Raw genomic sequence first — 55,712 nt, 5'->3', positions numbered from 1 at the left:
CTGGATCCTTCCCGGTTGCAGAGCCGTACCCGACGCGATTGAGTGGGTACAGCCCTCGGCATCGGGAACTGCGTGCCGGCTTCAGCGAACGAAGCCCAACGCCCACGCGTGAAGGCGCCCGGTCCCGAACGGTCGGTGACACCTCGCCCTGAGATCAGGCGCTGCCCACCACCGATCATCTCCCCTTACGGCATGGGCACCGGCCCGTAAGATCGACAACCGGGAGAAGACATGGCACATCACCACAAGTCACAAGAGGCCGTCGAAGGAAATCCCGATTCCAGCCACGGGCGGGGCATGCCTCTGCGCCCGGACGAGGTCGAACTCGAGGAACGTACCGAAGAGGACCGGAGGGCGGTCGACGCCCCAGCGAATCCTGGGGCATCGACACGCGGGAAGGCTGAAACGCAGAACGACGGCTGAGGTCCGGCAACAGGGCACTCAACCGAGCAGCGGAGCGACCGCGTCCCGCATCTGCCCGATGTGCTCGTAGTGCAGGCCGGTCAGGCCCACAGCCCGAGCTGCGGTGACATTGCCGACAGAGTCATCGACGAACAGGCATCGCTGCGCGTCAACTCCCACGCGCTCGGCGGCTATCGCGAAGACACGTGGGTCCGGCTTCGCCACCCCGATCCGGGCAGTGTTGACCACGGCGTCGAAGGTGTCGGTCAAACCCACCGCAGCGAGATACGCCTCCAGGCGCGTGGTGGCATTGGAGACCAGAACCACCGGAACCCGTCGGCGGACAGCACCGAGGAGCCCCACGACCTCGGTGTCGACTCGGCCGGTGAGCGCACTCCAGGCCTCGACCAACTCATGTGCTCGCTCGGATGATCCGCACACCGGGGTCAGGTCCTCTGCGACCTGACGCCGCCACTGCTCGTCACTGAGTTGGCCGGTGACTGCTGCGTGCAGAAGCTCACGCTCGAACGCCGCCTCGGCCAATGTTCCTTCGATCAGCCCCCAGGCATTGTCCAATGCGATCATCCCGTCGGGCTCCCACAGATGCACGACTCCGTCGAAGTCGCACAGCACCCCGTCAAACGGCAACGCATCCATGATGCTGATCATGCCACCCGCCGTTCACCGCTCAGGAATTGGCCAGCGGTTCAGAAACAAGGCTCTGAGACTTGCTTGTTGACCTCGGACCGACTCCTGACAGGACAGCCGGCGGCCCCGAGCTGCACATTCGAATCGGGATGCGCCGGTCTGTGGCACAGATACGTACGCGCCGCATGACCTTGTCCTCCGGTCGGTTCCGGGATCCGCGCAGTACCGGGTACGACTTCCTCAGCTCGATCATTGCGCGATGCCCCGGCTACGCGAAGGCCGCACAGGTCAGGAAAGTCTTGTCACTGCTGTTCAGTTGACACCCTCGTTCCGGCCTGCACATCGCAGGCCTCATGGAACCGTTCCAGCACGAGCTCCACCAATTCCGGTGCGTCACCCAGCGGTTCGGAGACGCCCACCGCTCCGGCTGCGGTCGACGAGTCGGCCGCCCGGCGGAACAGCAGGCCAGGAGCAAAGCAATAGGACGCGACCACGATCCGGCTCGCACCCGCGAGGCGTAGTTGCGCCACCGCTTCCCCGGGTGTCGGCGAAGCGGTCGACGCGAAACCGGCCAGGCACGGCAGACCGAGGTCCGCACCCAACGCGGATGCCATTGCGGTCACCGAGGCATACGCGCCACGGTCGCTGCTGCCCGCAGCAACGACCACCACTGCGTCGAACGCGACGTTCAACTCGACGAGGCGACGCCGCAGCGCCGCTACCAGCCGCCCGTCGGGCACCCCCTGAGAACTGCCCAACACCGGCGTCACGATCGGCACCAGGGCCGACGTGTCGGACAGCGCCCTGGGCAGGTCGACCCGGGCGTGAAAAGCAGACGTCAACAGCAGCGGCACCACGATCACACGATCGTGTCCCGTCTCGGCGAGCGTGCGCACCACGTGACGGGCCCTGGGGCGGGCGTACCGAAGATACGCGACCTCGACCCGACAGGCCCGTGACAGCCTGACCGCGCGGGCGAGCGTACGAGTGGACTCCTGCGACTGGGGGTCGAGGCTGCCGTGCGCCAACAGGAGCATCGCGGTGCCGGCCGACTCCGCGACCTGTGGGTGCGGCGTCTCGATCAGGTTGGTCACTGTCGTACCACTCTCGTATGCAGGCGTGGATCCAATGAGTGATGAAGAGCCTACTGTCCGTGATGCACGGGTCGGCCGCCCCCGACCCCGTGGTCCGTGTCCGGATTGGTCCCTGCGGAGGGTTTTGCGGAACTGCAAGGTGACAGGGCATCGAGTGGATAGGGTGGTTTACCTTCATGCTCAGCTATTCGCAGGGGAACGTGACATGACGACGGCTCAGCCTCCGACCGGCCGGATGTGGCAGGTACGCCTGGACCCCGACAGTCGTCACCGGGCACCGGCGGTCGTGCTCGTCTGCAGTCGGCCCGCATGCCGCCCGCAGAGTCATGCCACCGCCCGCCAGGGGCGCGAGGCTGCTGTCGCCCACATCAGAGCCCACCTGTCGGCGTCCGGTGGCCCCCGGCCCGGTGCGTACTGTGCCTGCCGTGCCGCCGAGTGCTCCTGGCACAGCGCCGAGGCACCGCGACGGTCCCAGGCTGCCGTGCCGGGATCGCGGTGCGGGGGCGCGGTGGTGCTGGCAGTGACCACCGACCGGCAGGGCCGGCTGTGGCGTCTCGCGGAAATCTGCAGCCGGTGTGCGGCCTCGGTCCCGGACTGCCGGGTCCTGGCCACCGCGCCCACCCCCGCCCCGGTCTCGGGGTCCGCTCCCGAAGCCGCACCGTCCCAGCGGCCGGGGGTCGCACCGGGCGGCTTCATCGCGCCGACGTCGGACCGGGCGCCTCAGCCGCACACCTTGGCCGCCCGTACCAACACACGGACCGTCGTACGGCCCCGGGCGGCCAGGAGAGCGGGGAAGATCGCCCAGCGCACGATCCCCGCCAACCTCACCCCGTCAGCCCTGCGGGACGAACTCCTCGCGCTGGGGGACGAGTTCCGGGCCTATCAGTCCGGCGAGGTGATCGATCTGGAGCACCTGGCCGCCCTGCACGAGAGGAAGGCTGTCGCGTTCGGCCAGTGGGCCGACGTCGCCGGTGATGTCGGGCTTCGGGCCGAGGCCAGCAGGGCGCGGGACGCCGCCCGCACCACACGGGAGATGCACCAGGCCCGTCGTAACCGCGAGGTCCATCTCCCCGGACCGGCGCCCGCCCCGGACGCCGACCCCACGACCGAGGCCGCAGTCGTAGTGAAGGAGCGGCTGTTGACCGCCGGTCAGGGGCGCGCGGCCCGCGGAGTCCTGGCGTACCTCACCGACCGGCGGATCGGCACCACCCCCGAGGCCCGCCTGGTGGCCCTGATGTTCACCCTGCGCTCCGCCCGCGGGGGCATCGGCAACATTGTCGGCCAGGACCTGACCAGCTGGCGCATCAGCGACCCGCTGGCCATCCTGGCCGAACTCCAGGACACCGGCTGGCTCCAGCTCACCGCTGCGCCCGAGACGGTACTCACCGCCAGAGCGGAAGAACCTGTCCAGATCACGCTGCCCGACTTCCTGCCCGGCGCCGCGGCGCCCCTCGCGCTCAGCAAAGCCGCTCGCCCACGGATCTCGGGCTGGGCCCAGCGCATCGTCAGCGACAAGAAGATGCGCAAGAAGAACGCCCCGGCCGCAGCCCGCCTCCTCGCGCTCTACACGGCTGCGCACGCCCGGTCGGACGGACAACTCGCCGCCCCCGGCCTGCCCCTGACCGAAGTCGCCACGTTCTGCGCCCTTGATGCCCCGGGAGAGCTGACGGCGCTCCTCGACCCCCTGGCCGATGCCGACTGGCTCACCGGAGCCGAGAGCACGGACGGACACCTTCGCGGACAGCTCACCGGACGCACCGGGATCTTCGTTCCCACTCCCGAGAGCTGAGGCACAACACCGACACCCTTCTTGTACAGGTCGACCCGGCCCGCGACGTCCCCCCGCCCGGAACCTGACCCGCCAGGGCGACCGCGGCGCGCCCCCACCCGGGGCAGGTTCGCGGGACACGGCGAAGAATTTTGCCGCATCGGAAAACTTGCCCATTCGGCAACGTTTGTTTACGGTGGCTCCATGACACAGGGAGACGACGCCCGCATCGGACTGCGGGAGCGCAAGAAGCGGGAGACCCGCGTCGCGCTGAGCCGGGCCACCATCGGGCTGTGCGTCCAGCGAGGGTGGGACAACGTGACGGTGGAGGACATCGCCGCCACGGCGAACGTGTCCGTACGCACCTTCCGCAACTACTTCTCCGGTAAGGCCGAGGCGATCGCCGCCGGCCACCTGGAGCGCATGCTGTGCATCGCCGACTCACTGCGCGCGCGGCCGGCCACCGAGCCCTTGTGGGACTCGATCGCCCACGCCGTGCGGACCCAGTTCGTCCCGCAGGGCGGAACCGGCGCGGGTTCCGCCCATGACCAACGCTGGACGGACGGGCTCCGGCTCATGCTGGCCGAACCGGCCCTGCAAGGGGAGGTCGTCAAGGCGAACGCGTCCGCACAGGAGGAACTGGCCAAGGCCGTCGCCGAGCGCACCGGTACCGACGTCACCCATGACGTCTACCCGAAGCTCGTTGCCGCGGTGATCGGCGCGGGCAGCGCCGTGGCCGTGGAGCACTGTCTGCGGGCGGATCCGCCCACCCCGCTCGCCCCGGTGCTGCGCGAGGTGTTCGAACGGATCGCGGCGGGCCTTCCCGCCTCCTGAGCCGACAGGAAGTCCGATCCCGCCCGGTCGGTGCCGGGCTGATCCGTCCTGCCCTTCTCCACCCGTCCAGAAGGAGACACGCTGGTGATCACTGATGTCGTCATCGTCGGAGGCGGCCCGAACGGGCTGATGCTCGCCTGCGAACTGGCCTTGGCCGGAATTCGGCCGGTCGTACTGGAAAAACTGTCCGTGCCGAGCGAGGAGCCGAAGGCGAACGGGCTGCTCGGCCAGGTCGTCAGGATGATCGACCACCGAGGGCTGTACGAGCGCATCAGCGGCGAACCCGGGCCGCCGCAGCCGAACTCGGCCTACTTCATGTTCGCAGCGATGGGCCTGAACCTGAGCCTGCTGCAGGACAGTCCCGTCCACGGTCTGGCAGCGCCGCAGCAGCACATCGTCCAGGTCCTTCAGGGGCGGGCCGCCGAACTCGGGGTGGAATTCCGGCGGGGACACGAGGTCGTCGGCCTGTCGCAGGACCACACGGCAGCGACCGTGGACATCGCGGGGACGGACGGGACGTACCGGCTGCGGGCCCGTTACGTCGTCGGGGCGGACGGGGCGCGCAGCGTCACGCGCAAGCTGTCCGGTATCGGCTTCACCGGCGTCAGTTACGACCGCAGGACCACCCGCACGGCGCACGCCACGGTACCGGCGACATGGGTGGATCCCACGACCGGTGCCCTGAACGTGCCCGGCTACGGACCCGTCCTGCCATTCCTGTCCCACCGCACCGAGCACGGCGGGTTCTCCTACGCGCCCTTCCCCGGTCACCCGCCGCTGGTCAGCACCACCGAGTGGGACCAGCCCAGGACCGAGGCGCCGATGAGCCTCGACGAACTCGGGGCGAGCATCCACCGCGTACTCGGCGCAGATCTGCCCCTGAGCCCGCCCACCGGTGAGGGACCGCACGTGCTGCGCCGGTTGACCGGCGGCAACACCCGGGTCGCCGAGCGCTTCCGGGACCGTCGTGTGTTCCTCGTAGGCGACGCAGCCCACGTCTACGCCGAAGGGGGCGGCCCCGGGCTCAACCTGGGTCTGCAGGACGCGGTCAATCTCGGCTGGAAACTCGCCGCCGCCGTCCTCGGCAACGCCGGGCCCGAACTGCTCGACAGCTACGAGACCGAGCGCCGGCAAGCGGCCCACCGCATGGTCGTCAACGCCCAGGCGCAGAGCGCGCTGAGCGCCCCCGGCAGCGACGTCACCGCGCTGCGTGAGCTGTTCACCGAACTTCTCGGCCACCCGAGCACCGTCCAGCACCTCGCCGACCTCACGGCGGGCACCGACATCCGCTACGCCATGGGCGGGCCCGACGCCCACCCCCTGGTCGGCCGGTTCGTACCGGACATGGAACTGAGCACTCCGGCCGGTGCGGTCCGGCTGGCGGAACTCACCACCAGCGCACGGCCACTGCTGCTCGACCTGACCGAGGACGCATCAGTCGCGCAGGCGTTCGCGCACTGCCGCGATCAGGTGGACATCGTCACCGCGCAACCCGGGCCCGCCGCCCCTGCGGTCACCGCCCTGCTGCTGCGCCCCGACTGCTACGTGGCATGGGCAACAGCCCTGCCGCACCCCGACCCGGCCGACCTGGACGCCCTCCGGACAGCCGCCCAGCGCTGGTTCGGCGTCACCGAACCCGCCCGCTGCGAGCCGGAACCCCTCGGAACGACCTGAGGGTCGACGAGGGGCCCCGGGCGGCAGGACGAACGCCGGTACCACCTATGAGGCGTTCCCCGCCCGGAAGTTCCCGTCACCGGGTCCACCGGGTGGGCACGGGCCGGACTCGCCCTCATCGCGTGGCGGCTGCTCGACGACCAGGACCTGTCCGGTCGATCTTCGCCGGGCCCGGAACGTCGGGGTGCCGTCAGGAGCTGCGGCTGCCCTGGCGGGTCGCGGCGAAGCGGGACGGGGGCATCCCGAAGGCGCGCGTGAAGGCAGCGGTGAACGCGGCGGGAGAGGCGTAGCCGAGACGGCCGCCGACCTCGCTGACCGAGGCGGTGCGCAGCAGCGGGACGGCCGCGAGCAGACGGGCGCGGGCCCGCCAGGCGGCGGGGCTGTCACCGGTCTCGGAGCGGAAGCGCCGGGTGAAGGCCCGTTCACTCATGGCCACCCTCGCGGCCCACCCGGTGTTGGTGACGCCGGCATCGGGGGCTGCCAGGTACGCGCGGCAGAGCCCCGCGAGATCCGCGGAGGCGGGAATCCCGACGTGGAACGGGAGCGGGGAGCGCTCGGCGATCTCGTACAGGAGGAGCGCGGCGATGCTTCCCTCGCGCCCGGAAAGGCGGTAGTCGGCCTCGAACTCGACGGCGGCCAGGAGCAGTTCGCGCAGCAGCGGCGAAACGTCCACGACCGTGCAGGAGACGGGCCACCAGGGGACGGCGTCCGGCTCGATGTACAGACTCCGGGTACTCACCCCCATCATGCGGACCCGGTGCCGGGTGGCGGCCGGAATCAGTACGGCGCGCTCGGGCGGGACGGTCCAGCTGCCCTCGGCGGTGTCGACGACCATGACGCCGGTGGCGCCGTAGAGGAACTGCGCGCGCCGGTGCTCGTGCCAGTCCAGTACATGGCCGGGCGGGTAGTCGGTGCCGATCGGCAGGACGGCCCGGTCGACGTGGTCGACGCCGTCCAGCGAGACGTTCTTCACCCGGCCATTCTACTGGCCGAGACGCGAAGGAATGGTGCCGACCATCGCATGCGGGAAGCCTGTGGGGGCTGGTGAAGTGGAACCCATGGACGTTGTGGGATTGATCGGGATCGGGCTCCTCACCGGAGTGACGACCGTGTTGTTCGGTTTCGGCGGCGGGTTCGTCGCGGTGCCGGTCGTGGTGTGGGTGGACGCCACGCTCGGCGCGGACGCGATGCGGGTGGCGACGGCCACCTCCGCCCTGGTGATGGTGGTGAACGCGGGGTTCGCGACGGCCGTCACACCGCGGCGGGTGCTTCTCGCCCTCCGCGGCAGCGGCCCGCTGCTCCTGCTGCTGGCGGTCGGGGCCTCGGCCGGCTCGCTCGCCACCCGCTTCACCCCGGCCGGTCCGGCCCGCTGGGCGTTCGTCGCGTACATCGTTCTCACCATTGCCGACCTGCTTCTGCGGCCCGGCTTCCTGCGCCCGCGCACCCGGGCCGAGGCGGCCTCCGAAGCTCCGCGTCCGCTGTCGGCCGTCCTCGGTGCGCCGGTCGGCGCGGTCGCCGCCTTCCTCGGTGTGGGAGGCAGCGTCATGACCGTTCCCGCGATGCGGCGGGCCGGGCACACGATGCACGTGGCGACGGCGCTGGCCAACCCTCTGACCCTCGCCATCGCGTTGCCTGCCACCGCACTGTCCCTGGGCGGCGCCGCGGTCCCGGCCGCCGCGGACGCGCACGTGCACCTGGTGGGTCTCATCGACCTCCGCGCCGCCTCGGCGCTGCTCCTCGGGGCTCTGCCCGTGATCGCGGTGCTGCGGCGGCGCCCGCCGCGGATCCCCGACCGCACCTACGCCTGGGCGTACACGGGGCTGCTCGCCACGGTGACGGTCGCGATGCTGCTCCCGGTCTAGGCCGTCGGTCTGTCAGTCCGTCGGTCCGTCGGTCCGTCGGTCCGTCGGTCCGTCGGTCCGTCGGTCCAGACCTTGTCCGACCCTGGTCCGCCGGAGAGGACCTACTCGTCCCGCACCCACGGCCGCAGTTTCTCCGGATTGCGGACCGCCCAGATCCGGGTGACGCGCCCGTCGGTGACATCGAACGAGGCAACGGTCATGACGGCGCCCGCACGCTGGGCCACCAGGCCCGGCACACCGTTGACCGACCGCTCCAGGAGTTCGAGGCCCGGAGCCCTGTCGGCGATGGCGACCATGTACTGGGCGATGCGCGCGCCGCCTTCGATCGGGCGCAGGACGGTACCGACCAGGCCGCCGCCGTCGGCGGTCATCACGGCGGCCGGGTCGAGGAGTTCGACGAGGGCCGCGATGTCCTTGGTCTCCCATGCCTCTTTGACCTGCCGCACCACACCGGCCTGCCCTGCCGCCGTCACCGGAGTCCGCTCGACGCGCACCCGCCGCCGGGCGGAGGCCGCGAGCTGCTTGCAGGCCGCTGGGGTCCGGCCGAGGACGCCGGCGATCTCGGCGAAGGGGTACCGGAAGACGTCGTGCAGGACGAATGCCACTCGCTCGGCGGGTGTCATCGACTCCAGGACGACGAGGAAGGCCATGGTCACCGATTCGTCCAGAACCATCTGGTCGGCCGGGTCGGTGTCATGGCCGTGGTCCCGCTCGGCGTGGTCGGGCAGCGGATCGGGCAGCCATGCGCCGACATAGCGTTCGCGCCGGGCCCGCGCCGAGCCGAGCACGTCCAGGCAGATGCGGCCGGTCACCGTCGTCAGCCAGGCGCCGGGGGACACGATCTCGTCCTGCCGACTCCGTGGCAGCGCGTACCAGCGCGCGTAGGCCTCCTGTACGGCGTCCTCGGACTCGGCCAGCGAACCGAGCAACCGGTAGGCGACATTGATCAGTTGGCGCCGCTCACCGGCCGTCCCGTCGGTGCTCGTCCCAGCCGTCCCCATGCTCCCGACCGCCTCCTCGCCTTACCTTTCGCACGCCCGCGTCGTCGGGCTGGTGAGACCTTATCGATCTACCGCCCTCCGGGCGGAAAAGAGGACCGAGGCATGGCAACCCAGGCGGCGGCACAACGGCGCTTCTCGTTTCTGCAGATCGCGATCGCCCTGCAGACGCTCACCATCTTCCTTCAAGCGGTCTCCGCCGGACTGCTGCTGACCTCGTCGTACGGAGAGACGCTGCACAGTGCCGGAGCCCGTGTGATGTACGGGGCGTCGATGCTGTACGTGCTCGCGGCGGTGCTGGCGTGGAAGCCGGGCGGCGGGTCGCCCCGGCCCGTCTGGCACGCGTCCGGTTTCCTCGTCCTCGCCTCGGTCCAGGTCGTGCTGGGCATCGCGCACATACCGTCGGTCCATCTCCCCCTGGGTGTCCTGATGTTCGGACTGAGCGTGCTGGCGCTGACGCGGCGCCACACACACTGAGGATCACCGGTGCTTGAACTCCTCGATGGCCGCCCGGACCGTCTCCCCCAGGGTGTCGCTCCCGGAGTGCCCCGAGTCCTCGATGATGTGGAGCCGCGCGCCCGGCCACACCTTCGCCAGCTCCCACACCGTCTGCACCGGACAGCCCATGTCGTGCCGGCCATGGACCAGCACCGCCGGGATACCGGCCAGCTTGTGTGCGTCCCGGATCAGTTGCTCCTCCTCCAGCCACGCACCGTTGCTGAAGAAGTGGGCACAGATCCGGACGAACGCGATCTGCGCTTCGATGTCGCGATCGCTGTACATGCCGGGTACACCGTTGGGTTCGTTCGAGATGACGGCGTCCTCCCAGGCGAGCCAATCGGCAGCGGCCCTCTCCCGGACCGACCGGTCGGGGTGCTCCATCAGGCGCGCGTAGGCCGCGAGCAGGTCGCCGCCGCGCTCGGCCTCGGGGACGCCGTCCCGGAACCGGTCCCACGCCTCGGGGTAGAACCACCCGGCGCCCCGGTAGAGCCAGTCGATCTCGGTGCGGCGGGCCGTCGTCACCGACTGGACGACCATCTCGCTGACCCGCTCGGGGTGCTGTTGCGCGTATGCCAGGGCGAGGGTCGTCCCCCAGGAGGCGCCGTTCAGCAGCCACCGCTCGATGCCCAGGTGTTCGCGCAGCCGCTCCATGTCGTCGATCAGGTGCTGCGTGGTGTTCAGACTCATGTCCGCCACCGGGTCGCCGGCGTGCGGGGTGCTGCGGCCGCAGTTCCGCTGGTCGAAGCGGATGACGCGGTAGCACTCGGGGTCCCAGGCCCTCGTCGGCCGCCGCGGCGCTCCCCCGCCCGGACCTCCGTGAATGTTCAGGGCAGGCTTGCCCTCAGGGTTCCCGAGCTGCTCGTAGTAGATGCGGTTGCCGTCTCCGGTGTCGAGAAATCCATGGTCGTAGGGGCTGGTGGGAGGGTAGAAATCAACCATGGGCGTCGACCCTACAGAACGATCGTGGTTGAGCGCCTTCCCTTTCAACACGCCTTGTGGAAACAGGCGTTGCGCTGGCGTTCGCGCTCACCCCGCCCATCTCCGAAATGGGCGTCAGGCCGCCTGCCGGGAAACCGGCAGGTCGCGCGCCCGGCCGACATCTCCGTACTGCCACCTGCGTCGCCGACGTACTGTCGAGGGGAACGCTGCTCCCAGGACGAGCCACTCTCGTGCAGCGGTGACCGGTGGACATGCCCTGCGCCATCGTGTCGACCCATGCCAGGGCCTCATCGGATCGGACTTCGTCACCCTCGACGAGTGGTTGCGCCGCATCTTCCAGGCGCCCCCGCCGCTCGGCTCCGTCTGAACCCGTCGCGCTGCGTTCGAAAACCCGCATGCGCCGCCCCACGGAGTTCTGGGAACATGCCCGGATGTCCCATCCTCTCGACCCCCTGGTCATCCGGCACGCTCGGCGTCTGCCCGCCCCCTCCGGACCTGCCGGGCACGGCGATGTCGCGGCGCGGCAGTTCGATGTCGCGCTGATGTCCGTGGGCTTCAAGCTCTCGTCGGCCCTGCTGGAGCATCTGTCGGGGCTGTCCGAGGAAACCGTCGTCGACACCGCCACGCGCACGCTGGAGAACGTCCGCGAGATCACCGGTGCCCACGTCCAGCACAACGTCTACTTCCTCGACTTCCCCGCCAACGTGCCGGACACCTTCGACTTCTGGACGCGGTGCATCGCCGAGGCGCTCGCCGACGACGCCTCGCGTGACGGCACCCTCGCCCAGCTCCGTACCGGTGTGGTCGACCTGCTGACCCTGCCCTCGTACGGCACCTACCAGCACACGTACGCCGAGATGCTGGCCGCTCACGACGAGTTGATCGCCGCCGCGGGCGACCGCACGACGGTCCTGCATCTGGGCGGCGCCCCGGACGACGAGGTCACCGCTCTGTACCTGGCCCTGGCCGGCAGCACCACCCCACTCGGCGAGGAGGGTCTGCGCGACCTCCGTTCGCTGGCCGAGCACTGCGTGGACAGCGCCCAGCCCGAGGCGATCCCCGTACGGGAGAACCGCGCCGTCATCAACGTCGTCCGCCTGCACGCCGGGCGGGACCTCCTGCTGGACACCGTCACCGACGTGCTGCGGCTGGCCTGTGCGCTCTCCGGCGGTGACCTGACCCTCGTGGAACCGACCCGCTTCCGGGTCTCGGCCCGGCGGGTCCGCCGCGCGCTGCTCGCCGGACTCGACTCGGTGATCGAGAAGGCCCCCGCCAAACTCGCCGACGTATCCACGCACCGTGAGGCGTTCAAGCGCCTCGGTGAGCGCCTCCACCCGCACGAGTACCCGCAATGGCCGTACGCCGCCGACGTGTTCGCCGTCGCCCGCGGCGAGAAGGAGGCCCGGTCCTTCGACAGCCACCTCGAAGAACTGCTCGGCGCGAACGACATCCTCGGGGCGGTGCGTCTGCTGACGGCCGCCCCGGGCAAACTGTTCCGCTCCCTGGACCGGCTGCTACGCACGTGCCTCACCCAGGAGGAACGCGACGCTGTCGTAGCCGCCGCCGAACAGGTCGCTCCGCAGGTCTCCGGCCGGGTCCTGCTGTCGGTGCGCGAGCACCTGCACAACCGGGCCCGGGAGACCGGCGAGCGCCGCGTCTTCGTCAACAGCCGTGGCAGGGCCTGGGTCACCGCCGACAACCGCCCCCTCGTGCTGCCGCCCGAGCGCATCCGCCTCATCGACATCCTTGACTCCGAGACGCGCCGCCGCCTGCCCGACCCGGGGCACCTGCTCATCGACCCCGACATCCTCGATGTCGCGCTGCCGCTCAGCGGCAAGGCGACGGCTGCCGGACTCGGCGTGCTGCCACGTGGCTCCCTCTCGCCCGTCGAGGGGGAACTGCTGCGATTCTTCGTCCACTGGAAGCAGAAGAGCCACGACACCGACTTCGACCTGTCGGCGCTGATGCTCGACTCCGAGTACGCGACAGTCTGCTGGCTCTCGTACACCGCCCTCACCGAGGTCGAGGGCGAACACTCCGGCGACATCACGGAAGCGCCCGAAGGCGCATCGGAGTTCATCGACCTGCGGCTGAACGCCGTGCGTGGCACCTTCATCGTCCCGCAGGTCAACATCTTCTCGGGCGAGAGCTTCGAAACCGTCGAGGAGTCGTTCTTCGGCTTCATGCTGCGCGGTGCCGAGCAGCGGGGCCGCCCCTTCGAGCCGCGCACCGTACGCATGAAGTCCGAGGTCCGCGGGCCGGGCAGGGTCGCGCTGCCGATGGCCTTCCTGCGCGGGCACGACGGCCGCTGGCGCGCCAAGTGGCTCCACCTGTACCTCCAGGGCAACCCGAGCGCCAACCGGGTCGAGGAGAACCGGGTGTCGGTCGCCACGCTGCTGCGCGGCATCGTCGAGCGCGAGTACCTGACGGTCCGTCACCTCATCGATCTGATGGCCGACCGTGCCACGGCCACCACACTGTGGGACGGCTCGACGGTCCCGGACGGCCCCGTCACCTACATCGGCATGGAACGCCCGGACGGCCTGCACCCCGATTCCCGGACGATCACTCCGGAAAATCTGCGTGCCCTGATCCCGGGCTGACTGCTACCGTTGGCCCGGGCGAGGCCATGGACGGACTTCCTTCTCACCTCACTGAAATTAGTCCCTCCGCTTTCCTTGCCCCCGACGTCACGCCGGAGTGCCTAACAGCACTCCGGCGTCGTCGTCTCCCGAAGCCGGCATCGGCCCGGACTGCCCCTACGACGCACGAAGACGCCCGGTCCGCGACATGCGGACGACGACGGTCCCCCGCTCCAGATCCACCGTCGTCCGGTTCGGCGGCGCCCCGTCCTCCTCGTCGTCCCGCATCACGAGTGCCGATTGCCGTTCCTTCAGTTCGTTCTGCTTCCCCGCCGACATGGTCGCGTGCAGTTGCTCGAACCCGGTTGCCGATATCTGGCCCTGCCGCGCCCAGTTCCGCCACGGCAGGACGCCGGCCCGCCCGGCGCGCAACAACAACTGGTCGACGAAGGCCAGCACGGTCAGCAGGATGACCAGTCCTGGCAGAGTCATGAAGACGACGAATTCCATACCCCCAGTATCGCGGCGCGTCCCAGGATCACCCCTGGTGGTGCGGAGAACTTCCGGGGCCGGGCCCACGGGGGACAGCTGGGGTAGCGACCGTCTCACGGGACCCGGAGGGCGAATACGGACGGCTCAGTGGCTGTGATGGCGGTCGAGGAGGCGTTCGTGGGCGGGGGTGAACAACGCCCGTCCGGTGCCGATGGCCAGATCCTCGGCGCCGGGAGCAGCTGGTGGTGGTGCCGTCGGGACCGCTGACGGGTCGGGGTGGCTGATGGCGGTCAGGAGTCGGGTGAGTGCCTGTGCGCGGGCGTGGATGGTGCCGCCGCGACCGGGGCCTGCGAGTTCCTCGTGGGTGATGACGCAGACCGCCGGATGGTGCAGCAGCCATCGGCTGCGACGCGCTTCTTCCGTACCGGGGAAGCCGGGGTCGGTCAGCGCGAGAGTGATGCGGGCGTCCAGAGTGGGCAGGGCGGTGAGGATGTCGCGGTAGACGAGGTGCTCGGGCAGCGAGCCCACGGGGTCTGCGGGCTGGGTGAGGGCGCGGATCTGGCCGACGATCCGGTCGCGGATGTCCCGGTGGTGGAAGACGAGGGGAGGCCGGCCGTCGGCGTGCCGGTTCAGATGCCGGGACTGCGCCGCCTGCGGGTCGCTGGTGAGCCAGCTGTCCAGCAAGACGACGGCGTCGTGGCCGGTGCCCCGTTCGTGCTCCGTGTGCGCGAGGGCGTGGACGGCCACCCCTGAGCGGGGGTTCAGGGCCAGGGCCTGTCCGGCCAGCTCGTACGCCTCCTGGATGCGGCCCTGTTCGGCCCGGATCGCGGCCAGCCAGCTCACCCACGCCCAGTTGTCCGGGCCGGCCGAGGCCGTCTGCTCCTCGACCAGGGCGTCGCCGTACGCACGGTAGACGGGGTCTCCGCAGGCGTGGAAGGCCCCCAGCATCAGCCCGGCCACCTCGTCGGCGGGCCACCGGACGAAGTGCGCCGCCAGGTGGTCGGCCGTCAGTCGGTACTGCCGGTGCGAGAAGAGGAACACGCCGTACACCAGGCTCGCTTCCCGCTCACCTGCGGTCTGCGCGTCCCGGTGTGCGACCACCAACTGCTCCTTGAGTGCCGCGTCGCCCAGACTGTCGCAGGTCGCCAGGGTCAGCCTCGCGACACCGCACGCCGGATCCGAGGCCGTCCACCGGCGGAGCAGAGGCAGCGCCCGACCGCCCAGCGCCAGCAGCTCCGCGAGCGCACGTTCCCCCACCAGCGCGCCCTCCGCGACGCTCGGCGCCGTCCGGTCGGTCGTTCGCCACTCGCCCATCCCGGCAGGTCAGACGCTGGAGCCGAAAACGGCGGTACAGACGATGCCGCTGGAGCCGCAGTGGTTGCGTGGCAGGCTCAACGGCAGAGCGGCGTGGTTGCCGCCGCCCACTCCGCTCCCGGTCACCGTGGCACCGGCAGCGCGCACCCCGTGGTCCTGGTTGACGCAGGCGTTGCCGAACACCGCGTCACCGACCCCGATGACGCTCGCGTGCGCGGCACCGGCCGGAAGCAGCGTGGCCCCTGCCACCGCACCCAGCACCGCGGCTCGCACACCGGCCTTCGCCGCCTTGCTGCCCGTACCCAGCATGTCCACCTTCATCGAGTTCCTCCCCGCCCGGGACAGGCCCCGGTGCTCGTACAGACCGTGCCCGCCGTGTCTCACGGGATGCGGCCCGATCCACGTCGACCGGGCCGCATCCCGATCAACGACCGGCCTCGAACCCCGACACGGCGGACACCCGAACGGGTCGGTGCCGCCGTGTCCTCGTGCCCTGATGTATGGGGTGGACGACAGGTGGGGCGTGACTGGTGGTCACCGCCCGCCCCCAACTCCGGTACAGCCGTCCCGACCCACTTCGAGAAGGGCGGCCCCGGCACACCGAGGAGCGGCAGACTTGTCGCTCCGGGCCATGTGTAGCGGGCACGTGGCCGAAGACGGGGGCGGAGTGCGTCGGTGGATCTCAGCTCAGTGATCATCGCGGTGGCGGGTGTCGCAGGAACCCTGGGGGGATCGCTCCTCACCCAGCGCGGCTCCGAACGAGCGAAGCGCCGGGAAATAGATCTTGTTCGTAGTCATGAGGAGATGCGCGAGAACCGTTCACTGCGGCGCACCTGTTACACAGATCTCAACCGTGACGCCCGGCAGTTCACCACCGCGCTCAATCACCACCTGCACGTCTTGAGGGAACGCGGCGCGGAGGACGCCGACATCGACGCACTCGACAAGGCGAAGAACGCGCACCGCGACCGCTACTCCGAAGCACAGATGATCGCTCCCGAAGCGGTACTCGGACGGGCGAGTGCCGTCAACCAGGCCCTGACCAAGGTCTACGGGCAGGTCAAGCGCCTGGAGCAGGATGCTCCCGGACCGGGCGAAGCGATGGAGACGGCGAGCCGGGCCCAGTACGAGATCTGGGACGTGCTCCGTGCGATGAGACGCGCCATGCGTGACGACCTCGGCGTGTGATTCACCATGATCCGCTCCGGCCGGTCACCACCCGTGCCGTCGGCTCCGGCCGGGCTAGGCTCACGGTACGAAAACCACCTGGTCAACGGGCGGACAGAAGGAGTTGAACCCAGACATGAAGGTACTGATCTCGGGCGGGGCCGGGTACATCGGCAGCACGGTCTCCTCCGCCTGCCTGGACGCGGGCATCACACCGGTGATCCTGGACAGTCTGGTGACGGGCCGTCGGGAGTTCGCCGAGGACCGCGCGTTCTACCAGGGCGACATCGCTGACGGCGAGCTGGTGGACCGGATCTTCGTCGAACACCCGGACATCGAGGCGGTCGTGCACTGCGCGGCGCTGATCGTGGTGCCCGATTCGGTCGCTGACCCGATCGGTTACTACCGGGCGAACGTGGCCAAGAGCCTGGATTTCGCCGGTCACCTGATCCGCAACGGCTGCCAGAAGATGATCTTCAGCTCCTCCGGCTCGATCTATCTGCCGGGCGAGGACTTCAGCGTGGACGAGGAGTCCGGGATCGCGCCGCAGAGCCCGTACGCGCGCACCAAAGCGGTCTGCGAGGGCATGTTCGCCGACATCGCGGCCACACAGCCGATCCGGATCCTGTCCCTGCGCTACTTCAACCCGATCGGCGCGGACCCCGAGCTGCGCACCGGTCTCCAGTTGCGGCGGCCCAGTCACGCGCTCGGCAAGCTGATCGAGGCACATGACGAGGGTGTGCCGTTCCGGATCACCGGGAACGGCTGGCCCACCCGGGACGGTTCCGGCATCCGCGACTACGTGCACGTCTGGGACCTGGCCACCGCGCACGTGGCCGCGCTCCAGCGGTTCGAGGCCGCGCTGGACGGCGCCAGGTCCTCGGTGATCAACCTCGGCACCGGTACGGGCACCACCGTCACCGAGTTGGTCGACGCCTTCAACAGCGTGGTCACCCCGCCGGTCGCGGTGGTCGAGACCGGCCCGCGGCCGGGCGACGTGGCAGGCGCCTTCACCCGCAGCGACCGGGCCGAGCAGTTGCTCGGCTGGGTGCCGAAGTTCAGCGTCGCGGAAGGCATCCGCGACTCGCTGCGCTGGGCCGGGGTCCGCGACCAGCGGCTCGCCGGGTAGCTCCGCGGCACCCCGGCCCCACAGCGCAGCCCCGAGGGCCCGGTATCCGTCGGGTGTCGCCGTCCGGGCATCACCGTAAGGACAGGTACCGCCCGTGGTGACAGATACCGCCCGGCTGTGCCCGATGTCTACGGTGCGGCCCGGTGCAGCCTCTCGGTGATCGCGTTGACTGGCGCCCAGCTGAAGACCATTGCCGGGCCGATGGTCGCCCCCGGACCCGGATAGGTCGCACCCATCACCGCCGCCGCGCAGTTTCCCGAGGCGTACAGTCCGTCGACGGGTGTGCCGTCCTCCCGCAGCACCCGCGCGTCGGGGTCGGTGATCAGCCCGCCCTTGGTGCCGATGTCCCCGGGGTGGACGGGGACCGCGTAGAAGGGGCCCTTCGCCAAGGGTGCCAGGTTGGGGTTGGGGAGGGTCGGGTCGCCGTAGTAGCGGTCGTAGACGCTGTCACCCCGGCCGAAGTCCTCATCCTTGGCGGCGGCTGCGAAGCCGTTGAAACGGCTTACGGTGGCGGGCAGTTCGGGCGCCCCGAGCTGCCCGGCCAGTTGGTCGAGAGTCGGCGCCTGCCGCAGGAAGCCGCTCTCCCGCCAGGCCTTCGGGAAGGGCTGTCCGGGGAGGAGGCCGGCGAAGATGTAGCGGGCCCTGGAGGAGGCGTCGAGGATCATCCAGGACGGGACGGTGGTCGCGTCGGGGCGGTCACAGGCATACATGCGGTCCACGAAATCGTGGTACGGGGCGGCCTCGTTGGCGTACCGCTCCCCCGCCGCGTTGACGATCACCATGCCGGGGATGCCCCGGTCCGCGACCAGGAAGAACGGCTTCTCCCCGGGCGGGCAGAGCGACGGCGCACCCCACACCTTGTCGAGCAGGCCGGTAGCGGCGCCCAGTTCCTCGCCGAGCAGCAGCGCGTCGCCGGTCTGGCCCTCCGAGGCGTGGGTCCAGTCGGCCGAGGTCGGTGCGGGCAGGTACTTCTCGCGCAGCCGCTGGTCGTGCGAGAAGCCGCCGGAGGCGAGCACCACACCGCCCCTGGCGTGGATCGTCTGTTCCCGGCCGTCGCGCTGGACCCGTATGCCGGTCACCTTGCCGTCCTGCGTGACGAGACCGGTGAGCGGGGTCCGCAGCCACAGTTCGCCGCCGAGTCTGTCGTACGACAGCCGCATCCGGGCGATCAGTGCCTCGCCGAGCGAGAGCAGTTTCCGTCCCCTGAGCAGCGCCCCGGCCGCACGTCCGGCCAAGCGGAGCGCCTTGCGGCGGCCCGCCCAGGTGCGGCCCGACATGTTCAGAAAGCGGAAGTCGTACGAGGTGATGGTGAGGCCGTACGTGGGAAGTCCCGCCCGGCGCAGGGTGTGCCGGGCCTCGCCGAGCCGCTTGAGGTCGACGATCCGTGGTTCGACGGAGCGGCCGAGGGCCATGCCGCCGAGCCGCTCCGGGTAGTAGTCCGAGTAGCCCGGGGTGTACATGAAGCGCACCTCGGTCTTCTGGTGGAACTCCTCGACCATGCGGGGCCCGTGGGTCAGATAGGCGTCCTTGCGTGCGCCCGGTACCCGGTCCCCGACGGTGGCGTCGAGGTACGCGCGGGCCTTCTCGCGTGTGTCGCCGAGTGCGGCGGCGTCCAGGTGGAAGTTGCCGGGGACCCATATCGCACCACCGGACAGTGCGGTGGAACCGCCGTAGCGGTCGGTCTTCTCGACGATCAGCGCGGTCAGGCCGCGCAGCCTGGCAGTGATCGCGGCGGCGAATCCGGCGGCGCCGGAGCCGACGACCACCACGTCGTACGTGCACGGGTGTTCCTGGGAAGCCATCTCAGCTGCTCCTCTCTCCTGCGGCGTCGGCCGGCATCAGAACGTCCCCTGTCCGTAAGCGCTCCGGAAGTACAGCAGCGGGCTGCCGTCCTCGCGGGCGTCGAGGTCCAGGACGCGGGCGGTGACGACGTAGTGGTCACCGGCCTCGTGTGTCCCGTACAGCTCGCAGTCGATGGTGGCGAGGGCGCCGTCGAGGCGGACACCACCGTGGTCCGAGGGCGTCCAGTCGACGCCCGCGAATTTGTCGTCGCCGCTGCGGCCGAGCGCCGTGCACACCGCCTGCTGGTCCCCGGCGAGGACGTTGACCGTGAAACGCCCGGCGGCCTCGATCCTCGGCCAGCTGGACGAGGTCCTGCCGACGCAGAGCAGGACCAGCGGCGGATCCAGGGAGAGCGAGGCGAAGGACTGGCAGACCAGGCCCGCCGGCCGGCCGGTGCTGTCGACGGCGGCGACGACCGTGAGGCCGCTGGCGAACCGGCCGAGCACCTCCCTGAAGTCGTCCTGGGAGATCAGCCGTTCCACTGGTGGCCCCAGAAGCTGTCCGCGGTGATCTCCTTGGCGGTCCAGGCCGCCGGGTCGACGATCAGGCCGTCCCAGCCGTACTCGACCTGGAAGCCGCCCGGGGCTGCGGCGTAGAAGGAGACCATGTGGTCGTTGGAGTGGCGGCCGAGGGTGGACGCGATCGGGATGCCCGCCTTGTTCATCCGGTCCAGGCAGAAGCCGACGTCGTCGAGGGTCTCCAGTTCGACCATGAAGTGGACGATGCCGGGCGGCAGTGCGCCGGGGTAGAGCCCGAGGCTGTGGTGGCGCTGGTTGGGGCTGAGAAAGTTCATCCAGTAGAAGTCGCGGCCGGGTTCACCGGTCGGTACGGCGGCGGGCGGCAGCTTCATGCGGTCACGGAGCTGGAAGCCCAGGATGTTCTCGTAGAAGTCGGCGGTGGTCTCCATGTCCGGGGCGGGCAGGACGACATGGCCGAGGCCGAGCCGGTCGCCGGTGACGAAGCGGTTGCCGTACGGGGTGTGGAGCGGGGTGTGGTCCTGGGCCTGGCCCCAGTACAGCTCCAGGGGGTTTCCGGCGGGGTCCTCGAAGTGGATGAGCCCCTGGACTCGGCGCTCGGCGAGCGTCGCGTCGTCGGCGGCCTTGACGGTGACGCCGGCCGCTTCGAGCTCGGCTGCGGCCTCCGCCAGGGCGCGGGCGCCCGCCACTTCGAAGCCCGCGCAGAGCAGGCGGTCGGCCTCGTCCGCGACGAAGGAGAGGCGGCGGATCCGGTCGTCCATACGGGCGTTGAGGACGGTGTCCGTGGAGTCGGCGCCTTCGGCCATGCCCAGGATGTCGAGGACGTACGTACGCCATTCGGCGAGGTCGGTGGTCCCGATGCGCAGGTAGCCCAGCGAGCGAATGTCCATGATGAACCCCTCAGTGGGATCAGTGGGATCAGCGGAGTCAGTGGGATCGGTGAGAGAAGAAGTCGATGGCCAGGCGGTTGAACTCGTCGAAGCGTTCCGTCTGGGCCCAGTGGCCGCAGTGCGGGAAGACGTGCAGGCGCGCGTCGGGAATCGTCTTGAGGGCGAGCAGGGCGCCGTCGAGCGGATTGACCCTGTCCTCCCGCCCCCAGGTGAGCAGCGTCGGCTGGGTGATGCGGTGGGCCTCGCGCCACAGCATGGTGCCCTCGGGCCACTTGGCGAACGCGGCGGCCATCCGGGCGTTGCCCAGCCTGGCGTCGGGGTCGGTGGCCTGCGCGTACCGCTCCTCGACGAAGTCGTCGGTGACGATCGAGGAGTCGTGGGCGAGCGTGGTGAGGAAGGTCCGCATCTGCTCACGGGTCGGCTCGGCGGCCAGCGAGAAGGCGAAGAGCTGCTTGATGCCTTCGGTCGGATCGGGTGCGAAGAGGTTGACCGAGATGCCGCCGGGGCCCATCAGGACCAGCTTGGCGACCTTCTCCGGGTGGTCGAGGGCGAGGCGGGTCACGGTTCCGCCGCCGAGCGAGTTCCCGACGAAGTACGCCTGCGGAATGCCGAGTTCGTCCAGGAGCGCGGCCACGGCGTGCGCGGCGAAGCTGAAGTAGTCGCGGTCGGGTTCGGTCTTGTCGGAGCGGCCGAAGCAGGGCTGGTCGATCAGGAGGGTGCGGAAGTGCTGGGCGAAGACGGGCAGGTTGCGGCCGAAGTTCGACCAGGCCGAGGCGCCGGGCCCGCCACCGTGCAGCAGCACGGCCACGGGCGCGTCCGCGGGTCCGGCCTCGTGGTAGTGCAGGGTCAGGCCGCCCGCCTCTGCGGTACGTGAGGTGTTCTCGGGGGTGAGGGTCACAGGGGTGCTCACAGCATCGGGTCCTGGATGTCGAGGCCGAGGGCGGCCTGGCCGTGGAGTACGAGGGCACGCTCGGGGTCGTTGGCCGCGTGACCACGGCCGGTGTGCACGTCGCGCCAGGCGCGCTGGACCGGGTTGGGGCCGGTGCGCATGGCGTTGCCCCCGGCGTTCTCCATCAGCAGGTCCACGGCCGCGACCGAGCGTTCGGTGGCGAGGACCTGGTCGCGGCGGGCACGGGCGCGCAGCAGCATGGAGAGCTCGTCGCCGCGCTCGGCGACGGCGTACATCTCGCCCACGTTGCGCATGAGTTGGAGCCAGGTGGCGTCGACGTCGCTGGACGCGCGGGAGATGCGTACCTGCGCGAAGGGGTCCTCGGCGACCTTCTGGCCGTAGCTGACCCGGAAGCGCTCACGGGTGGCGGCGGTGTACGACTCGTACGCGCCCTGGGCGATGCCGACGATCGGTGTGGAGATCGTGGTGGTGAAGACGGTGGCGTAGGGGAGCCGGTAGACGGGTTCGGGGTTGAGCGCGTGTCCCGGCACCTTCAGTGCGCTCACCGGGCCGAAGCTCAGCGCGCGGTGCTCGGGCACGAAGGCGTCCTCCACGACGATGTCGTTGGAGCCGGTGCCGCGCAGGCCGACGGTGTCCCAGACGTCGTCGACCCGGTAGTCACCGAGCGGCAGGAGGAAGGTCCGCATGTCGACGGTCCGGCCCTCGTCGTCCGTGACGAGCCCGCCCAGGAGTACCCATTCGGCATGGTCGCAGCCGGAGGAGAAGTGCCAGCGGCCGGTGATCCGGAAGCCGCCGTCGGCAACCGTCACCTTGCCGCTCGGGGCGTACGAGGAGGCGATCCGGGTCAGCGGGGACGTTCCCCACACCTCCTCCTGGGCGCGTGGGTCGAAGAGTGCGACGTGCCAGGGGTGGACGCCCAGGACCGAGGCGACCCAGCCGGTGGAGCCGCAGACCGTCGCGATCTCCTTGACGGCTTCGTAGAAGACCGCGGGGTGCGCGGCGCGCCCTCCGTAGGCCTTCGGCTGGAGCAGCTGGAAGAAGCCCGTCTGCTCCAGTTCCTTGATCGTCTCCTCTGGCACCTTGCGCTGCGCCTCGGCCCGGTCGGTGCGTTCGTGGAGTGCGGGGGCGAGTGCGCGGACTGCCTGAAGGACTTCCTCGTCGCTCATGCGGGTCCCCTTTTCCTGTCTTCGTGAGATCTGCGGGGTGAAGTGCTGAGGACCGTACGACGGTGCACGCGAGCAACGACACCGCCGGTTCCCGCTGAGCGGGAACCCCAAAAGGTATGCCTGAACGAAATACACAGCTCCCGCGTATTCCCTCCGGCCGGAACGCGTGGCAGTGTCCGAGCAACGCCGGAAAACGTCCGGTGACCACACGCAGACCTGGGGGTTTGTCGTGCCCGCACTGGCCGCCACCGCCGAGCGATCACCGCTCTCGCTGCTCGAGAAGGCCGCACGCGTCCTGAGTACGTTCGCCGGCCCCGAGCCCCGGCTCTCCCTCACCGAGGTCGTACGCCGCTCGGGGCTGCCCCGCTCCTCCACCCACCGCATCCTCGACCAGCTGGTGCAGTTGCGCTGGCTGGACCGGGACGGGCGGGACTACCGGCTGGGCATGGGCATGCTGGAGTTGGGGGCGCTCGCCTCGCACCACAACCGGCTGCGCCGCGCCGCGCTCCCGCATCTGCACGCCCTGCACGAGACGACCGGCCACGTGGTGCATCTCGCGGTGCTCGACGCGGGCGAGGTCGTCTGTCTGGAGCGCATCGGCGGATCCGACGACGCGCAGTTGCCGCCCCGGGTGGGGGCCAGGATGCCCGCGTACTGCACGGCGGCGGGCAAGGCGATGCTCGCCTTCGGCACCCAGGCCGACGTCACCGGTGTCCTGGCCGGCGAGCTGCCCGCCCGTACGCCCCGCACCGTGGTCCGCCCCGCCGTCCTGCGCAGTGAACTCGCCGCGACCCGCGAACGCGGGATCGCTTACGACCGTGAGGAGAGCTGGCGCGGCGTCTGCTGTGTCGCCGCGCCGCTGCGCGGGGCCGGGCGGGCCGTGGCCGCGATCTCGGTCACCCGCCGCAGCTCCCATCAGGGCGTCGAGCAGCACGGTCCGGCCGTCCGGGCCTGCGCCGGCACCATCTGGCGTGAGCTGTACGGCCCCGGCCGGGCGGTCCGTGAGCGGACGCGCGGCGTCCGGGACCCGGACATCTCCGAAGGGGCCATGAGCAGCATGATGGGCTGGCTCCGCTTCAGCGAATGGATGTGACGCCGCTTCGGAGACGGCCGGGCCCGTTCCCGGCGCTCCGGCCCGGCGGCCGTGTCCGGCCGCCTACTCGTAGGAGACCGTGACGCGGTCGGTCAACGGCACGGCCTGGCAGGCCAGGATGTAGCCGTCGGCGAGGTCCTCCGGGTCGAGTACCTCGTTGCGGAGCAGCGCGGTCTCGCCGTCGGTCACCCGGCAGCAGCAGGCGCTGCACGCGCCCTCGCGGCAGGAGTACGGAGCGTCGAGACCGGCGGCGAGCATCGCGTCGAGCAGCGGGGTGCCGGCGCCCCAGGGGATTTCGTGCCACGCGCCGTCGAGTTCGACCTGCGCGGTGTGCGCGCCGTCGCCCGGGTCGCGCACCGGTGCGCCGAACACGTCGTCGGCGAGGGAGAAGTACCGTTCCCGGTGAATGCTGCTGCCCCCGGCCCGGCCGATCGCCTGCTCGGCGGCGTCCATCAGCGGGACCGGGCCGCAGAGAAACACGTCGCGGCCGGCGTACGGGGCGAGGACGGCCGCCAACTGATCCGTGGTGGGCAGCCCTTGCAGGCATTCCAGCCAGTGCACCACCGTGAACCGGCCGGGGTGGGCCGTCGCGAGGCCGTGGAGTTCCTCGCGGAAGATGACGGCGTCCGGGTCGCGGTTGGCGTACAGCAGGGTGACGTTCGCCCGGCCCGCGGTCAGTGCCGACTTGGCGATGGACAGCACCGGCGTGATGCCGCTGCCGCCCGCCACGAGCAGCAGGTCGCGGTCGAGATCGTCCGGGGTGAAGGTGCCGGCCGGGGGCAGTGCCCGGATCTCGTCACCCACCGCCACCCGCTCGCACACCCAGGCGGAGCCGCGCCCGCCGGGGATCTTCTTGACGGTGATCCGTGGCGGTTCCCCGGTGTGCGGGGAGCTGGCGAGCGAGTAGCAGCGGGCCGCGCCGCCCGGCACCCGCAGGGTCAGGAACTGGCCCGGTCGGTAGGCGAGTTCCGTGCCCGGCTCCGGAGCCAGTACCAGGGAGACCGCGTCGGCCGTCTCCCGTACGACCCCGGCGACCCGCATGCGCACCTCAGCCACCACTCGCCTCCAGCTGCCCCGATGCGACAGCAGCGTCGATGCTGTCGCGGAGCGCCGCACAGGAGCGGACGCGCGCCGACAGCTCACCCGCCGCGACCAGTTCGCCGATCACCGGGCAGACGGCAGCCGCCTCCGCCGTCCACTGGATCTGCGTGTGGGCGGGGCTGAACTTCTCGCACAGCACCTGGTTCCCGCAGGTGCCGCACTCGACGGGGCGCATCTCAGGCCTCGCCCTTGCGGCGGGCCAGATTCTCCTCGACCTCGGCGCGCCAGGCCTCGTTGGCCCGGGTGGTGTCGATCTCGAACTCGAAGCGCCGGACCATCTCGTCGGTCACGGCGGCGGCGTCCACGTAGAACTGCTCGTACCAGCGGCGGAGCTGGTAGACCGGTCCGTCTTCCTCGGTGAGCAGCGGATTGTCGATCCGGGTCTTGTTCTGCCAGATCTCGACGTCCTGCTCGAAGCCCACCCGGAGGCCGTCGGAGGTCAGCTGCGCGGCGGCAGCCGCCTCGGTGTCGCTCATCCCGGGGAGCTTCTTGACGAGGGCGCCGTACATCAGCATGAAGCTGTTGGAGTCGATCGGGTAGTGGCAGTTGATCAGTACGGCCTCCATCTCCAGGCCGGGGGCGACCTCCGTCCACAGTCTGTCGATCATGTACGAGGGTCCGTGGTACGAGGCGTCGGAGCGCAGCGGCGTGGAGAGAGTGCCGAGGTCGATGTCGCCGCGCGGGCTGGACTCCATGTACTGGGTGGCGACATGGCCGTCGAAGACGTTCTTGAAGTAGTTCGGGAACGCGAAGTGGACGTAGTAGAAGTGCGCCATGTCCACGACGTTGTCGACTATCTCGCGGCAGTTGGAGTTCTCCACCCGCAGGGCGTTCCAGGACCAGTCGGACCACTGCCCGGCGTCGGGGCCGTGGATGCCGTCGAGTTCGGGGATGGTGACGCCGGGCGGCGGCGGGTTGCCCTCGGGGTCGTGCCACACGTACAGCTGCTTGTTGCGCTCCAGCGTGGTCCAGGCACGGGTCCTGGCGCGCGGCGGGACGCGGCGGGCGTAAGGGATCCCGGCGCAGCGGCCGTTGCCCGCCCAGCGCCAGTCGTGGAAGGGGCAGGCGACGGCGTCACCCTTGACGGTGCCGCGGGCCAGATTGCCGCCCATGTGCGGGCAGTAGGCGTTGAGGACGTGCAGTTCGCCGTCGTCGGCGCCCTGGAACACGACGAGTTCGGTGCCGAAGGCCTCGATCCCGTGCGGCTCGCCGTCCTTGAAGGCGTCGGCGAGGCCGAGACAGTGCCAGCCGCGCGCGAAGCGGGTGGGCAGAGCGGCTGCCTCGATGACACGGGCCTCTTCGTCGAGTGCGGTCATCGTCCTTGACTCCCTTGCTCCGTCTGCTTCATCTGCCTCATCTGTTTCGTCCGTTGCTGCGCCGCGAGTTCGACGGCGATGTCGATGAGCTGGTCCTCCTGCCCGCCGACGAGGCGGCGTTCGCCCGCGCGGAGGAGGATGTCGGCGCCCGGTACCCCGTAGCGGCCGGCCTGCCGGTAGGCGTGCTTGAGGAAGCTGGAGTACACGCCGGCGTGGCCCATCATCAGAGCGAGCCGGTCGAGCGTGCATTCCTCGTCCATGACGGGCCGTACGACGTCCTCGGCCGCATCGATGATCTTGATGACGTCGATGCCGGTACGGATGCCCATGCGGTCGCAGACCGCGGCCAGGGCCTCGACGGGCGTGTTGCCCGCGCCCGCGCCGAGCCGGCGGGTCGAGCCGTCGATCTGGCTGGCGCCCGCCCGGATCGCGGCGACCGAATTGCCCACGCCCAGGGCGAGGTTCTCGTGGCCGTGGAAGCCGACCTGGGCGTCGTCGCCGAGCTCGGCGGTCAGCGCGGCCACCCGGTCCGTGACGTCGTCCATGACCATGGCGCCGGCCGAGTCGACGACGTACACGCACTGGCAGCCGGCGTCCGCCATGATCCGGGCCTGCCGGGCCAGCTCTCCGGGCGGTGTGGAGTGGGCCATCATCAGGAAGCCGACGGTCTCCAGGCCGAGTTCGCGGGCGAGTCCGAAGTGCTGGACGGAGATGTCCGCCTCGGTGCAGTGGGTGGCGATGCGGCAGATGGCGGCCCCGTTCGCCTGCGCCCGCTTGATGTCGTCCTTCACGCCGAGACCCGGCAGCATCAGGAACGCGATCCTGGCCCGCCGGGCCGTCTCGACCGCCACGGTGATGAGTTCCTGCTCGGGTGTCCTGGAGAACCCGTAGTTGAACGAGGACCCACCGAGCCCGTCGCCGTGGGTCACCTCGATGACGGGAACACCCGCGTCGTCGAGGGCGGCGACCACCGACCGTACGTCGGCCGGGGTGAACTGGTGCCGCTTCGCGTGCGAACCGTCACGCAGCGAGGAGTCGGTCACTCTGATGTCGAGCGTCCCGCTGTACGCCTTCACTGGTTGCTCTCCTTCTGGTCGCTCTCCCTCTGGCCGGTCTCTCCCTGTTCGGTCTCTCTGTGGCCGGTCTCTCTCTGGCCGGTCTCTCCCTGGCCGGTCCGCTGCCGGGTGATCACCTTCGCGAACTCCTCGCCGACCTTGGTGGCGGCGGCGGTCATGATGTCGAGATTTCCGGCGTAGGGCGGCAGGAAGTCTCCCGCGCCCTCCACTTCCAGGAAGATCGCGACCCTGGCCATCCCGCCGTTCCCGTCGGACGGATCGTCGAACTGCGGCTCGGCGCGCAGCCGGTAGCCGGGCACGTACGAGGCCACGTCGGCGGCCATCTGCTTGATCGATACGGCGATGGCGTCACGGTCGGCGTCCTCGGGAATCGCACAGAAGACCGTGTCCCGCATGATCACCGGCGGGTCGGCGGGGTTGAGGATGATGATCGCCTTGCCGCGCTCGGCACCGCCGATCTCCTCGATGCCCCGGGCGGTGGTCCGGGTGAACTCGTCGATGTTCGCCCGGGTTCCGGGTCCGGCCGAGACCGAAGCCACGGAGGCGACGATTTCCGCGTACGCGACCGGGACGACGCGCGAGACCGCGTACACCATGGGAATGGTGGCCTGGCCGCCGCACGTGATCATGTTGACGTTGTCGGCGTCGAGGTGTGCGGTGAGATTCGCCGGTGGGATGACGGCGGGCCCGATCGCGGCCGGAGTGAGGTCGACGGCTTTGATGCCGAGTTCGCGGTAGCGGGGTGCGTTCGCCCGGTGGACCTGGGCGCTGGTCGCCTCGAACACCAGGTCCGGCTTCTCCTCCCGGGCGAGCAGCCAGTCGACGCCTTGGTGACTGGCGTCGAGCCCGAACGCTCCGGCCCGTGCGAGGCCTTCGCTGTCCGGGTCGACGCCGATCATCCAGCGCGGTTCGATGTGCGGCGAGCGCAGGAGCTTGTGGAGCAGGTCGGTGCCGATGTTCCCGGAACCGACGATGGCGGCCGTTGCCTTTTTCGTGGTCATGAAGTCCTCAACAGAACGAGAGGGATACGGAGCCGAGCCCGGCGAAATCGGCGGTGAACGTCTGTCCCGCGGTGACGTCCGCCGCCCGGGTGCAGGAGCCGGGCAGCACCAGCTGCCCCTTCTTCAGCGGCACCCCGAACCGGGCGACGGTCCGGGCCAGCCAGCTGACGGAGGCCGCGGGGTCACCGAGGACGGCGTCGCTGCGCCCTTCGGCGATGAGCTCACCGTCGGCGCTCAGCCGGGCCTCGATGCTCCTGAGGTCCAGTTCGCGCGGGTCACGTCCCTCGCCGATGACATAGCCGGCCGACGAGGCGTTGTCGGCGATCGTGTCGGCGATGGAGATGCGCCAGTCGGCGATCCGGCTGTCGATCAGCTCCAGGGCGGGTACGACCTGTGCGGTCGCGTCCAGCACGTCCCGCTCGGTGCAGCCCTCGCCCGGCAGATCGGCACCGAGCACGAAGCCGACCTCGACCTCGATCCTGGGTGCGCAGTACCGGGTGACGGACACGGGCCGGTCCGCGTACAACTCCATGTCATCGAGGAGGTGACCGTAGTCGGGTTCGTCGACCCCCATCATCTGCTGCATGACGGGTGAGGAGAGCCCTACTTTGTGCCCGCTGATCCTTGCCCCTCCGGCGATCCGCCGCCGGATGTTGATCAGCTGGATCCCGTACGCGTCCTCGGTACCGATCCCGGTGAAGGTATCGACGAGCGGAGCGACAGGCGTCCTGCGGTGCTCGGCGGAACGCAGCAGTTCGGCTGCGTCCTGCCTGCGGCGGTCGTCGAGCATCGTTGCTCCTCGGAACGGGGCGGGGATTGTGCCGGGACCAGCGCTCGGCAGCTGGTCGGGCGACGGTAGGCCGGACCGGCCGCTTCCCGTGAGCCCGGATTCCCGCTGACCGGGAAGACGCGGCGAACTCCCCCGCTCCGTCCGGCGGTCACGCGGGCCCGGGGGCGGACAAGGACCGTGCCGGGCGACGACGACAGCACGGTGTGCGCTCCCCCGCTGACCCTGCGTCCGCACGCTCCCGCCAAGCGGGAAGCCGAGGGACGAAGGCGCCCGTACACCTTCTCTCTTGCACCGTGCGGTGCTACTCAGCTCTTCACCACCAACGCGGGAGTACTGCCATGACGCATCACACCGTCCGGACCATCGGCACCTGTGCGCTCACCCTCTGCTGCGTCCTGTCGGCCGGGGTCTGCACCCTGTCGGCAGGGGTCGCCACGGCGGCGACCGCGCCGCCCGGCCACCACCAGCAGCAGCAGCACCAGCCGGCAGCCGGCCGTCAGGTGCTGCTCGACGGCGCGGTCAACGTGCGCGATCTGGGCGGGTACCGCAGCCATGACGGGCGCACCGTGCGCCACGGCCTGGTCTTCCGTGCCGACGCCCTGAACCAGCTCACCGCTACCGGCCGCACCCGGCTCGCCGGCCTCGGGATGCGTGAGGTCGTGGACTTCCGGACGTCCACGGAGGTGGCGCGGGACGGCGCCGACCGGCTGCCCGCGGGGCTCGCCGTGACCGCCCGACCGGTCGATGACAGCGGGCTCTCCGCCGAGGTCGACGCCGTCATCGCGACCCGCGATCCGGTGGCGCAGCGTAAGGCGCTCGGTGGTGGTGCGGCCGAGGCCCTGATGCGCGGTCTCTACCGTGGCTTCGTCAGCGACCCGGGCAGCAGCGCCCGGTTCGCCGCCACACTGCGCGACCTCGCGCGCCACGACTCCGGCCCGCTGCTCTTCCACTGCTCGTCGGGCAAGGACCGTACGGGCTGGATGAGTTACCTCCTCCTACGGATCCTCGGCGTACCGCAGCGCACCGCCGAGGCCGACTACCTGGCGTCCAACACGTACCGGTCCGCCGCCGACGCGCAGACCCGGGCGGGGCTCAGGTCAGCGGGGCTCATGCAGGATCCCGGCCTCCTCATCCCGGTCCAGGAGGTACGGCCCGCCTATCTCGACGCCGCTCTCGATCAGGTGCGGCGGGACTACGGCAGCCTGGACCACTACCTCACCCGGGGGCTGGGCCTGGACCACCGCACGCTCGCAGCGCTCCAGGCCCGTCTCCTGCACTGAACCGGCAGCTCAGAAGTGCGTTCCGCCGTCTATGCGGATCTCCGTGCCGGTGATGAACGCGCCGTCCTGCGAGCCGAGCATGGCGACGACACTCGCGACGGCCTCCGGGCCCGCGTAGCCCTCGCCGATGGCCGGTGAGAGCTTCGCGAACAGGCTCCAGTCGGTGTCCTCCGGCAGGCCCGGCCCCTTGCCGCTGGTCATGCCGGAGGCGATGGAGCCGGGCGCGACCGAGACGGCGCGCAGCCCCTGCTTGCTGTACTCGCTCGCGATGCTGTGGGTCATGGCCTGGATGCCGCCCTTCGACGCCGCGTACGCCGACATGTAGGGGTGCGCGAAGCTCGCCGAGGTCGAGCTGAAGTTGACGACGACCGGCTTCTCGCCCGCCAGCAGCGCCGGGAGCGATTCGCGGATCATCAGGAAGGTGCCGGTCAGGTTGACCCCGATGACCTTGTTCCAGAAGTCGAGGGTCGTCGTGGCGGTGTGCCCGGAGCGGAGGATGCCTGCCGCGTTGACCAGTACGTCCATTCCGCCGAGGGTCTCGACGGCGGCGGCCACACCGGCCTTGACCGACGCCTCGTCGGAGATGTCGAGCAGGGCGGTGGTGAGGCGGTCCGCGTGACCGTCGGCAGCGGCGCGGTCGGCCGTGGTCCTGAGTCCGGCCTCGTCGACATCGACGGCCACGACGCGACCGCCCTCGTCGAGGATGCGGTGCACGGTGGCCTGGCCGATGCCCGAGCCGCCGCCGGTGATCAGTACGCGGCGGCCTTCGTAGCGGTTCATGGGGTGTCTCCGGTTTCTCGTACGCGTGCCGATGCCGGTCGGCATCGTTACCTACACGTCACAATACGCCTTCATGGCACGTTTTGCCATCACGGCAATCCGTGCGGATCCACGCCCGCCGACGTACCCTCTTGGAGTGAGCAACCAGCCGACCCTGACCGAGCGCCGCAGAACGGCGACCCAGCTCGACATCGCCCGCGCCGCTGCCGCCCTCTTCGCCGAGGCCGGGCCCGACGGCACCACCGCGGAGGCCATCGCCCACCGGTCGGGGGTCGCACTGCGGACCTTCTACCGGTACTTCCGCAACAAGCAGGACGCCGTCGGCCCGCTCCTCTCCGGCGGCGCCGACCGCTGGCGCGCGCTGCTCGCGGAGGCCGAGCCGGGGACGGGGCTGCCCACCGCGCTGGAACGGGCCGCTGCCGAAGCCCTCACCGCGCGGGGTGCGGAAGCAGCGGAGCAACTGAACTGGACCCGGGGCCTGTTGCGCGCCGCACAGGACGACCCCGCTCTGCGTGCGGTCTGGTACCGGATCAACCAGGAGTCCGAGGAGCGGCTGCTGCCGGTCCTGACCCGGCTGGCGGGCGAGGACGCGGACCCGCTGGAGGTGCGACTCGCCGCGGCTGCCGCGACGGACGCGATCCGGGTCGCCCTGGAGGCCTGGGCCGAGACCGATGCGCCGCTCACCGGGGCCGGTTCACCCGCCGAGCTGGCCGTCCGCTGTCTGCGCGAACTGCTCGGCGGGACAAAGCTCCTGGACGGGTGAGGAATCCGCGTCAGTGGCGGCCTCGGACGGCCTGGCCCCGCGCCTCCTTCGGCAGTCCGAGCACCCGCTCGGCGATGATGTTGCGCTGGATCTCGTTGGAGCCCGCGTAGATGGTGTCGGCGCGGGAGAACAGGAACAGCCGCTGCCGGTCGTCGAGTCCGTCCGGACCCGCGCCGGGGCCGGAACCGGTGAGCATCCCGGCGGCGCCGCTGACCTCCATGGCGAGCTCGCCGAGCGCCCGGTGCCAGGTCGCCCAGTAGATCTTGCCGATGGACGCCTCGGGCCCGGAGGCCCCGGCTGCCGCACCGTCCAGCATGCGCAGTGCGTTGAAGCGGATGGTCTCCAGTCCGATCCAGGCCCGGACCAGCCGGTCGCGGATCAGCGGATCATCGATCGCGCCGTTGCGTTCGGCCAGCGCGACGATCGCGGCCAGCTCACGGCGGAAGCCCACTTGCTGGCCGAGAGTGGAGACGCCCCGCTCGAAGCCCAGCGTGGCCATCGCGGTCCGCCAGCCGTCGCCGGGCGCGCCCACCACGCAGGAGGCGGCGGTGCGGGCGTCGTCGAAGAAGACCTCGTTGAACTCGCTGGTCCCGGTGAGCTGGACGATGGGCCGGACCACCACGCCCGGCTGGTCCATGGGGACGAGCAGATACGAGAGGCCGGTGTGCCGCTCGGATCCCGGCTCGGTGCGGGCCAGTACGAAGCACCACTGCGACTCGTGGGCGAGCGAGGTCCAGGTCTTCTGGCCGTTGACCACCCACTCGCCGCGGCCGGTGTCCCGTTCGGCCCGTGTCCGTACCCCGGCCAGGTCGGAGCCTGCGTCGGGCTCGCTGTACCCCTGGCACCACAGTTCGCGTACGGCGACGACCGGCGGCAGGAAGCGCTGCTTCTGCTCCTCGGTGCCGAAGGCGATGAGGGTCGGCCCGAGGAGTTGCTCACCGATGTGGTTGACGCGGGCGGGCGCGTCCGCGAGTGCGTACTCCTCGTGGAAGACGACCTGCTGTTCCAGGGTGGCGCCACGTCCGCCGTACTCCTCGGGCCAGCCCACGCAGGTCCATCCGTGCGCCGCCATGTGCCGCTCCCAGGCCAGCCTCTCGGCGAAGGCCTCGTGTTCGCGGCCCGGCCCGCCGAGCCCCTTGACCTCGCGGAACCCGCCTTCCAGGTGGTCGCGCAGCCAGGCGCGGACCTCGGCCCTGAATTCGTCCAACGCCACGGCGCCGTCTCTCCTCACGTGTTCATCCGCATGTCCGTGCGACCGTCCCCGGGTGGCGCCGCCGGCCGTCCGCCCGAACGCCCCTCTCACGGGCCGTCCCCCGTCCGAAGACCGGCCAGCACGGCGGAGCCGATCCGGCGGCGGTGCGCAGCGGGGGTACCGAGCAGGTGGGCGTCGCCGTGTGCCCGCTTGAAGTAGCGGTGGGCATCGTGTTCCCAGGTGATCCCCATGCCGCCGTGCAGCTGGATCATCTCGGCGGCGGCCAGTGACAGCGCCTCGGAACACGCCGACCTGGCCGCGGCGGCCAGCACGGGTTCGGCATCGGCGTGCGCGGCGCCGAGCGCCAGTGAGCGGGCGGCCTCGACTGCCGTGTACACATCGGCCAGCCGGTGCTTGACCGCCTGGAACGAGCCGATCGTCCGGCCGAACTGCACCCGTTGCCCTGCGTACGCGACGGTCAGCTCCAGGCAGCGCGCGGCGGCGCCCACCGACTCCGCGGCCAGTGCCGTGCAGGCCAGGTCCCGTACCCGCGCGAGGATGCGCGCGCCCTCGGCGCCGGCCGGGCCGACGAGCGCCGCGGGGGCCCGGTCCAGCACCAGCCGTGCCTGCGGCCGGGTCCGGTCCAGCACCCCGCACGGTTCCCGGCGCACCCCCGCCCCGTCGAGCCGGAAGAGACCGAGCCGGCCTCCCGGCATCCGGGCGAAGGCGAGCAGCACCGAGGCCGAATCGCCGCACAGCACATGCTCCTTGACGCCGGTCAGCAGCCAGCGCCCACCGTCCGGTGCGGCGAGGGAGCGGATCGCGCCGGGCTCCCACGAGCCGTTCTCCGCCCAGGCCAGCGCGCCGATCCGGTCCGCGGCCAGTTCCTCGGCGGACTCCCCCGCGGCGACCAGAGCCTGCGCCGCCAGCACCGCCGATCCCAGATACGGCACCGGGCTGAGCGAACGCCCCAGTTCCTCCATCACCACATGGACCTCGGCGGGCCCGCAGCCGAGCCCCCCGTACGTCTCCGGAACGCCGAGTGCGGCCACGCCGATCTGACGGGTCAGCGGTTCCCAGGCGGCCGCGCCCTCGTGGCGGGCCAGGACGGCGCGCACCGCCTCCCGCAGCCCGGACTGCTCCTCGGTCTCCCTCATGTCCGCTCCCCCGCTTCGCCCGCCCTCCGGTCGGCCTCTTCCCGGGCTCTGCGCCGCAGTTCGGCCTTGAGCAGCTTTCCGCCGGCGTTCCGGGGCAGCGTGTCCACCGCGACGAAGCGGCGGGGGACCTTGAAGTTGGCGAGCCGTTCCCTCGTCCAGGCGGTGAGTTCCTCCGGTCCCGCGCCCCGGCCCGCCGCCGGTACGTAGTAGGCGACCCCGACCTCACCCAGCCGTGCGTCCGGCGCCCCGACGACCGCGACATCGGCGATTCCCTCATGGGCGATCAGGGTGTGCTCGACCTCGGCCGGGTAGGCGTTGAACCCGCCGACCACGTACATGTCCTTGAGCCGGTCGGTGACGGTCAGATAGCCGCGTTCGTCCCGCACCCCGATGTCACCGGTGCGCAGCCAGCCGCCGTCGGCGAGGGCTTCGGCGGTGGCGGCCGGGTCGTCGAGATAGCCGACCATCACGTTGTACCCGCGCACCTGGACCTCTCCCGGTTCGCCGGGCGGGGCCTCGCTTCCGTCGGCGCGGGCCGTACGCACCTCCGTGCCCGGGAGCGCGACGCCCGCCGAGCGGGCGATGAGCTCGGCCCGTTCGTCCGGCGGACACATGGTGGCGACGCCGCACGACTCGGTGAGCCCGTAGGCGTTGAAGACGTACGCGATGCCGAGTTCGGCGCGGATCTCCTCGATCAGCTCGGGCGCGATGGTAGCGGCGCCCAGTCCGGCGAGCCGGAGCGATGTGAGGTCCCGGTCCCCGCGCCCGGGGTGGCGCAGCAGGGTGTGGAAGAGCGTGGGCGGTCCCATCAGCACGCTGATCCGTTCCTGCGCGATCAGCGCGAGCACCCGGGCGGGGTCGTACACCGCTTCCGGAACCATGACCGCGCCGTTGAGGAGGCAGACGAGGATGCCCGCCTTGTAGCCGAAGGTGTGGAAGAACGGGTTCATCAGCAGATAGCGGTCGCCGGGCCGGAGCCGGGCGTTGCGTGACCACTCCCGGTAGACGCGGATGGTCTGCCCGTGCGTGACCATGACGCCCTTGGGCCGTCCGGTGGTGCCGGAGGTGAAGATGATGTCGCAGAGGTCGTCCGCGCGGACGGCGCCGGCGCGCCGGGCGCGTTCGGGTTCGCCGACGGTCTTCCCGGCGGCGAGGTACTGCGCGAAGTCCAGTTCTCCCTGACCTGCGGTACCCCGGAGGAGCACGGTGGCGCGCAGGGATCCGGTCAACTCCCCCAGCATCGCGGGGTAGTCGATGCCGAGGAAGCCGCGTTCGGTGAGCAGGTACGAGGCCCCGCTCCGGCGGATGATGTCGGCGGCCTCGGCGCCCTTGTAGCGGGTGTTGAGCGGCACGACGACGGCGCCGACCGACACCGCGCCGAGTACGGCGGTGATCCATTCGCGGCTGTTGGCGGCCCAGACGGCCACCCGGTCGCCGTGCGCGATCCCGCAGGCCACGGCGGCCCGCGCGCAAAGGTTGATCTCCTCTCTCAACTCACCGAAGGTGAGGCGTCCTTGCTGGTCACTGAGGGCCTCCTGGTCCGCGTACCGTTCGGCGGCGAAACCTGGCAACTCAGCGAGCGTGGTGGGGAGGGGTGCGGTGTTCATGCCCCTGCTGCTCCTTTGCGGGAAGGCGGCGGACTGGCCCGCGTGCAGCGCGGCCCTTGACAGGGCCGACGTGCCCGGCATCAAATCACAGTGTTTCTAATAGGCATAGCCCTACGGCAGGAAGCACTCACCATGACTCCCACCCCGCCCCTCGGCGACAAGTCCGTACTCATCACCGGCGCCGCCCGCGGTCTCGGCCTGGAAATGGCCCGCCAGTGCGTGGCGGCGGGCGCCCGCGTCACCCTCGCCGACGTCCTGAGCGAGGAAGGCGCGCGGGCCGCACAGGAATTGGGCGACCGGGCCCGGTTCGTCACGCACGACGTGACCAGCGAGGAGCAGTGGGCGACGGCCGTCGGCGCGGCCCGCGAGTTCGGCGGCGGACGACTCGACTCCCTGGTCAACAATGCGGGGATCTCGACCGGCGGCCTGCTCCACGAGGAGTCGGTGGCCCACTTCCGCAAGGTCCTGGAGACCAACCTCACCGGCACCTTCATCGGCCTGCGCACCGCGATCCCCGTCATGGCCGGGCAGGACGGCGGTGGCTCGATCGTGAACATCTCGTCGGCCGCCGGCCTCATGGGGCTGGCGATGACCGGGAGTTACGGCGCGGCGAAGTGGGGTGTGCGCGGCCTCACGAAGATCGGCGCGGTGGAGCTTGCCGGGTCCCGCGTCCGCGTCAACTCCGTCCACCCCGGCGTGACCTACACCCCGATGACGTCCGCCGAGGGCTTCGTTCCCGGCGAGGGCAACTTCCCCGGCACCCCCATGGGCCGGGTCGGCGAACCCGCGGAGATCGCCTCGACGGTCGTCTTCCTCCTCTCCGACGCGGCCTCGTACATCACGGGCGCCGAACTCGCCGTGGACGGCGGCTGGACCGTCGGACCCACGGTCGCCGGGCTCACCCAGCACTGACCGGCCCCGGCCGATCGGGCGCACGGCGGCCTCTTGACGGATCGGCGGCGGGGGTATGCAATCACGGTGTTTCGATTAGGCATATTCCTACCAGGAATACTGGAGCCGGAATGAACACCTCCCCCGCCACACCGTCCACCACGGACACGTCCCGGATGCGTGAGGTCCTCAGCGCCTTCTGCACCGGCGTCGCCGTCATCACCGCCATCGCTCCCGACGGCAGCCCCGCCGGAATGGCCGTACAGTCCTTCACCCCGGTCTCGCTGGATCCGCCCCTGGTCGCCTTCTGCCCCGCGCTGACCTCAAGCACCTGGCCGAAGATCCGGGCCGCGGGCCGCTTCACCGCGAACATCCTCGCCGCCGACCAGCAGGACCTCTGCCGCCGGTTCGCGGTGACCGGCGGCGACAAGTTCACCGGCGCCCGCTGGGCCCCGGGCGCCAACGGGGCACCCGTCCTCGACGGGGTCCTGGCCACCGTCGAGTGCGACCTGCACACCTCGCTGGAAGGCGGCGATCACGCCATCGCCCTCGGCCGGGTCACCACGCTGGCCACCCACCGGCCGTCCGCGGGGCCCCTGCTCTACTTCCGCCGCCGCTACGGCCGCTTCTTCTCCAACTCCTCGATGTCCGCGAGCATCGCCTCCGCGAGTTCGCACTCCGCCGCGTAGTACCGCTCGGCCCACTTCAGGGTGAGCGTCGGAAACGCCCACTCCTCCCGGGCCTCGGCACCCTTGACGTCGGCCGCCGCCCGCCGCCGCATGGACTGCGCGAACTCCTGGTGCCGGGCGAGCACTTCACGCATCTGCTCGGGCTCCAGCAGATGCCCGAGCCACATCCGCAGCATCGGCCCGTGCTTGAGGACCGGCGGATCGACGGGCGCCTCGCGCGCCCACTCCCGCACCGCGTCCATCCCCTCGTCCGTGATGAGGTAGACGCGTTTGTCCCGGGTGCCGGTCTCCTGCGCGACCATCCGCGACGAGACGTATCCGACGCCTTCGAGCCGCTTCAGCTCGCTGTAGATCTGGCTGAACGACGGGCTCCAGTAGAAGAAGCGCAGCGACTGGTCCGACCACTTCTTCAGGTCGTAGCCGGACAGTTCCTCGCCGAACGAGAGCAGCCCCAGGACCGCCCAGCTGGTCGCCGGGAGCGCCGGACGCCCCTCCTTCACCTGCTTCTTCTCCGCCACGCCAGGAAGTCTACGACCAGGGGGCGCCGACCCTCTTCCCTCATCCACCCATGACTGCTAGAGATATTCCTATTAGGAATACACCAGAGAGGTTCACCTGCATGAAGTTCTCCATGATCTTCGAGGCACAGCTCGCTGATCCGACCCCGGAGCGCGAGCGCCAGGTCATCCACGACTGCGTCGAACAGGCCGTCCTCGCCGAGGAGATGGGCTTCGACCGCATCTGGGCGGTCGAGCACCACTCCCTCACCCAGTACGCCCACATGAGCGCCTCCGAGATCTTCCTGACCTGGGTCGCCGCCCGGACCGAGCGGATCCGGATCGGCCACGGCGTCGTCACGATGCCCTTCGGCTACCAGCACCCGGTACGTGTCGCCGAACGCGCCGCCATGCTCGACGTCCTCTCCGGCGGCCGGGTCGACATCGGCGCGGGACGGGGCGCCACCCAGCAGGAACTGCGCATGTTCGGCGTGCGGCCCGAGGACACCTACCCCCAGATGGAAGAGGCCCTGCGGATCTTCTCCTCGGCCTGGCGTGCGGAGCAGTTCGAGTGGCACGGGTCGATCGACATCGGTCCCGGCGCGATCCTCCCCCGGCCCGTCCAGGACCCGCATCCGCCGCTCTTCATGGCCTGCTCCAAGCACGACACCCTCAGGCTCGCCGCCGAACTGGGCGTCGGCGCCCTGGTGATGGGCTTCGCGGGCGCCGCCGACGTACGCGAGATGCGCAAGGTGTACGACGAGGCCATAGCGGCCCGCACCGGAGAGCGCTTCGTCTCGACCGAGGCCAACAACCACCTCTCCGCGCTGTGCCCCACCGTCGTCCTCGACGACAGCGAGCGCGCCCTGCGTCTGGGCACCCGTGGCCAGCGCTTCTTCGCCGAGTCGATCGCCCACTGGTACGGCAACTCCCCCGCGCCCACCGGCTACTCCGACTCCGAGGACACCGCGGACCATCTCGCCGCGCTCGCCAAGGACCGCGACGATCTCGTCGCCAGGCTGCACGAGGCGAACATCCCGGCCCGGCCGGTCGACACCGGCACCTACAACGCGGACCACGCCTACGGCGACGCGCAGACCGCGATCGCCTACGTCGAGCAGCTCCGGGAGATCGGCGTCGACGAGGTCATGTGCCTGATCCAGATGGGCACGGTCCCGCAGGATGCCTGTCTGGAGACCATCCGCCAGTGGGGCGAGACGGTCATCCCGCACTTCCGCGCGCTGGAGCAGCAGTGACCACCGGACTCGACGGCAAGGTCGTCGTCATCACCGGTGCCGGCCGCGGTCAGGGTGCGGCGGAGGCCCGTCTCTTCGTGGCGGACGGCGCCCGGGTCGTCCTCACGGACGTGCGGGAGGACGAGGGCGCCGAGGTCGCCGATTCCCTGGGCGACCAGGCCCTGTTCGTACGGCACGACGTGGCCGAACCCGCCAGTTGGTCGGAAGTCGTCGGCGCCGCGCGGGCCCGTTTCGGGCGCATCGACGCCCTGGTGAACAACGCGGCACTGTGGCGCGTCGCCGCCGTCGAGGACGAGACCCTGGCGAACTTCACCGCCCTGGTCCAGGTCAACCTCCTCGGCCCGTTCCTCGGCATCAAGGCGGTCCTCCCCTCCCTCCGGGAGGCGGGCGGCGGCTCCGTCGTGAACATCTCCTCGACGGCCGGTCTGGTCGGCATCCCGGGCCACGCGGCGTACGGCTCGACGAAGTTCGGCCTCCGCGGCCTCACCCGTTCCTGCGCCCTGGACCTCGCGAAGTACGGGATCCGTGTCAACTCCGTCCACCCGGGTGCGATCGACACCCCCATGACGGCGGACGTCGCCGGACGGGACTGGTCACATGTTCCCCTGCGCCGGATGGGCCGCCCGCAGGAGGTCGGAGAACTCGTCCGTTTCCTGGTCTCCGATGCCTCCTCCTACATCACCGGCACCGAGTTCCCCGTCGACGGAGGGCTGACCACCGGATGACCGACTCACTGACTCCCCTGGCCCGCCGGGTGTGCGATGCCATGTCCGCGGCCTTCCCCGGTCCGGCAGTCGGCGTCGAGGCCCTGCGCGCCGCGACCGAGGCGGGCGCCGCGGCCCGCCCGGTGCGCCCGGTCGCCGATGTGCGCGACGGCACGGCGGACGGAATCCCCGTACGGCTCTACTCCCCGTCCCCCGCGCCGACCACCGTGATCGTGTTCTTCCACGGCGGCGGCTGGGTCCTCTGCGGCCTGGACACCCACGACGGCCTCTGCCGCGAACTCGCCGCCCGCACCGGGGCACTGGTGATCTCGGCCGGCTACCGGCGTGCTCCGGAGCACCCCTTCCCGGCCGCCGCCGACGACGCGTACACCGTGCTCACCTGGGCAGCCCGCAACCACCCCCGTCACCAGCTGCTCCTCGCCGGGGACTCCAGCGGCGGCAACCTCGCCGCCGCGTGCAGCCTGCGCGCCCGCGACGAGAGCGGCCCCCGCATCACCGCCCAGCTGCTCCTCTACCCCGCCCTCGACCACCGTCTGACGACGGCGTCGGCCCGCGAATTCGCCGAGGGTTACTTCCACACCACCGCCTGCATGCGCTGGTACTGGCAGCAGTACGCGCCGGGCCGGGACGCCGGTCACCCTTACGCGTCCCCGGGGCTGGCCCCGGATCTCAGCCGCCTGCCACCCACCCTGCTCGTCCTCGCCGACTGCGACCCGCTGCGCGACGAGGGTCTGGCGTACGCCCGCCGCACGGGGGCCGAAGTGCACCTGCACACCGGCGTGTTCCACGGTTTCCTCGGCGCCGTCGGCACGCTCCCGCAGGCGGACAGCGCGCTGGCGGGCGCGGCGGCCTGGGTCACGGCCACGACCGCGAAGGCGCCGGCCCCGGAAGCGGCGAGGCCCTGAAGCGCTCCACTTCGCCACGCGGCAGGGTCCCCGTCCCCGGCACCACGGGGCGGACCGCATGCGAACGGCATACGCGCCCGGTCACGGGGCTCGGCCGTCACGGCGGGCGGACCCGTGACCGGGAGCGCGCTCGGTCCGGCGGATCTGCTCCACCGGATACGGCGCCTCCCTGTTCCCGTACTGGAACTCGCGGAAGAAGTCCGACAGCACCACGGCGAGCGGCGCACGCCGGGTGAGGATCGCCGCAGCCGCCCCCGGGATTCCCGTGGGGCGCTCGCCTCGGGCATACGCGCGCACCTGCGCCTCGCGGTCGTCCCTCCCGTACCCGAACAGGGCGGTCACCAGCCAGTTCGCGAGGTAGGTGACCGCGTAGCAGCGGTCGTAGGACTGGTGCCGGTCGAAGAAGGCGGCCTCGTCCCGCGAGAGCTCGAACCGGGACGAGAGCGCGAGGCCGTAGTCCGCGAAGAAGAGGCGCCGGCCATCGGTCAGGATGTTCTCGAAGTGGAGGTCGAAGTGGAGGAGGCCCCGGCTGTTCATGAACGAGGTGCCGGCTTCCAGGCCCCTCTCGACCAGGGTGCAGGCCCGGTCGGCTGCCTCGCCGCCTCCCTCCAACTGCTCCCCCAGCCACTGGTGCAGGTTCTGCGGGATGTACTCCAGGAACAGCGCGACGCTCGCCGATGACTGCTGGAGCCCCTCGATCCGGCGGCGTATCTGCGATCCGCCGCCCCAGTAGGCGACGGCCCGTTCGACGTCGGCCAGTTCCCCGGGCAGCGGCGTCGAGTCCGGAAGTACCCGCCAGTGGTACATCAGGGGGAAGCTCTCGCATTCCCCCGCGAGTACCCAGTTCGTCGTCATGGTGTGCACGGCGAGTTCCCGCCAGGCCCCGCAGCCCGGCCCGCCGATGGTGCCGACACCGTACTGGCAGAAGACGGGCAGCTCGAACAGGTTCGCCGTGGACCGGACGTGTCCGGGCTGCCTCTCCAGGTCGGTGAGGGGCACCCGTTTCACGAAGACCGGTGTTCCGTCGATCTCCAGCAGCGCCGACTTCCCGCCGATGCCGGAACCGATCGGCTCGGCCGCGTCCACGAGGTCACCCAGTGCCTGATCGCTGTGCAGGGCCAGGGAGGTGGAGACGGCTCCATGGGCGGTGAGACGCGCGCTGCGCGACAGGTCGGTGCACTTCACTGCTGCCTCCGTCCGGACATCGTTCTCTGATCCTCCGTCAGCTGTGTGCCTCACGGGATCCTCCGTCAGTGCCTCACGGGACGCGACCGCGCTCTCGCCCGTCAGGCTCTTCCCGCGGGACGCGCTCTCCGTTCGCACAATCTACCGGCGAGCCGCAGCCGCCCCCGGCCGCTCCCTCATAGCAAGCTTCTGAACTGATGTCACCTGACGCCGAGATCCGTCCCCCTGCGGGGCGGTCACCGGCTGACTCCATGGGTACGGGGCGGATCCACGCGCCATCTCCCACCCGGTGCCCGCGGAAAGGCATGGTGACCGTCCTGCCGAAGAGACCCGGAACACCGTTGTCCCGAAGGGAATCCCTTGCACCGACGAGAAAGGAAGCGGTGGCTGCCCGCAGCCGCCCTGAGCGGCACGCTCGCCGCAGGCGCTCTCGCCTTCCTGCCGGCCATCGCGCAGGCTCAGAACGACGGCGAAGCGCAGCAACCCACCGCCCAGGCCGATTTCGCGGCAGCCGCAGCCGAGTTCGAGGTCCCGCTGCCCGTGCTGCTGGGCGTCGCCCACGAGGAATCCGGCTGGCAGCAGCACACCGGCTACAGCAACACCGGCGGGTGGGGACTGATGAACCTCACCGATGTGACGTCCGCGATGGCCGCCGACGGCGCCGCGGGCGCTTCCGGACGTTCCGACCTCGCCTCGTTCACCGGCCGCCCCGAACTGCACACCCTGCGGGCCGCCGCTGAACTGACCGGTCTCCCCGCCGAGAAGCTCCGGAACGACCGGCTCGACAACCTCCGTGGTGGAGCCGCCCTGCTCGCCTCGTACCAGAAGAAGCTCACCGGTCGCACCTCCGACGACCCGTCGGAGTGGACCGCCGCGATCGCCAGGTACAGCAGGCTGTCCGACAAGAAGGCGGCCACGACGTACGTCGACGACGTGTTCGCCACCCTCAGGTCCGGTGCCCGGCAGGAGCCCCCGGCGGGAACGCCGGTCACTCTGGCGGCCGTTCCGTCGGCGAAGCCCGCCCCCGGCCAGCTGCGCGCGCTCGCCCTCAAGGACACCGCAGCCCCGCAGGCCGAGTGCCCCGAGTCGATGAACTGCCGGTTCACCGCGGCGGCCCCGTCCAACGGTCAGGTCTCCGACCGTCCGGCCAACGGCATGAGGATCTCCCAGGTCATCATCCACACCACGGAGGGGTCGTACGACGGCGCCGTCAAGGCCTTCCGGACACCGGGGGGTTCCTCCGCGCACTACGTGATGCGCTCGTCGGACGGCGCCGTCACCCAGATGGTGCCCGACAAGGACATCGCGTTCGGTGACGGCAACTACGACAGCAACCTCCACTCGGTCCAGATCGAGCACGAGGGATTCTCCGCGCACGGTGCGGACTGGTACACGACGGCGGCGTACCGGCAGACGGCCGAGCTGGTGAAGTATCTGGCCGACCGGTACGACATCCCGCTGGACCGCCAGCACATCCTCGGGCACGACAATGTTCCCGGCCCCTCCGCCGGCACACTCACCGGCATGCACTGGGACCCGGCCGACGGGTGGGACTGGACCCGCTTCCTGCGGATGCTCGGCGCTCCGGTCGACAACGGTCGCCACGGGGTCGGAGCGGTCGGATCGGCAGTGACGATCACTCCCGGCTTCCACCGCAACCGGCAGACGTACACGGTCTGCCCCGCGGACGACCCGTCGGGCACCGTCACCGCCTGCACGCCGGTCACCGGGCCGTCGAGCGCGCTGTTCGTGCGCACCGCCCCCAGCAGCGACGCTCCGCTCGTCCTCGACCCGGTCGTGCACCCCGACCCGGCCGCCAAGGGCGGTACGGACAGGGTCAGCGACTGGAGTGTCACCGTCCAGGCCGGCCAGCAGTTCGTCGTCGCCGACCGCCGGGGCAGTTGGACGGCCATCTGGTACGACGGCCAGAAGGGCTGGATCCACGACCCGCACGGTATGAACACCACTCCCGCCACGGGTGTACGGATCATCAGGGCGGTGGGCGACGGCGCCGCGCCGGTGTACGGCACCGCCTACCCGGACGCCGCCGAGTACCCGGCCGGGCTGTCCCCGTCGACGCAGGCACCCCTGACGGCGAAGAACTACGTGATCCCGGCCGGCCAGGCCTATGTCGCCCACCAGCCGCCCGCCGCGAGCGCCGACTTCTTCCCTTCGGGCGGGCAGGTGGTCACGGGGGCCAAGCACTACTACACGGTCCAGTTCAACCACCGGTACGTCCTGGTGAACGCCGCGGACGTCACGGCCACGCACACGCCGGGGCGCTGACAGCCGGGCGCGTTCCTCGGGGTGGGCCTGCCGTCTCCGGCAGCAGGGACGGCAGGCCCACTCGGTGTTCACGGACCGGTTCGGGGCCGTGGACACGCACGGTCAGGGCGTCTCGCGCGCCGCCCGGTGTCCGTCAGGGCCCGTACGCGAGCCGTACCGTCAGCGGCGCGTGCCGCACGGTGAGCGGCTTCGCGAACCGCACGGTGGCCGTGGTGCCGGAGAGCGTCACCTCGGCGCCCCGCAGTTCCCCGGCGCTCCCCGACGTGTGCAACCGTACGGTCCGGGTGCCTTGCGGCACCTGGAGTGTCAGCCGGCGCACGGCGAGCGACCCGTGCCGCACCAGAACGCTGTCCGTCTGGACTCCACCCGCCCGCTTCTGCGTGAACGTGCCCCAGGCCGCGCCCGTACTGAAGAACGAGCGGTGGTCGGCCGGCCGCCAGGTGGGTGCGAAGGTGAGGGCGCCTTCCGGACCGTTGGAGGAGAAGCCCTGAGCCGCCGTCAGCAGCGACCAGGAGGAGAGCGTGCGGCCGTAGTACTTGCCGCACTCGTCGTCGCCGAACGGGCTGCCCGTGCCGTCGCCGGTCGAGCAGGTGCCCATGCTGATGTACGGGCCCTTGCGCGCCTTTCCGTCGTAGCGGTCGGAGATCGCCTTCACGGCCCTGAGACCCTCCGCCGTCTGTCCGCGCTGAAGCATCAGAGCCGCCGCCGAGTACTCGAAGCCCGACATCAACTCGTCGTAGTAGAGCGGGGTGTTGGACGGCTTGTCGCCGTGCGGCCAGGTCGTCATCTGCAGACCGCCGTCGGTTTCGAGGGCGTACTGGCGGAACTGGTGCGCGTAGTTGTAGCCGGAGTACGGGGTGTCGCCGAGGAGGTTGTCGCGGTAGTTGTTCTTGAAGAGGTTCTTCGCGGCGAGGTCCATGTGCGCGCTGTCGTAGATGTCGCCGAGGCCGAGCTGGGTGGACCACCACTGGCCGAGCAGCATGTCCACCTCGGAGCCGTTGCCGTACGAGGCGCCGACGCCCGAGTTGACCTCGGTGTAGTACTCGCCGTTGAAGTAGGCCTTCTCACCGGCTGTGCGGCCCTTCTCGTAGATCGAGGCGTACAGCTGGGCGGCCTTGGTGTCGCCCTCCGCCTCGGCCATCTTCTGCGAGGCGTGCACCGAGGCGAGGTACATCGAGCCCAGCCAGGAGCCGTTGCCCGTCTCGCCGCCGTCGAGGGTGGTGTTGAAGCTGCCGGTCAGGATGCCGTCGTGGTCGGCGTCGCCGAGCCCGACGACGTAGTCCATGGACTTCTCGACCTTCGCCCAGTTGGCGTCCAGCCACTTCTTGTCGGTGGTCTGATAGGTCCGGTAGGCGGAGAGAAGAACGCCCGTCTGGCCGTCCATCGTGAAGCTGCTGTCGCCGTCGAACCGCATCGGGATCTTGCCGGAGCTGTCGGCGTTGTCGAGCCACTGCTGCGTCCAGCGCCGGCCGACCTCCGGCCACAGCCAGGCCTGCGCCTGGGCGTAGTGGAAGACGTGTGTCGGCATGCCGGGGCAGCAGCCCCAGCCCTCGCGTGCGCCGAAGAAGCCGTTCTTCGCCCACCACACGGAAGGCGAGTGCAGCACGGCGGTGGCCGCGGACACCCGGTCGATGAGATAGCGCGGCAGGTTCGAGTCGTAGAGGGAGTCGTGGTACGCGGTGGTGTCGGCGAGCAGCCGGTCGTAGTTCCGGGTGACGTACGAGGAGACGTCGTCGGCGGAGTTCCACCAGTTCTCGTACTGGCGGCCGTCCCCGCCGTTGTAGTTCTTGGCGCCGGGGAAGTGCCAGTTCAGGGCGATGGGCACGGTGGTGTGTCCGCCCGGTTCCAGGGTTACGGATACCGAGAGCGCGCCGTCGACCGTCGTCCGGTCGGCCGGGCTCGACGCGTCCTTCGACCCGCTCAGCTTCCCGTCGTCGGCGAGGTCCGCGGAGAGCGAACTCAGCGAGTCCCAGGAGGCCGTCGCCGATACGTTCTTCCCGTACGCGGTGAGGTTCATGGTGCCCGCGCCATCCTTGCCGGACATGCTCAGGCCGGTCTGCGGTCCCTGAGCGCCCGAGGCTGCGGTCACCCGGGTGCGGTTGGCGCCGTAGCCGTCGACGACGCGGTCGTCGGCGCCGCCGACGGTGTCGTAACCGTTGAAACCGACGGCGTTCTGCTGCGACGCGAGCAGCGACACCTTGACGGGTTTACGGGTGGGGTTGTCGAGTGTGAAGCGGTAGATCGCGGTCGGGATCGCGGAGTCCTTGGCATCGCCCGGAATCATCGGGTTGACGACGTCCTCCGAGACCCGCACGGGAAGCTGGTCGTCCTTGAAGTCGTACCCCAATTGCGGGTATTCGCCCTGCTGCGTCAGCGACTTCATGGCGGGGAACGCGGTGTCGCCGACAGCCTTCGTCTGGAGCGCCCGCACCACCGGGCGGCCCCCCTGTGCCTGGGCGCGCACCCCGAAGAAGCTGTTCGGCAGCTTGCCCTGGGTGTAGGTGTCCTCGTCGAGCTGCCAGCTGCCGGGCGAGAGCTTGCCGATGTTGTTGAAGATCCACCAGGTGGGCCGGGCGCCGGTGCCGTCGTGGACGATGCCTGCCGAACCGAGCGGTCCGACGGGGAAGCGCGTGTCGGTGAGATGGTCCCCGCTGTAGGTCGCGGGCGCACCCTTGCCCGAGAGGTCCGTGTACGGCCGGGCGAGCGTGGTGACCGGTTCGGACTCCCCGCCGTCCGCGTCGAGCGCGACGACCCGGTAGAACCAGGTTCCTTCCTTGCCCGCCGAACGGTCCTGGTAGGAGGGGGACTTGACGGTCGCCACCTTCGTGTAGGCGCCGTCCTGCGCGGTGGAGCGGTACACCTCGTATCCGGTGACCTGCGGGTCGGGCGCCGCCTGCCAGGTCAGGGAGACCGCGTCGGCGGTGCGGGTGGTACGGGGCGCGGTCGGGGCGGGCGGCACGTTCGCCCGGACGTCGTCGAGGGTGACATGGCCCCACGCCGCCGTGGACTTGTCGACGACCTTCAGGACGACGTCCTTGCCGACGAGCGACGAACCGTCGAGCGTGCGGTAGGCCATCACCTCGGAGTCGGCGCCGCTCGCGCGCGCGACCTCCTTGCCGCAGCCGTCGGCGGCGGTCGCATCGTACGCGCAGAGCGCCACGTACGTGTTCGCGCCGGAACCGCCGCCGACGAGCATCGTCACGGTGGGCCGGGCCAGGGTGAACTTCGGTGAGACGACCGTGCCGGTGTAGCTGTCGCTGGGCTGCTGTCCGGCGGTCTCCAGGGTGGAGAGGAACCAGGCGCCCTCCTTGAGGTAGGGGGCGTCCGAGTTGTGGAACCGGGCGCGGTCCGTGACCAGTTGTCCGAACGCACCGGACGCGACGCGCCAGCCCTCCGGCAGCACGCCGCCCTCGAACCCCTCGGTGAAAGCGGGGGCGGTTGCGGAGCCCACGGCGTCCACGGGGGAGGCTCCGGTGAGTGCTCCCGTGCCGATCAGGGCCGAAACGGCTATCAGGGCGGTGGTGAGAGTACGGGAGCGGCGTGCGCGCCCGGCGGGGAGAGGCGCCACAGTCATCAGCCTGCCATCCGCTTGCGCAGGTCGGCCTCGCGGTCCGCGTCCCAGTACTTGGCGTCCAGCTCGAAGAAGACCGAGGTGTAGGGCAGCGTGAGGTCGGTCTTCAGGATGATGACGCCGAACTCCTTGCCCGCGTCGTCGAGTTTCCCGATCAGGTCGTCGTGCAGCAGGGACTTCGTCTCCTGGCCGGCGAGTGCCTTGCCGAGGTCCTTGCGGTAGGCGGTGATGCCCGGCGCCGACTTCTCCGGTACGTAGGACAGCTCCTTGTCGAGCTGGATGTGGGCCTTCACGTGCGGCTGCCTGTCCAGCATGCCCACGACGTCCTTGACGACATCGACCTGGTGGCCGCCGGTGACGATCGTCCTGACACCCGGGCTGGTCTGCTGCGGGTAGGCGGAGTCGGTGACCACGATCCAGTTGCGGTGCCCCAGCGAGGGCAGCGCCGTGCTGAGCTGCCGCTGCCAGGAACTGCCGGAGCCGTTCCCGGTCGCCCGGGTGGCTGCCGACGCGGCATCCCCCGGAGCGAGGGCGAGCGCCCCCGCGGCGAGAGCAGCCAGTGCGACGACTGGGGCGACGATGGTGAAACGGAGTGAGCGCATACGCAGTACCTCCGATGAATTGGCCTCTTCGGCGCACAGTTTCGACACGCAGATGAAACTGAAGACTCATGAGGGGATATAGATCCGATCAATCCAGGTGCCGAGCCTAGACGCTGAGTCATGCACCTGCCAATGGTCGGGACAGGTCCCGTCCTGGGCTTCGCGCGAGTCGGCCGCAAGCTGTGGCTGCGTCACGATCACCGGCCCGCCCCCGGACCGCATAGGGTCGCGGGTCGGGGTGGCCTGAGAGGAGAAGAGCCTGAATCAGCCCGGCCCCGAAAATATCCTGTCACCGACGCGCACCACTCTCTCTGCCGCCTCAGCCAAGGAGTTCGACGTATGCCTCCTCTCTTCCCGGCACTGACCGCGGGCTCGGCCCGCCCGGCGCTGCGCTTCGGCGACCGGTCGCTCAGTCATGCCGAGCTGGCCGCCGCAGCGGGAGCGGCGGCGGCCCTGCTCGGCGGGGCCGGGCGGGTCGCCGTCTGGGCCACGCCCACCCTGGAGACCGCCGTGGGCGTCGTCGCCGCACTGCTCGCCGGGGTGCCCGCCGTGCCGCTCAACCCGCGGATCGGTGAGCGCGAGCTGGCGCACATCCTGTCCGACAGCGCGCCCTCTCTGGTCCTGGCGGCGCCCGGCGACGAACTCCCGCCGGTGCTCGCCGCGTTGGACCGGGTGGACATCGACGTACGGGCGGCCTCCGGTCCCCACGCGCTCCCCGGTGAGCCGTCCGACGAGGCACCCGCCCTGATCGTCTACACCTCCGGCACCACCGGGCCGCCCAAGGGTGTCGTCCTGCCGCGCCGGGCGATCACCTCCACCCTGGACGCGCTGGCCGACGCCTGGGAGTGGACAGGCGACGACGTGCTGGTCCACTCCCTTCCCCTCTTCCACGTCCACGGGCTGATCCTCGGCATCCTGGGCCCGCTGCGCCGGGGTGGCGCCGTGCACCATCTCGGCCGCTTCGAGACGGACGCGGTCGCCCGCGAACTGGCCGCTCACGGCACGATGTTCTTCGGTGTCCCCACCATGTACCACCGCATCGCCGAGGCACTCCCCCAGGAACCGGCACTGGTCAAGGCCCTGTCCGGCGCGCGGCTGCTGGTATCGGGGTCGGCCGCGCTGCCGGTGTACGACCACGAGCGCATCGCCTCCGCGACCGGCCGACGGGTCATCGAGCGGTACGGCATGACCGAGACCCTGATGAACACGAGCGTCCGCGCCGACGGCGAGCCGCGGCCGGGCACGGTCGGCGTGCCGCTGAGCGGGGTGAAGGTGCGACTGGTCGAGGAGTCGGGCGAGGAGATCACGGCGTACGACAGCGAGACCGTCGGCGAGATCCAGGTGTGCGGCCCGAACCTGTTCACCGAGTACCTGAACCGGCCGGACGCGACCGCCGCGGCCTTCGACGGCGCGTGGTTCCGTACCGGCGACATGGCCACCCGCGATCCGGACGGCGCTGTCCGCATCGTCGGCCGGAAGGCCACCGACCTCATCAAGAGCGGCGGCTACAAGATCGGTGCGGGCGAGATCGAGAACGCCCTCCTGGACCATCCTGCGGTACGCGAGGCCGCGGTGACCGGCGAGCCCGACCAGGACCTGGGCGAGCGGATCGTCGCCTGGATCGTCCCGGTGGACGCACAACTTCCGCCCACAGTCGATGAGTTGGCCCGGCACGTGGCGCAGCAGCTGGCCCCCCACAAGCGGCCCCGCGAGGTACGGCTGCTCGACGCGCTGCCCCGCAACGACATGGGCAAGATCATGAAGCGGGCGTTGCATGGCTGACCTGTGGACGGCCCGCGAGGCGATCGGTGCGGTGGCGGATCCGGGTTCCTTCAGCGACGTGCCGCACTCGCCGCACGTCCGGGAGTGCGACGGCCCGCTCGGCTGGCCCGGGTACGACGAGTCGACCGTACGGGCCGCGGCGCGCACCGGCGAGCGCGAGTCCGTCGTCTGCGGGACCGCGTCGATCGGCGGCCGGGCGGCGGTTCTCGTCTCCTTCGAGTTCGGCTTCCTCGGCGGCTCGCTGGGGGAACCCACGGGCGACCTCCTGGAAGCCGCCTTCACCCTGGCCCGTGAGCGGCGCACCCCGCTGGTCTCGCTGATCGCCACCGGCGGCAGCCGGATGCAGGAGGGCATGCGCGCACTGGCCCAACTCCAGCGCGTGACACGTCAGTCCGCGCTGCTGCGGGACTCCGGCACCCCACAGATCGCGGTCCTGCGCGACCCCACGACCGGCGGCGGCTGGGCCACCCTCGGCGCGGGAGCGGATGTCGTCCTCGCGCTGCCCGGCGCGCAGGTGGGCTTCGCCGGATCGCGGGTACGGCCGCCGGGCGCCGATCCCACCGCGTACACCGCCGAGGGCCAACTGACCGCCGGGCATGTCGACGCACTGGTTCGCCCCGGGGAACTGCGCACCGCCCTGGCCGACTGGCTGTTGCTGCTCGCCGGGCCACGGGACGCCGGACCGCCCGAGCCGCCCGGCACACCCGTCGGGGAACCGGACCGCGCCACCTCCGGCCAGGAAGCCGTTGCCCTGGCCCGCTCCCCCGGTCGCCCGCGTGCCGCCGCGTACCTCGCCGCCTACTTCGACGGCCGCGTCCGGGAGATCAGCGGGGACCGCTGCGGCGGCACCGATCCGGGTATGCGCTGCGGCTTCGGCATCCACCGGGGCCGGACCGTCGCGTACGCCGCACAGTGCGGCACCGCGACCCGTCCGGCCGGATACCGCACCGCCACCCGCCTGGTCCGCCTCGCCGACGCCCTCGGCGTCCCGGTGCTCACCCTCATCGACACGCCCGGCGCCGCCAACGACGCCGAAGCGGAGCGATCCGGCGCGGGCGCGGCCATCGCCGGTCTCTTCACGGCCATGGCCACCGCCCGCGTCCCGCTCACCACACTCCTCATCGGCGAGGGCGGCTCGGGCGGTGCGCTCGCACTGGCCGCACCGGGCAACACCTGGGCCACGCCGGACAGTTACTTCTCGGTGATCGCCCCGGAGGCCGCTGCCGCCATCCTCAAGCGCGCCCCGGACCGGGCCGGGGAGACCGCCGACCAGTTGCGCCTGCGCCCCCACGATCTGGTGGAGCTGGGGATCGCACGTGGGGTGGTGAGCCTGTTCCCTCCTTCGTAGGGCTCGGGCCGACACGCACGGCGGGTGACCCGCCCGGTCGATCGGGCGGGCGCCCTCACCCCCGCTCTCGGTGGCGTGGGCCCGTTGACGACGGCGCTGTTGCTCCGGCAGGCACCGTGCAGGCCGCCGAGGGCTGAACCCGGCAGCACCCACCGTGGAACCGGTGAGCTGCGGGAGGCGTCCTGTGCAGGAAGTGGCAGCGTGAGAGGAAGGCTGGACATCTTGGAGTCGATCAGGGTGGCGGGTGCGTCCCGCCGCGCGGTGCTGGCCGGTGGTCTCGGGGCGGCACTGACCGTCGTTCCGTCGGCGTCCGCGGCATACGCTTCGGTCCCCGGCGGCGAAGCAGTACGGAAGCTGCGCGACCTGGAACAGGAACACGACGCCCGTCTGGGCGCGTTCGGCTGGAACACGGCGACCGGCCGACGGGTCTCCTATCGGGCGGACGAACTCTTCCCGCTGTGCTCGACGTCCAAGACGCCCGCGGTCGGAGCCGTACTGAGAGACCTCGACCGGGACGGTTCCTTCCTCCGGAAGGTCATTCACTACACCCAGCAGGACATCGACAGGTCCGGGGGCGCCCCGATCACCGGCCTGCCGGATAATCTTGCCCGGGGAATGACCGTCGAGGACCTGTGCGGGGCGGCCCTCTCGTACAGCGACAACACCGCGATCAACCTCCTGCTGGCCGAACTCGGCGGACCGGCGTCCGTCACCCGATTCTGCCGGTCACTCGGTGACACGGTGACCCGACTCGACCGCTGGGAGCCGGAGTTGAACTCGGCGGAGCCGGGCCGTACGACCGACACCACCACTCCTCACGCCATCGGGATGACTTACGCGCGCCTCGCTCTCGGGAACGCCCTGGAGGCGGCGGACCGGGAACGGTTGACAGGGTGGCTGCTGGCCAACACCACCGGGGACAAGCGGCTGCGCGCGGGCCTCCCCGAGGAGTGGACCGTCGGCGACAAGACCGGAACCGGCAGCTACGGCACCGCCAACGACGTGGGCATCGCCTGGCCACCCGGCCAGGGGCCGATCGTGCTGGCCGTCCTGTCCACCAAGCATGTCGCCGACGCCACGGCGGACGATTCCCTGATCGCCGAGACCGCCACCGTCCTGGCATCGGCCCTGATGCGTCAGGCGTGATGCGTCAGGCGTGACCTGTCACGGCCTTGGGGACCATCGGTACAGCCGTTGGCGCTAAGCCCTTGATCATGGTCGCTAGCTGCGGGTCTCCGTGTTCGGGTGGGGCTGGGCCTGGAGGCGTTCGCGGAGGTCGATCTCTTCGGGGGTGAGCGGGTCCTCGGGGCGGCGGATGCGTACGGGCTTGGGCCTGAGCGGCAGGCCGTCGTCCACCGTGGCGGCCTCGGCTTCGGCCAGGGCTCGGTAGAGCGAGGCGACCGATGGGGACTTGCCCGCGTTCTTCCCGACCTTGATGGTGAGTTTCTTTGCGATCTCGGGGACGGGGACGCCCTTGTCCTTGAGTGCGACGGCGAAGGTGAGCATGTCGTCGTCGATGACCTTCGGGCGTCCTCCGTGGTTGCCCTTGGACGCGGCGATGACCTGGCCTTCGAGGGTCTTCTCCCGGATGTAGTTGCGCTCGATCTGCCCGGTGACGGCGAGGACAGCGAAAACATGGCGCCCATGCCGTTGGGGTCGTAGATGCCGGTGAGCGGGCCGGTGAGGAGTTCGAGCTGGATGCCGCCGGCCTGGAGTTCGGCGGACAGCGTCATCAGCTCGGCGGCGTTGTGGGCGAGGCGCTTGAGTTCGTGGACGGTGAAGATGACGGGGGTCTCGGGCGCGGCCTCCTTGAACTGGTGGGCCAGCGCGAGCGCCTTCTCCAGCTCGCGCCGGGCCTTGACCCGGGTGCTGATTTGCTCGGAGAAGACTTTGTGGCACTCCGCCCGGCGGAGGGCTTCGAGCCAATGCGGCCTGATCGGGTGTCAAATCCATGACGGCAGCCTCTCAGAAGTGCCTCGCACAACGTGCGGGTTTCGAGAGGACTTTTGCGAATGGCGACCTGGTGAAACGTAATCGCTTCCGGGCCTCTCGCAGAACTCTCACAGATGACCATTTCTGAGAATGACCATGTGTGATGTCCGTTGCCGGAGACCGCCCGCCGCGCGCAGGTAGGTAGCCCGCAGCAACATGGAGACCCCGACAGGGTTCGATGTCAGTGGCCCCGCGTACGGTCTGCCCATGGATGATCAGCGGTCGCCCTCTGATAGACGACGTCAGAACCTGGGAGTCCGTTCTGCCGTTCCTGGGGGCCAGCAACGCGGTTCGGCGTGCTCCGTCCGTTGGAGATCACGCATGAGCGAAATGCCGACGCACGAGGCAGAAGACGTACGACAGCCATGGGGCCGGGTCACCAAGTGGCTCGAACAGCACACTCCCGACGTCTTTGCTGAGCTTGGCGACCCGGGCAGCCCGACAGCCCTCAGCGGTACTGAAGACCGCATGAGCCTGAAGCTGCCGAGAGAAATGTGGCAGTGGCTTCTGTCGAACGACGTCGGTGCCGGGAGAAAACCCGATGCCCACTCGTGCCTGGTGGCGCTGGGGTGTGGGGGAGATGGAACCGTCCGACGACCCTGACTATCCGTCCTGGCGCCAAGAATGGGTGCCGATCGCCGCGGAGAGCGACGGCTTCTATGGGCGGTTCTTGAACACACGCACTGGAAGCATCGGGTCTTGGACCGAGGGCTCCTACCCCGAAGAAGGAAAGTTTCCCTCGCTGTTCGCCTTCGTCCAGGATGCAGCGGACCACCTGGAGGGAGTCTCCTCGGACAACGCGAGAGAAACCGCCGGGGGCCCTATGCGCGACCGCGGTCCGGAGGGCGAGGCGATACGCCTCTGGGCCCGCGCGAACGGCTACCTCGTTAATGACAAGGGGCGCATCCCCGCCTTCATCCGCGAGGCGTACGAAGCATCACTGTGAGCGTCGTGATTGGCCTCGACGCCGACCTGTCCGGCGTCGAGTGGCTTGCCGAGAAGATCGGTCGCCGTCTTCACGCGGTGGCCGGCGGCTGGTGCGGACGGCACATCGCGCGCCCCTGCCCCAAGACTGCCGCCGACGGCTGTTACTTCTGCGAGGACTTCCAGACCGATCGACAGTTCCTGCCGATCCACCTCGACACCCTCGCCCGCACCCGCGAGCTGCAGGCCGGTGCCGAAGCGGCGGAACGGCCCCGCGCTGTCGCCGTCAACGAGCGACTGGCCACCGCCGTCGAGCACGTCATCGCCCGTATCACTGACCAGGACCACGATGGCCTGGCCCCGACACTGGACGCGGGCGACACCGGTCACCAGGCGACCGAAAGGGCAACCGATGCGGGCTGACAACTCGGACCACTTGGTCGAGGCCGCCCAACAACGCCGCCTGGACTGCATCGAGCGCGTTAATTGTGTTTTCGACAGCCTGGAACACGATGGCGGTCCGGTCACCGTCTCCGGGGTCGCCTCCCGAGCCGGGGTCTCCCGGACATTCCTCTACGACGACGCCCAGGCAACCCTGCTGGCCAGACTGCGGGGCCTCGCCAGCCGACAGCCCGCCTCGGGCCGACCCGCCCTGCCCGACAAAGGAGCGCATCACCACCAAGTCCCACGAGGCCGTCGTGCGCGCGCTGCGGGGAGCCAACCGAAAGCTCAACGAGGAGAACGAGCGCCTCCGCAACGAGCTCGCCGTCGCACTCGGGCAGATCCGCGACCTCCGCCGCCGCATCCCCACACAGTCCGCGGCCCAACGCGACTGACGCTCTCCCAGCCCGGACGCTGGACGAACGCGTCCGAGGTGAAACCGGCGCATGTCATGATCGGCGCATGGACGAATACTCGTGGCCGGACAACGGCGTCGAGGCCGGAGCTCGCTCCCAGGCAGCCTGGTGCGCGACCTGCCTGGCCCTGCCCGTCGGAACCTCGGTGACCGGCAAGGTCATCGGCCGCCAGCCCTTCGGCGTCTTCATCACCATCGACAACGCCCCAGACGTGATCGGCCTGGCCGAGATCATGGCGATGCCCAGGGATGCCGTGCTCCCGCTCATCGGAACCCGCGTCAGCGGCGAAGTCATCTGGCATGCCGACCACAACTACCAGGTGAAGATCAAGCTCGACGAATGGAAGGCAAGTACCTGA

The 55,712-nt window shown here is 70.5% G+C and carries 54 protein-coding genes and 1 pseudogene; 26 read left to right on the top strand and 29 right to left on the bottom strand.

Going from position 1 to position 55,712, the window contains the following annotated elements; translation table 11 throughout:
* Positions 1-441: 441 nt before the first annotated feature.
* Complete coding sequence (locus tag NBY69_RS29455) at positions 442-1,071, bottom strand: HAD family hydrolase (protein WP_250304941.1); 630 nt, start codon at positions 1,069-1,071, stop codon at positions 442-444.
* Positions 1,072-1,352: 281 nt separating this feature from the next.
* Positions 1,353-2,144 (bottom strand): sirohydrochlorin chelatase, encoded by a 792-nt coding sequence (locus tag NBY69_RS29450; RefSeq protein ID WP_250304940.1) that lies wholly within the window; start codon positions 2,142-2,144, stop codon positions 1,353-1,355.
* 205 nt (positions 2,145-2,349) lie between these two features.
* Here NBY69_RS29450 and NBY69_RS29445 point away from each other — a divergent pair, with 205 nt between their 5' ends.
* From NBY69_RS29445 to NBY69_RS29435, 3 genes are all read left to right on the top strand, one after another.
* Positions 2,350-3,933: a hypothetical protein gene (locus tag NBY69_RS29445; RefSeq protein ID WP_250304939.1), complete on the top strand. Its 1,584-nt coding sequence runs from the start codon at positions 2,350-2,352 to the stop codon at positions 3,931-3,933.
* 183 nt (positions 3,934-4,116) lie between these two features.
* A complete protein-coding gene (locus NBY69_RS29440) occupies positions 4,117-4,746 on the top strand; it encodes a TetR family transcriptional regulator (protein ID WP_250304938.1) in 630 nt (209 codons plus the stop codon).
* 84 nt (positions 4,747-4,830) lie between these two features.
* Positions 4,831-6,420 (top strand): FAD-dependent monooxygenase, encoded by a 1,590-nt coding sequence (locus NBY69_RS29435; protein ID WP_284349624.1) that lies wholly within the window; start codon positions 4,831-4,833, stop codon positions 6,418-6,420.
* Between the two features lie 190 nt (positions 6,421-6,610).
* Here the strand turns inward: NBY69_RS29435 and NBY69_RS29430 are convergent, their stop codons facing one another.
* Complete coding sequence (locus tag NBY69_RS29430; protein WP_250304937.1) at positions 6,611-7,393, bottom strand: helix-turn-helix domain-containing protein; 783 nt, start codon at positions 7,391-7,393, stop codon at positions 6,611-6,613.
* Between the two features lie 85 nt (positions 7,394-7,478).
* On the opposite strand from NBY69_RS29430, the gene NBY69_RS29425 reads away from it, so the two are divergent.
* Entirely contained in the window at positions 7,479-8,282 is an 804-nt protein-coding gene (locus NBY69_RS29425; RefSeq protein WP_250304936.1) for a sulfite exporter TauE/SafE family protein, read from the top strand.
* Positions 8,283-8,383: 101 nt separating this feature from the next.
* Here the strand turns inward: NBY69_RS29425 and sigJ are convergent, their stop codons facing one another.
* A complete protein-coding gene (gene sigJ / locus NBY69_RS29420; protein WP_250304935.1) occupies positions 8,384-9,283 on the bottom strand; it encodes an RNA polymerase sigma factor SigJ in 900 nt (299 codons plus the stop codon).
* A 102-nt stretch (positions 9,284-9,385) separates the two neighbouring features.
* On the opposite strand from sigJ, the gene NBY69_RS29415 reads away from it, so the two are divergent.
* Positions 9,386-9,757 (top strand): hypothetical protein, encoded by a 372-nt coding sequence (locus tag NBY69_RS29415; RefSeq protein ID WP_250304934.1) that lies wholly within the window; start codon positions 9,386-9,388, stop codon positions 9,755-9,757.
* A 3-nt stretch (positions 9,758-9,760) separates the two neighbouring features.
* Here the strand turns inward: NBY69_RS29415 and pip are convergent, their stop codons facing one another.
* The gene (gene pip / locus NBY69_RS29410) at positions 9,761-10,720 is read right to left on the bottom strand and encodes a prolyl aminopeptidase (protein WP_250304933.1); all 960 of its coding nucleotides are present in this window, start codon (positions 10,718-10,720) and stop codon (positions 9,761-9,763) included.
* Positions 10,721-10,958: 238 nt separating this feature from the next.
* Here pip and NBY69_RS37430 point away from each other — a divergent pair, with 238 nt between their 5' ends.
* Positions 10,959-11,087 (top strand): hypothetical protein, encoded by a 129-nt coding sequence (locus tag NBY69_RS37430; RefSeq protein WP_284349619.1) that lies wholly within the window; start codon positions 10,959-10,961, stop codon positions 11,085-11,087.
* Positions 11,088-11,151: 64 nt separating this feature from the next.
* The gene (locus NBY69_RS29405) at positions 11,152-13,323 is read left to right on the top strand and encodes a hypothetical protein (protein ID WP_250304932.1); all 2,172 of its coding nucleotides are present in this window, start codon (positions 11,152-11,154) and stop codon (positions 13,321-13,323) included.
* 156 nt (positions 13,324-13,479) lie between these two features.
* On the opposite strand, the gene NBY69_RS29400 is transcribed toward NBY69_RS29405, so the two are convergent.
* The 3 genes from NBY69_RS29400 to NBY69_RS29390 form a co-directional block, all read right to left on the bottom strand.
* Complete coding sequence (locus tag NBY69_RS29400; protein WP_250304931.1) at positions 13,480-13,812, bottom strand: DUF6191 domain-containing protein; 333 nt, start codon at positions 13,810-13,812, stop codon at positions 13,480-13,482.
* A 126-nt stretch (positions 13,813-13,938) separates the two neighbouring features.
* On the bottom strand, positions 13,939-15,108 hold the full coding sequence (locus NBY69_RS29395) for a hypothetical protein (protein WP_250304930.1): 1,170 nt from the start codon (positions 15,106-15,108) through the stop codon (positions 13,939-13,941).
* 9 nt (positions 15,109-15,117) lie between these two features.
* Complete coding sequence (locus NBY69_RS29390) at positions 15,118-15,429, bottom strand: chaplin family protein (protein WP_250304929.1); 312 nt, start codon at positions 15,427-15,429, stop codon at positions 15,118-15,120.
* Between the two features lie 354 nt (positions 15,430-15,783).
* Here NBY69_RS29390 and NBY69_RS29385 point away from each other — a divergent pair, with 354 nt between their 5' ends.
* Together NBY69_RS29385 and galE are read left to right on the top strand one after the other, a co-directional pair.
* On the top strand, positions 15,784-16,296 hold the full coding sequence (locus NBY69_RS29385) for a hypothetical protein (RefSeq protein WP_250304928.1): 513 nt from the start codon (positions 15,784-15,786) through the stop codon (positions 16,294-16,296).
* A 115-nt stretch (positions 16,297-16,411) separates the two neighbouring features.
* Positions 16,412-17,404 carry a UDP-glucose 4-epimerase GalE gene (gene galE, locus NBY69_RS29380; RefSeq protein ID WP_250304927.1) on the top strand — a complete coding sequence of 331 codons (993 nt, stop codon included), beginning with the start codon at positions 16,412-16,414 and terminating at the stop codon, positions 17,402-17,404.
* Positions 17,405-17,532: 128 nt separating this feature from the next.
* Here the strand turns inward: galE and NBY69_RS29375 are convergent, their stop codons facing one another.
* From NBY69_RS29375 to hsaA, 5 genes are read right to left on the bottom strand one after another with little or no spacing between them, the layout of a single operon-like run.
* Positions 17,533-19,206 carry an FAD-dependent oxidoreductase gene (locus NBY69_RS29375; RefSeq protein ID WP_250304926.1) on the bottom strand — a complete coding sequence of 558 codons (1,674 nt, stop codon included), beginning with the start codon at positions 19,204-19,206 and terminating at the stop codon, positions 17,533-17,535.
* 36 nt (positions 19,207-19,242) lie between these two features.
* Positions 19,243-19,728 (bottom strand): flavin reductase family protein, encoded by a 486-nt coding sequence (locus NBY69_RS29370; protein WP_250304925.1) that lies wholly within the window; start codon positions 19,726-19,728, stop codon positions 19,243-19,245.
* Positions 19,716-20,612, bottom strand: coding sequence for a VOC family protein (locus NBY69_RS29365; protein ID WP_250304924.1), 897 nt, complete (start codon positions 20,610-20,612; stop codon positions 19,716-19,718). The genes NBY69_RS29370 and NBY69_RS29365 overlap by 13 nt, the downstream gene beginning before the upstream one ends.
* 37 nt (positions 20,613-20,649) lie before the next feature.
* Complete coding sequence (gene hsaD, locus NBY69_RS29360) at positions 20,650-21,522, bottom strand: 4,5:9,10-diseco-3-hydroxy-5,9,17-trioxoandrosta-1(10),2-diene-4-oate hydrolase (RefSeq protein ID WP_250304923.1); 873 nt, start codon at positions 21,520-21,522, stop codon at positions 20,650-20,652.
* Positions 21,519-22,688 carry a 3-hydroxy-9,10-secoandrosta-1,3,5(10)-triene-9,17-dione monooxygenase oxygenase subunit gene (gene hsaA / locus NBY69_RS29355; protein WP_250304922.1) on the bottom strand — a complete coding sequence of 390 codons (1,170 nt, stop codon included), beginning with the start codon at positions 22,686-22,688 and terminating at the stop codon, positions 21,519-21,521. The genes hsaD and hsaA overlap by 4 nt, the downstream gene beginning before the upstream one ends.
* A gap of 229 nt (positions 22,689-22,917) precedes the next feature.
* On the opposite strand from hsaA, the gene NBY69_RS29350 reads away from it, so the two are divergent.
* Entirely contained in the window at positions 22,918-23,781 is an 864-nt protein-coding gene (locus tag NBY69_RS29350) for an IclR family transcriptional regulator (RefSeq protein ID WP_250304921.1), read from the top strand.
* A gap of 63 nt (positions 23,782-23,844) precedes the next feature.
* Here the strand turns inward: NBY69_RS29350 and NBY69_RS29345 are convergent, their stop codons facing one another.
* The 6 genes from NBY69_RS29345 to NBY69_RS29320 are packed head-to-tail and all read right to left on the bottom strand — an operon-like array spanning position 23,845 to position 29,065.
* Positions 23,845-24,837 carry a ferredoxin--NADP reductase gene (locus NBY69_RS29345; protein ID WP_250304920.1) on the bottom strand — a complete coding sequence of 331 codons (993 nt, stop codon included), beginning with the start codon at positions 24,835-24,837 and terminating at the stop codon, positions 23,845-23,847.
* A complete protein-coding gene (locus NBY69_RS29340) occupies positions 24,830-25,057 on the bottom strand; it encodes a hypothetical protein (protein WP_250304919.1) in 228 nt (75 codons plus the stop codon). The genes NBY69_RS29345 and NBY69_RS29340 overlap by 8 nt, the downstream gene beginning before the upstream one ends.
* 1 nt (position 25,058) lies before the next feature.
* Entirely contained in the window at positions 25,059-26,198 is a 1,140-nt protein-coding gene (locus NBY69_RS29335; RefSeq protein WP_250304918.1) for a Rieske 2Fe-2S domain-containing protein, read from the bottom strand.
* Positions 26,195-27,274, bottom strand: a complete 1,080-nt coding sequence (gene dmpG / locus NBY69_RS29330) for a 4-hydroxy-2-oxovalerate aldolase (RefSeq protein WP_250304917.1) — start codon at positions 27,272-27,274, stop codon at positions 26,195-26,197. The genes NBY69_RS29335 and dmpG overlap by 4 nt, the downstream gene beginning before the upstream one ends.
* Positions 27,271-28,275 (bottom strand): acetaldehyde dehydrogenase (acetylating), encoded by a 1,005-nt coding sequence (locus NBY69_RS29325; protein ID WP_284349606.1) that lies wholly within the window; start codon positions 28,273-28,275, stop codon positions 27,271-27,273. The genes dmpG and NBY69_RS29325 overlap by 4 nt, the downstream gene beginning before the upstream one ends.
* Positions 28,276-28,282: 7 nt before the next feature.
* Complete coding sequence (locus tag NBY69_RS29320; protein ID WP_250304916.1) at positions 28,283-29,065, bottom strand: 2-keto-4-pentenoate hydratase; 783 nt, start codon at positions 29,063-29,065, stop codon at positions 28,283-28,285.
* A gap of 338 nt (positions 29,066-29,403) precedes the next feature.
* On the opposite strand from NBY69_RS29320, the gene NBY69_RS29315 reads away from it, so the two are divergent.
* Positions 29,404-30,345 carry a tyrosine-protein phosphatase gene (locus NBY69_RS29315; protein ID WP_250304915.1) on the top strand — a complete coding sequence of 314 codons (942 nt, stop codon included), beginning with the start codon at positions 29,404-29,406 and terminating at the stop codon, positions 30,343-30,345.
* A 9-nt stretch (positions 30,346-30,354) separates the two neighbouring features.
* Here NBY69_RS29315 and NBY69_RS29310 read toward each other — a convergent pair whose 3' ends face one another.
* Positions 30,355-31,125 (bottom strand): SDR family NAD(P)-dependent oxidoreductase, encoded by a 771-nt coding sequence (locus NBY69_RS29310; RefSeq protein WP_250304914.1) that lies wholly within the window; start codon positions 31,123-31,125, stop codon positions 30,355-30,357.
* Between the two features lie 73 nt (positions 31,126-31,198).
* Here NBY69_RS29310 and NBY69_RS29305 point away from each other — a divergent pair, with 73 nt between their 5' ends.
* Positions 31,199-31,888, top strand: coding sequence for a TetR/AcrR family transcriptional regulator (locus NBY69_RS29305; protein WP_374211355.1), 690 nt, complete (start codon positions 31,199-31,201; stop codon positions 31,886-31,888).
* 10 nt (positions 31,889-31,898) lie between these two features.
* Here the strand turns inward: NBY69_RS29305 and NBY69_RS29300 are convergent, their stop codons facing one another.
* The 3 genes from NBY69_RS29300 to NBY69_RS29290 all read right to left on the bottom strand — a co-directional run bounded on the left by NBY69_RS29300 (position 31,899) and on the right by NBY69_RS29290 (position 35,844).
* Positions 31,899-33,101, bottom strand: coding sequence for an acyl-CoA dehydrogenase family protein (locus NBY69_RS29300; RefSeq protein ID WP_250304912.1), 1,203 nt, complete (start codon positions 33,099-33,101; stop codon positions 31,899-31,901).
* A gap of 86 nt (positions 33,102-33,187) precedes the next feature.
* Positions 33,188-34,237: an acyl-CoA dehydrogenase family protein gene (locus tag NBY69_RS29295; protein WP_250304911.1), complete on the bottom strand. Its 1,050-nt coding sequence runs from the start codon at positions 34,235-34,237 to the stop codon at positions 33,188-33,190.
* Positions 34,234-35,844 (bottom strand): FadD3 family acyl-CoA ligase, encoded by a 1,611-nt coding sequence (locus NBY69_RS29290; RefSeq protein ID WP_250304910.1) that lies wholly within the window; start codon positions 35,842-35,844, stop codon positions 34,234-34,236. Before NBY69_RS29290 ends, NBY69_RS29295 begins: the two co-directional genes overlap by 4 nt.
* 132 nt (positions 35,845-35,976) lie before the next feature.
* On the opposite strand from NBY69_RS29290, the gene NBY69_RS29285 reads away from it, so the two are divergent.
* Positions 35,977-36,756: an SDR family oxidoreductase gene (locus NBY69_RS29285; protein ID WP_250304909.1), complete on the top strand. Its 780-nt coding sequence runs from the start codon at positions 35,977-35,979 to the stop codon at positions 36,754-36,756.
* A gap of 110 nt (positions 36,757-36,866) precedes the next feature.
* A complete protein-coding gene (locus tag NBY69_RS29280) occupies positions 36,867-37,424 on the top strand; it encodes a flavin reductase family protein (RefSeq protein ID WP_250304908.1) in 558 nt (185 codons plus the stop codon).
* Here the strand turns inward: NBY69_RS29280 and NBY69_RS29275 are convergent.
* The gene (locus tag NBY69_RS29275; protein ID WP_250304907.1) at positions 37,352-37,942 is read right to left on the bottom strand and encodes a helix-turn-helix transcriptional regulator; all 591 of its coding nucleotides are present in this window, start codon (positions 37,940-37,942) and stop codon (positions 37,352-37,354) included. The two genes, NBY69_RS29280 and NBY69_RS29275, sit on opposite strands and share 73 nt — an antisense overlap.
* Positions 37,943-38,043: 101 nt before the next feature.
* Here NBY69_RS29275 and NBY69_RS29270 point away from each other — a divergent pair, with 101 nt between their 5' ends.
* The 3 genes from NBY69_RS29270 to NBY69_RS29260 are packed head-to-tail and all read left to right on the top strand — an operon-like array spanning position 38,044 to position 40,807.
* Positions 38,044-39,177, top strand: a complete 1,134-nt coding sequence (locus tag NBY69_RS29270) for an LLM class flavin-dependent oxidoreductase (RefSeq protein WP_250304906.1) — start codon at positions 38,044-38,046, stop codon at positions 39,175-39,177.
* Positions 39,174-39,902, top strand: coding sequence for a glucose 1-dehydrogenase (locus NBY69_RS29265; RefSeq protein WP_250304905.1), 729 nt, complete (start codon positions 39,174-39,176; stop codon positions 39,900-39,902). Before NBY69_RS29270 ends, NBY69_RS29265 begins: the two co-directional genes overlap by 4 nt.
* Complete coding sequence (locus NBY69_RS29260; RefSeq protein WP_250304904.1) at positions 39,899-40,807, top strand: alpha/beta hydrolase; 909 nt, start codon at positions 39,899-39,901, stop codon at positions 40,805-40,807. The genes NBY69_RS29265 and NBY69_RS29260 overlap by 4 nt, the downstream gene beginning before the upstream one ends.
* An 81-nt stretch (positions 40,808-40,888) precedes the next feature.
* Here NBY69_RS29260 and NBY69_RS29255 read toward each other — a convergent pair whose 3' ends face one another.
* On the bottom strand, positions 40,889-41,992 hold the full coding sequence (locus NBY69_RS29255; protein ID WP_250304903.1) for a protein kinase family protein: 1,104 nt from the start codon (positions 41,990-41,992) through the stop codon (positions 40,889-40,891).
* 360 nt (positions 41,993-42,352) lie between these two features.
* On the opposite strand from NBY69_RS29255, the gene NBY69_RS29250 reads away from it, so the two are divergent.
* On the top strand, positions 42,353-44,278 hold the full coding sequence (locus tag NBY69_RS29250; protein WP_250304902.1) for an N-acetylmuramoyl-L-alanine amidase: 1,926 nt from the start codon (positions 42,353-42,355) through the stop codon (positions 44,276-44,278).
* Positions 44,279-44,411: 133 nt separating this feature from the next.
* On the opposite strand, the gene NBY69_RS29245 is transcribed toward NBY69_RS29250, so the two are convergent.
* A complete protein-coding gene (locus NBY69_RS29245) occupies positions 44,412-47,852 on the bottom strand; it encodes a GH116 family glycosyl-hydrolase (protein WP_250304901.1) in 3,441 nt (1,146 codons plus the stop codon).
* Positions 47,852-48,451, bottom strand: coding sequence for a hypothetical protein (locus NBY69_RS29240; RefSeq protein WP_250304900.1), 600 nt, complete (start codon positions 48,449-48,451; stop codon positions 47,852-47,854). The genes NBY69_RS29245 and NBY69_RS29240 overlap by 1 nt, the downstream gene beginning before the upstream one ends.
* A gap of 339 nt (positions 48,452-48,790) precedes the next feature.
* Between NBY69_RS29240 and NBY69_RS29235 the strand changes: the two genes are divergently transcribed.
* The 3 genes from NBY69_RS29235 to bla all read left to right on the top strand — a co-directional run bounded on the left by NBY69_RS29235 (position 48,791) and on the right by bla (position 52,727).
* The gene (locus NBY69_RS29235; RefSeq protein ID WP_250304899.1) at positions 48,791-50,233 is read left to right on the top strand and encodes an acyl-CoA synthetase; all 1,443 of its coding nucleotides are present in this window, start codon (positions 48,791-48,793) and stop codon (positions 50,231-50,233) included.
* Positions 50,226-51,581, top strand: a complete 1,356-nt coding sequence (locus NBY69_RS29230; RefSeq protein ID WP_250304898.1) for a carboxyl transferase domain-containing protein — start codon at positions 50,226-50,228, stop codon at positions 51,579-51,581. The genes NBY69_RS29235 and NBY69_RS29230 overlap by 8 nt, the downstream gene beginning before the upstream one ends.
* A gap of 201 nt (positions 51,582-51,782) precedes the next feature.
* Positions 51,783-52,727, top strand: a complete 945-nt coding sequence (bla, locus tag NBY69_RS29225) for a class A beta-lactamase (protein WP_250304897.1) — start codon at positions 51,783-51,785, stop codon at positions 52,725-52,727.
* Positions 52,728-52,802: 75 nt separating this feature from the next.
* Here the strand turns inward: bla and NBY69_RS29220 are convergent, their stop codons facing one another.
* Together NBY69_RS29220 and NBY69_RS37705 are read right to left on the bottom strand one after the other, a co-directional pair.
* Positions 52,803-53,087, bottom strand: a complete 285-nt coding sequence (locus NBY69_RS29220; RefSeq protein WP_250304896.1) for a hypothetical protein — start codon at positions 53,085-53,087, stop codon at positions 52,803-52,805.
* Between the two features lie 155 nt (positions 53,088-53,242).
* Positions 53,243-53,518: pseudogene (locus NBY69_RS37705) on the bottom strand (recombinase family protein); the annotation flags it as partial.
* Between the two features lie 376 nt (positions 53,519-53,894).
* Here NBY69_RS37705 and NBY69_RS29215 point away from each other — a divergent pair.
* From NBY69_RS29215 to NBY69_RS29195, 5 genes are all read left to right on the top strand, one after another.
* Positions 53,895-54,176, top strand: a complete 282-nt coding sequence (locus NBY69_RS29215; RefSeq protein ID WP_250304895.1) for a hypothetical protein — start codon at positions 53,895-53,897, stop codon at positions 54,174-54,176.
* Positions 54,177-54,243: 67 nt separating this feature from the next.
* Positions 54,244-54,519 carry a histone-like nucleoid-structuring protein Lsr2 gene (locus NBY69_RS37425; RefSeq protein WP_308409511.1) on the top strand — a complete coding sequence of 92 codons (276 nt, stop codon included), beginning with the start codon at positions 54,244-54,246 and terminating at the stop codon, positions 54,517-54,519.
* Positions 54,516-54,920, top strand: a complete 405-nt coding sequence (locus tag NBY69_RS29205; RefSeq protein ID WP_250304894.1) for a hypothetical protein — start codon at positions 54,516-54,518, stop codon at positions 54,918-54,920. The genes NBY69_RS37425 and NBY69_RS29205 overlap by 4 nt, the downstream gene beginning before the upstream one ends.
* Positions 54,921-55,195: 275 nt before the next feature.
* Entirely contained in the window at positions 55,196-55,333 is a 138-nt protein-coding gene (locus NBY69_RS29200) for a hypothetical protein (RefSeq protein WP_250304893.1), read from the top strand.
* A 67-nt stretch (positions 55,334-55,400) separates the two neighbouring features.
* Positions 55,401-55,712, top strand: coding sequence for a hypothetical protein (locus NBY69_RS29195; RefSeq protein WP_250304892.1), 312 nt, complete (start codon positions 55,401-55,403; stop codon positions 55,710-55,712).

Origin of the sequence: Streptomyces sp. A 4/2 (assembly GCF_940670765.1) — a bacterium.
GTDB lineage: Bacteria > Actinomycetota > Actinomycetes > Streptomycetales > Streptomycetaceae > Streptomyces.
The sequence above is the reverse complement of the archived record's forward strand: the minus strand, read 5'-3'. Positions and strand labels throughout refer to the sequence as shown.

Excerpts from the sequence above, each read along its gene's own strand:
- NBY69_RS29310 (WP_250304914.1), bottom strand. The coding sequence starts at position 31,125 with ATGAACCGCTACGAAGGCCGCCGCGTACTGATCACCGGCGGCGGCTCG.
- NBY69_RS29400 (WP_250304931.1), bottom strand. The coding sequence starts at position 13,812 with ATGGAATTCGTCGTCTTCATGACTCTGCCAGGACTGGTCATCCTGCTG.
- NBY69_RS29440 (WP_250304938.1), top strand. The coding sequence starts at position 4,117 with ATGACACAGGGAGACGACGCCCGCATCGGACTGCGGGAGCGCAAGAAG.
- NBY69_RS29290 (WP_250304910.1), bottom strand. The coding sequence starts at position 35,844 with ATGAACACCGCACCCCTCCCCACCACGCTCGCTGAGTTGCCAGGTTTC.
- NBY69_RS29390 (WP_250304929.1), bottom strand. The coding sequence starts at position 15,429 with ATGAAGGTGGACATGCTGGGTACGGGCAGCAAGGCGGCGAAGGCCGGT.
- NBY69_RS29415 (WP_250304934.1), top strand. The coding sequence starts at position 9,386 with ATGGCAACCCAGGCGGCGGCACAACGGCGCTTCTCGTTTCTGCAGATC.
- NBY69_RS29295 (WP_250304911.1), bottom strand. The coding sequence starts at position 34,237 with ATGAGGGAGACCGAGGAGCAGTCCGGGCTGCGGGAGGCGGTGCGCGCC.
- NBY69_RS29320 (WP_250304916.1), bottom strand. The coding sequence starts at position 29,065 with ATGCTCGACGACCGCCGCAGGCAGGACGCAGCCGAACTGCTGCGTTCC.
- NBY69_RS29270 (WP_250304906.1), top strand. The coding sequence starts at position 38,044 with ATGAAGTTCTCCATGATCTTCGAGGCACAGCTCGCTGATCCGACCCCG.
- NBY69_RS29240 (WP_250304900.1), bottom strand. The coding sequence starts at position 48,451 with ATGCGCTCACTCCGTTTCACCATCGTCGCCCCAGTCGTCGCACTGGCT.
- hsaA (WP_250304922.1), bottom strand. The coding sequence starts at position 22,688 with ATGAGCGACGAGGAAGTCCTTCAGGCAGTCCGCGCACTCGCCCCCGCA.
- NBY69_RS29280 (WP_250304908.1), top strand. The coding sequence starts at position 36,867 with ATGAACACCTCCCCCGCCACACCGTCCACCACGGACACGTCCCGGATG.
- NBY69_RS29285 (WP_250304909.1), top strand. The coding sequence starts at position 35,977 with ATGACTCCCACCCCGCCCCTCGGCGACAAGTCCGTACTCATCACCGGC.
- NBY69_RS29365 (WP_250304924.1), bottom strand. The coding sequence starts at position 20,612 with ATGGACATTCGCTCGCTGGGCTACCTGCGCATCGGGACCACCGACCTC.
- sigJ (WP_250304935.1), bottom strand. The coding sequence starts at position 9,283 with ATGGGGACGGCTGGGACGAGCACCGACGGGACGGCCGGTGAGCGGCGC.
- NBY69_RS29195 (WP_250304892.1), top strand. The coding sequence starts at position 55,401 with ATGGACGAATACTCGTGGCCGGACAACGGCGTCGAGGCCGGAGCTCGC.
- NBY69_RS29260 (WP_250304904.1), top strand. The coding sequence starts at position 39,899 with ATGACCGACTCACTGACTCCCCTGGCCCGCCGGGTGTGCGATGCCATG.
- NBY69_RS29395 (WP_250304930.1), bottom strand. The coding sequence starts at position 15,108 with ATGGGCGAGTGGCGAACGACCGACCGGACGGCGCCGAGCGTCGCGGAG.
- NBY69_RS29215 (WP_250304895.1), top strand. The coding sequence starts at position 53,895 with ATGAGCGAAATGCCGACGCACGAGGCAGAAGACGTACGACAGCCATGG.
- galE (WP_250304927.1), top strand. The coding sequence starts at position 16,412 with ATGAAGGTACTGATCTCGGGCGGGGCCGGGTACATCGGCAGCACGGTC.
- NBY69_RS29315 (WP_250304915.1), top strand. The coding sequence starts at position 29,404 with ATGACGCATCACACCGTCCGGACCATCGGCACCTGTGCGCTCACCCTC.
- NBY69_RS29340 (WP_250304919.1), bottom strand. The coding sequence starts at position 25,057 with ATGCGCCCCGTCGAGTGCGGCACCTGCGGGAACCAGGTGCTGTGCGAG.
- NBY69_RS29335 (WP_250304918.1), bottom strand. The coding sequence starts at position 26,198 with ATGACCGCACTCGACGAAGAGGCCCGTGTCATCGAGGCAGCCGCTCTG.
- pip (WP_250304933.1), bottom strand. The coding sequence starts at position 10,720 with ATGGTTGATTTCTACCCTCCCACCAGCCCCTACGACCATGGATTTCTC.
- NBY69_RS29305 (WP_374211355.1), top strand. The coding sequence starts at position 31,199 with ATGGCACGTTTTGCCATCACGGCAATCCGTGCGGATCCACGCCCGCCG.
- NBY69_RS29405 (WP_250304932.1), top strand. The coding sequence starts at position 11,152 with ATGTCCCATCCTCTCGACCCCCTGGTCATCCGGCACGCTCGGCGTCTG.
- NBY69_RS29455 (WP_250304941.1), bottom strand. The coding sequence starts at position 1,071 with ATGATCAGCATCATGGATGCGTTGCCGTTTGACGGGGTGCTGTGCGAC.
- NBY69_RS29425 (WP_250304936.1), top strand. The coding sequence starts at position 7,479 with ATGGACGTTGTGGGATTGATCGGGATCGGGCTCCTCACCGGAGTGACG.
- NBY69_RS29230 (WP_250304898.1), top strand. The coding sequence starts at position 50,226 with ATGGCTGACCTGTGGACGGCCCGCGAGGCGATCGGTGCGGTGGCGGAT.
- NBY69_RS29220 (WP_250304896.1), bottom strand. The coding sequence starts at position 53,087 with ATGCTCACCTTCGCCGTCGCACTCAAGGACAAGGGCGTCCCCGTCCCC.
- NBY69_RS29325 (WP_284349606.1), bottom strand. The coding sequence starts at position 28,275 with ATGACCACGAAAAAGGCAACGGCCGCCATCGTCGGTTCCGGGAACATC.
- NBY69_RS29375 (WP_250304926.1), bottom strand. The coding sequence starts at position 19,206 with ATGGCTTCCCAGGAACACCCGTGCACGTACGACGTGGTGGTCGTCGGC.
- NBY69_RS29235 (WP_250304899.1), top strand. The coding sequence starts at position 48,791 with ATGCCTCCTCTCTTCCCGGCACTGACCGCGGGCTCGGCCCGCCCGGCG.
- NBY69_RS29445 (WP_250304939.1), top strand. The coding sequence starts at position 2,350 with ATGACGACGGCTCAGCCTCCGACCGGCCGGATGTGGCAGGTACGCCTG.
- NBY69_RS29245 (WP_250304901.1), bottom strand. The coding sequence starts at position 47,852 with ATGACTGTGGCGCCTCTCCCCGCCGGGCGCGCACGCCGCTCCCGTACT.